Origin of the sequence: Streptomyces sp. NPDC091412 (assembly GCF_044756885.1) — a bacterium.
Lineage (GTDB): Bacteria > Actinomycetota > Actinomycetes > Streptomycetales > Streptomycetaceae > Streptomyces.
The window spans coordinates 590,986-646,896 of sequence record NZ_JBIVTV010000002.1 but is presented as its reverse complement, the minus strand read 5'-3'; the positions used below and the strand labels follow the sequence as shown (position 1 = coordinate 646,896).

General features: G+C 71.0%; 52 protein-coding genes. 21 read left to right on the top strand and 31 right to left on the bottom strand.

The window, feature by feature from the left end; translation table 11 throughout:
* The first annotated feature begins 162 nt into the window (after window positions 1–162).
* Entirely contained in the window at window positions 163–1,371 is a 1,209-nt protein-coding gene (locus tag ACIQMV_RS07080; RefSeq protein ID WP_141358247.1) for an acetate kinase, read from the top strand.
* 108 nt (window positions 1,372–1,479) lie between these two features.
* Complete coding sequence (gene pyk, locus ACIQMV_RS07075) at window positions 1,480–2,910, top strand: pyruvate kinase (protein ID WP_402591729.1); 1,431 nt, start codon at window positions 1,480–1,482, stop codon at window positions 2,908–2,910.
* A 103-nt stretch (window positions 2,911–3,013) separates the two neighbouring features.
* Here the strand turns inward: pyk and ACIQMV_RS07070 are convergent, their stop codons facing one another.
* From ACIQMV_RS07070 to ACIQMV_RS07055, 4 genes are all read right to left on the bottom strand, one after another.
* The gene (locus ACIQMV_RS07070) at window positions 3,014–4,423 is read right to left on the bottom strand and encodes a hypothetical protein (protein ID WP_402591727.1); all 1,410 of its coding nucleotides are present in this window, start codon (window positions 4,421–4,423) and stop codon (window positions 3,014–3,016) included.
* Entirely contained in the window at window positions 4,413–5,024 is a 612-nt protein-coding gene (locus ACIQMV_RS07065) for a DUF6114 domain-containing protein (RefSeq protein WP_402591725.1), read from the bottom strand. Before ACIQMV_RS07065 ends, ACIQMV_RS07070 begins: the two co-directional genes overlap by 11 nt.
* A 131-nt stretch (window positions 5,025–5,155) precedes the next feature.
* Window positions 5,156–5,797 carry a DUF6230 family protein gene (locus tag ACIQMV_RS07060; protein ID WP_141358255.1) on the bottom strand — a complete coding sequence of 214 codons (642 nt, stop codon included), beginning with the start codon at window positions 5,795–5,797 and terminating at the stop codon, window positions 5,156–5,158.
* 646 nt (window positions 5,798–6,443) lie between these two features.
* A complete protein-coding gene (locus ACIQMV_RS07055) occupies window positions 6,444–7,415 on the bottom strand; it encodes a tetratricopeptide repeat protein (RefSeq protein WP_402591723.1) in 972 nt (323 codons plus the stop codon).
* Between the two features lie 238 nt (window positions 7,416–7,653).
* Between ACIQMV_RS07055 and ACIQMV_RS07050 the strand changes: the two genes are divergently transcribed.
* Window positions 7,654–8,271 (top strand): TetR/AcrR family transcriptional regulator, encoded by a 618-nt coding sequence (locus tag ACIQMV_RS07050; RefSeq protein WP_141358259.1) that lies wholly within the window; start codon window positions 7,654–7,656, stop codon window positions 8,269–8,271.
* 49 nt (window positions 8,272–8,320) lie between these two features.
* On the opposite strand, the gene ACIQMV_RS07045 is transcribed toward ACIQMV_RS07050, so the two are convergent.
* The 4 genes from ACIQMV_RS07045 to ACIQMV_RS07030 all read right to left on the bottom strand — a co-directional run bounded on the left by ACIQMV_RS07045 (window position 8,321) and on the right by ACIQMV_RS07030 (window position 12,406).
* The gene (locus ACIQMV_RS07045; protein WP_402591720.1) at window positions 8,321–10,021 is read right to left on the bottom strand and encodes a methylmalonyl-CoA mutase; all 1,701 of its coding nucleotides are present in this window, start codon (window positions 10,019–10,021) and stop codon (window positions 8,321–8,323) included.
* Between the two features lie 79 nt (window positions 10,022–10,100).
* On the bottom strand, window positions 10,101–10,445 hold the full coding sequence (locus ACIQMV_RS07040) for a DUF3817 domain-containing protein (protein ID WP_401780265.1): 345 nt from the start codon (window positions 10,443–10,445) through the stop codon (window positions 10,101–10,103).
* A 102-nt stretch (window positions 10,446–10,547) separates the two neighbouring features.
* A complete protein-coding gene (locus ACIQMV_RS07035) occupies window positions 10,548–11,057 on the bottom strand; it encodes a MarR family winged helix-turn-helix transcriptional regulator (protein ID WP_141358265.1) in 510 nt (169 codons plus the stop codon).
* 65 nt (window positions 11,058–11,122) lie between these two features.
* Entirely contained in the window at window positions 11,123–12,406 is a 1,284-nt protein-coding gene (locus ACIQMV_RS07030; protein WP_402591718.1) for an MFS transporter, read from the bottom strand.
* A 149-nt stretch (window positions 12,407–12,555) separates the two neighbouring features.
* On the opposite strand from ACIQMV_RS07030, the gene ACIQMV_RS07025 reads away from it, so the two are divergent.
* Window positions 12,556–13,536, top strand: a complete 981-nt coding sequence (locus tag ACIQMV_RS07025) for a DUF5937 family protein (protein ID WP_402591716.1) — start codon at window positions 12,556–12,558, stop codon at window positions 13,534–13,536.
* A 61-nt stretch (window positions 13,537–13,597) separates the two neighbouring features.
* Here ACIQMV_RS07025 and ACIQMV_RS07020 read toward each other — a convergent pair whose 3' ends face one another.
* Together ACIQMV_RS07020 and ACIQMV_RS07015 are read right to left on the bottom strand one after the other, a co-directional pair.
* The gene (locus tag ACIQMV_RS07020) at window positions 13,598–13,900 is read right to left on the bottom strand and encodes an MTH1187 family thiamine-binding protein (protein WP_402591714.1); all 303 of its coding nucleotides are present in this window, start codon (window positions 13,898–13,900) and stop codon (window positions 13,598–13,600) included.
* On the bottom strand, window positions 13,897–14,241 hold the full coding sequence (locus ACIQMV_RS07015; protein WP_402591712.1) for a DUF3817 domain-containing protein: 345 nt from the start codon (window positions 14,239–14,241) through the stop codon (window positions 13,897–13,899). The genes ACIQMV_RS07020 and ACIQMV_RS07015 overlap by 4 nt, the downstream gene beginning before the upstream one ends.
* Window positions 14,242–14,458: 217 nt before the next feature.
* Here ACIQMV_RS07015 and ACIQMV_RS07010 point away from each other — a divergent pair, with 217 nt between their 5' ends.
* The 4 genes from ACIQMV_RS07010 to ACIQMV_RS06995 all read left to right on the top strand — a co-directional run bounded on the left by ACIQMV_RS07010 (window position 14,459) and on the right by ACIQMV_RS06995 (window position 17,112).
* The gene (locus ACIQMV_RS07010) at window positions 14,459–15,091 is read left to right on the top strand and encodes an AIM24 family protein (protein WP_402591710.1); all 633 of its coding nucleotides are present in this window, start codon (window positions 14,459–14,461) and stop codon (window positions 15,089–15,091) included.
* 1 nt (window position 15,092) lies between these two features.
* A complete protein-coding gene (locus ACIQMV_RS07005) occupies window positions 15,093–15,743 on the top strand; it encodes an AIM24 family protein (protein WP_402591708.1) in 651 nt (216 codons plus the stop codon).
* Window positions 15,740–16,543: an AIM24 family protein gene (locus ACIQMV_RS07000; RefSeq protein ID WP_402591706.1), complete on the top strand. Its 804-nt coding sequence runs from the start codon at window positions 15,740–15,742 to the stop codon at window positions 16,541–16,543. The genes ACIQMV_RS07005 and ACIQMV_RS07000 overlap by 4 nt, the downstream gene beginning before the upstream one ends.
* Window positions 16,544–16,635: 92 nt before the next feature.
* Window positions 16,636–17,112, top strand: coding sequence for a MarR family winged helix-turn-helix transcriptional regulator (locus ACIQMV_RS06995; RefSeq protein WP_141358281.1), 477 nt, complete (start codon window positions 16,636–16,638; stop codon window positions 17,110–17,112).
* A 66-nt stretch (window positions 17,113–17,178) separates the two neighbouring features.
* On the opposite strand, the gene ACIQMV_RS06990 is transcribed toward ACIQMV_RS06995, so the two are convergent.
* From ACIQMV_RS06990 to ACIQMV_RS06980, 3 genes are all read right to left on the bottom strand, one after another.
* The gene (locus ACIQMV_RS06990) at window positions 17,179–18,393 is read right to left on the bottom strand and encodes an MFS transporter (RefSeq protein WP_402591704.1); all 1,215 of its coding nucleotides are present in this window, start codon (window positions 18,391–18,393) and stop codon (window positions 17,179–17,181) included.
* A 177-nt stretch (window positions 18,394–18,570) separates the two neighbouring features.
* Window positions 18,571–19,527: a methylmalonyl Co-A mutase-associated GTPase MeaB gene (gene meaB, locus ACIQMV_RS06985; protein ID WP_141358286.1), complete on the bottom strand. Its 957-nt coding sequence runs from the start codon at window positions 19,525–19,527 to the stop codon at window positions 18,571–18,573.
* 81 nt (window positions 19,528–19,608) lie between these two features.
* Window positions 19,609–20,817, bottom strand: coding sequence for an acetyl-CoA C-acetyltransferase (locus ACIQMV_RS06980; RefSeq protein ID WP_141358288.1), 1,209 nt, complete (start codon window positions 20,815–20,817; stop codon window positions 19,609–19,611).
* 149 nt (window positions 20,818–20,966) lie between these two features.
* Between ACIQMV_RS06980 and mce the strand changes: the two genes are divergently transcribed.
* From mce to ACIQMV_RS06945, 7 genes are all read left to right on the top strand, one after another.
* Window positions 20,967–21,407 (top strand): methylmalonyl-CoA epimerase, encoded by a 441-nt coding sequence (gene mce / locus ACIQMV_RS06975; protein WP_141358290.1) that lies wholly within the window; start codon window positions 20,967–20,969, stop codon window positions 21,405–21,407.
* A gap of 234 nt (window positions 21,408–21,641) precedes the next feature.
* The gene (scy, locus tag ACIQMV_RS06970) at window positions 21,642–25,520 is read left to right on the top strand and encodes a polarized growth protein Scy (protein ID WP_402591701.1); all 3,879 of its coding nucleotides are present in this window, start codon (window positions 21,642–21,644) and stop codon (window positions 25,518–25,520) included.
* A 181-nt stretch (window positions 25,521–25,701) separates the two neighbouring features.
* Window positions 25,702–26,637: a cellulose-binding protein gene (locus tag ACIQMV_RS06965; RefSeq protein ID WP_141358294.1), complete on the top strand. Its 936-nt coding sequence runs from the start codon at window positions 25,702–25,704 to the stop codon at window positions 26,635–26,637.
* A 103-nt stretch (window positions 26,638–26,740) separates the two neighbouring features.
* Window positions 26,741–27,709, top strand: coding sequence for an ABC transporter ATP-binding protein (locus tag ACIQMV_RS06960; RefSeq protein WP_172632838.1), 969 nt, complete (start codon window positions 26,741–26,743; stop codon window positions 27,707–27,709).
* Window positions 27,710–27,712: 3 nt separating this feature from the next.
* On the top strand, window positions 27,713–28,483 hold the full coding sequence (locus tag ACIQMV_RS06955) for an ABC transporter permease (RefSeq protein ID WP_141358298.1): 771 nt from the start codon (window positions 27,713–27,715) through the stop codon (window positions 28,481–28,483).
* Window positions 28,484–28,596: 113 nt separating this feature from the next.
* Window positions 28,597–29,895 carry an ATP-binding cassette domain-containing protein gene (locus ACIQMV_RS06950; protein WP_402591698.1) on the top strand — a complete coding sequence of 433 codons (1,299 nt, stop codon included), beginning with the start codon at window positions 28,597–28,599 and terminating at the stop codon, window positions 29,893–29,895.
* On the top strand, window positions 29,892–30,767 hold the full coding sequence (locus tag ACIQMV_RS06945; protein ID WP_401780294.1) for an ABC transporter permease: 876 nt from the start codon (window positions 29,892–29,894) through the stop codon (window positions 30,765–30,767). Before ACIQMV_RS06950 ends, ACIQMV_RS06945 begins: the two co-directional genes overlap by 4 nt.
* A gap of 66 nt (window positions 30,768–30,833) precedes the next feature.
* On the opposite strand, the gene ACIQMV_RS06940 is transcribed toward ACIQMV_RS06945, so the two are convergent.
* A complete protein-coding gene (locus tag ACIQMV_RS06940) occupies window positions 30,834–31,175 on the bottom strand; it encodes an ATP/GTP-binding protein (RefSeq protein ID WP_141358304.1) in 342 nt (113 codons plus the stop codon).
* 223 nt (window positions 31,176–31,398) lie between these two features.
* Between ACIQMV_RS06940 and ACIQMV_RS06935 the strand changes: the two genes are divergently transcribed.
* Complete coding sequence (locus tag ACIQMV_RS06935; protein WP_401780297.1) at window positions 31,399–32,427, top strand: LLM class flavin-dependent oxidoreductase; 1,029 nt, start codon at window positions 31,399–31,401, stop codon at window positions 32,425–32,427.
* 84 nt (window positions 32,428–32,511) lie between these two features.
* Here ACIQMV_RS06935 and ACIQMV_RS06930 read toward each other — a convergent pair whose 3' ends face one another.
* Entirely contained in the window at window positions 32,512–32,904 is a 393-nt protein-coding gene (locus ACIQMV_RS06930) for an SCO5389 family protein (protein WP_225075600.1), read from the bottom strand.
* Between the two features lie 300 nt (window positions 32,905–33,204).
* On the opposite strand from ACIQMV_RS06930, the gene nucS reads away from it, so the two are divergent.
* The gene (nucS, locus tag ACIQMV_RS06925; protein WP_225075599.1) at window positions 33,205–33,876 is read left to right on the top strand and encodes an endonuclease NucS; all 672 of its coding nucleotides are present in this window, start codon (window positions 33,205–33,207) and stop codon (window positions 33,874–33,876) included.
* Between the two features lie 77 nt (window positions 33,877–33,953).
* Here nucS and ACIQMV_RS06920 read toward each other — a convergent pair whose 3' ends face one another.
* The 3 genes from ACIQMV_RS06920 to ACIQMV_RS06910 all read right to left on the bottom strand — a co-directional run bounded on the left by ACIQMV_RS06920 (window position 33,954) and on the right by ACIQMV_RS06910 (window position 38,223).
* Window positions 33,954–36,611 (bottom strand): ATP-binding protein, encoded by a 2,658-nt coding sequence (locus tag ACIQMV_RS06920; RefSeq protein WP_402591695.1) that lies wholly within the window; start codon window positions 36,609–36,611, stop codon window positions 33,954–33,956.
* A gap of 294 nt (window positions 36,612–36,905) precedes the next feature.
* Window positions 36,906–37,229: an STAS domain-containing protein gene (locus ACIQMV_RS06915; protein WP_141358314.1), complete on the bottom strand. Its 324-nt coding sequence runs from the start codon at window positions 37,227–37,229 to the stop codon at window positions 36,906–36,908.
* A 145-nt stretch (window positions 37,230–37,374) separates the two neighbouring features.
* Window positions 37,375–38,223 carry a 3-hydroxyacyl-CoA dehydrogenase family protein gene (locus ACIQMV_RS06910; protein WP_384171175.1) on the bottom strand — a complete coding sequence of 283 codons (849 nt, stop codon included), beginning with the start codon at window positions 38,221–38,223 and terminating at the stop codon, window positions 37,375–37,377.
* Between the two features lie 267 nt (window positions 38,224–38,490).
* On the opposite strand from ACIQMV_RS06910, the gene ACIQMV_RS06905 reads away from it, so the two are divergent.
* Window positions 38,491–39,063 (top strand): cob(I)yrinic acid a,c-diamide adenosyltransferase, encoded by a 573-nt coding sequence (locus ACIQMV_RS06905; RefSeq protein ID WP_401780306.1) that lies wholly within the window; start codon window positions 38,491–38,493, stop codon window positions 39,061–39,063.
* 63 nt (window positions 39,064–39,126) lie between these two features.
* Here the strand turns inward: ACIQMV_RS06905 and ACIQMV_RS06900 are convergent, their stop codons facing one another.
* Window positions 39,127–39,705: a hypothetical protein gene (locus ACIQMV_RS06900; protein ID WP_402591691.1), complete on the bottom strand. Its 579-nt coding sequence runs from the start codon at window positions 39,703–39,705 to the stop codon at window positions 39,127–39,129.
* Between the two features lie 151 nt (window positions 39,706–39,856).
* Here ACIQMV_RS06900 and ACIQMV_RS06895 point away from each other — a divergent pair, with 151 nt between their 5' ends.
* From ACIQMV_RS06895 to ACIQMV_RS06885, 3 genes are all read left to right on the top strand, one after another.
* A complete protein-coding gene (locus ACIQMV_RS06895; RefSeq protein WP_402591689.1) occupies window positions 39,857–41,032 on the top strand; it encodes a sensor histidine kinase in 1,176 nt (391 codons plus the stop codon).
* On the top strand, window positions 41,029–41,670 hold the full coding sequence (locus ACIQMV_RS06890) for a response regulator (protein ID WP_402591687.1): 642 nt from the start codon (window positions 41,029–41,031) through the stop codon (window positions 41,668–41,670). Before ACIQMV_RS06895 ends, ACIQMV_RS06890 begins: the two co-directional genes overlap by 4 nt.
* Window positions 41,671–41,838: 168 nt before the next feature.
* Window positions 41,839–43,665, top strand: a complete 1,827-nt coding sequence (locus ACIQMV_RS06885; RefSeq protein ID WP_402591685.1) for a glycosyl hydrolase family 18 protein — start codon at window positions 41,839–41,841, stop codon at window positions 43,663–43,665.
* Between the two features lie 66 nt (window positions 43,666–43,731).
* On the opposite strand, the gene ACIQMV_RS06880 is transcribed toward ACIQMV_RS06885, so the two are convergent.
* From ACIQMV_RS06880 to glyA, 12 genes are all read right to left on the bottom strand, one after another.
* The gene (locus tag ACIQMV_RS06880; protein WP_141358328.1) at window positions 43,732–44,178 is read right to left on the bottom strand and encodes a DUF2550 domain-containing protein; all 447 of its coding nucleotides are present in this window, start codon (window positions 44,176–44,178) and stop codon (window positions 43,732–43,734) included.
* 130 nt (window positions 44,179–44,308) lie between these two features.
* Window positions 44,309–44,683, bottom strand: a complete 375-nt coding sequence (locus ACIQMV_RS06875; protein ID WP_100568037.1) for a F0F1 ATP synthase subunit epsilon — start codon at window positions 44,681–44,683, stop codon at window positions 44,309–44,311.
* Between the two features lie 110 nt (window positions 44,684–44,793).
* Window positions 44,794–46,230, bottom strand: a complete 1,437-nt coding sequence (atpD, locus tag ACIQMV_RS06870) for a F0F1 ATP synthase subunit beta (protein WP_141358330.1) — start codon at window positions 46,228–46,230, stop codon at window positions 44,794–44,796.
* A complete protein-coding gene (locus tag ACIQMV_RS06865) occupies window positions 46,230–47,147 on the bottom strand; it encodes a F0F1 ATP synthase subunit gamma (RefSeq protein ID WP_402591683.1) in 918 nt (305 codons plus the stop codon). The genes atpD and ACIQMV_RS06865 overlap by 1 nt, the downstream gene beginning before the upstream one ends.
* A gap of 21 nt (window positions 47,148–47,168) precedes the next feature.
* Window positions 47,169–48,761 (bottom strand): F0F1 ATP synthase subunit alpha, encoded by a 1,593-nt coding sequence (gene atpA, locus ACIQMV_RS06860; protein WP_141358334.1) that lies wholly within the window; start codon window positions 48,759–48,761, stop codon window positions 47,169–47,171.
* Window positions 48,762–48,902: 141 nt separating this feature from the next.
* A complete protein-coding gene (locus ACIQMV_RS06855; protein ID WP_402591931.1) occupies window positions 48,903–49,718 on the bottom strand; it encodes a F0F1 ATP synthase subunit delta in 816 nt (271 codons plus the stop codon).
* Window positions 49,719–49,720: 2 nt separating this feature from the next.
* Window positions 49,721–50,272 carry a F0F1 ATP synthase subunit B gene (locus ACIQMV_RS06850; protein ID WP_141358336.1) on the bottom strand — a complete coding sequence of 184 codons (552 nt, stop codon included), beginning with the start codon at window positions 50,270–50,272 and terminating at the stop codon, window positions 49,721–49,723.
* A gap of 41 nt (window positions 50,273–50,313) precedes the next feature.
* A complete protein-coding gene (atpE, locus tag ACIQMV_RS06845; RefSeq protein WP_073889576.1) occupies window positions 50,314–50,544 on the bottom strand; it encodes an ATP synthase F0 subunit C in 231 nt (76 codons plus the stop codon).
* A gap of 74 nt (window positions 50,545–50,618) precedes the next feature.
* Complete coding sequence (gene atpB / locus ACIQMV_RS06840; RefSeq protein WP_141358338.1) at window positions 50,619–51,440, bottom strand: F0F1 ATP synthase subunit A; 822 nt, start codon at window positions 51,438–51,440, stop codon at window positions 50,619–50,621.
* Window positions 51,441–51,665: 225 nt separating this feature from the next.
* Window positions 51,666–52,112: a hypothetical protein gene (locus tag ACIQMV_RS06835; RefSeq protein WP_141358340.1), complete on the bottom strand. Its 447-nt coding sequence runs from the start codon at window positions 52,110–52,112 to the stop codon at window positions 51,666–51,668.
* 301 nt (window positions 52,113–52,413) lie between these two features.
* Complete coding sequence (locus ACIQMV_RS06830; RefSeq protein ID WP_402591679.1) at window positions 52,414–53,823, bottom strand: MraY family glycosyltransferase; 1,410 nt, start codon at window positions 53,821–53,823, stop codon at window positions 52,414–52,416.
* A 139-nt stretch (window positions 53,824–53,962) separates the two neighbouring features.
* Window positions 53,963–55,201 carry a serine hydroxymethyltransferase gene (gene glyA, locus ACIQMV_RS06825; protein WP_401780428.1) on the bottom strand — a complete coding sequence of 413 codons (1,239 nt, stop codon included), beginning with the start codon at window positions 55,199–55,201 and terminating at the stop codon, window positions 53,963–53,965.
* Window positions 55,202–55,911 lie beyond the last annotated feature (710 nt).

Below are 55,911 nucleotides of genomic sequence, written 5' to 3'. Positions count from 1 at the left end.
GGCCGCCGCGTGTCTATAGACACACCCCCGGGGCCCCCCCGCGCCCCCCGGGCCCGCCGCCCGCCCCACGCCGCGGGGGGGGGGGGGGGGGGGGGGGCCCCCCCCCCCCCCCCCCCACGGCCGCAGACCTCCACAGCTCCCGACCAGAAAGCGCCAGCGCTCGTGACCGCGACCCGCGTCCTCGTCCTCAACTCCGGCTCCTCGTCGGTGAAGTACCAGCTGCTCGACATGCGCGACGCGACCCGGCTCGCCGTCGGCCTGGTGGAGCGCATCGGCGAGCAGACCTCCCGGCTCCGGCACACCTGCCTGACCACGGGGGCCACCCGCGAGGAGAACGGCCCGATCGCCGACCACGACGCCGCGCTGAAGTCGGTCGCGGAGGAACTGGCCCGGGACGGGCTCGGCCTGGACTCCCCCGAACTGGCCGCGATCGGGCACCGGGTGGTGCACGGCGGCATGTTCTTCACCGAGCCCACCGTCATCGACAACGCCGTGCTCACCGAGATCGAGCGGCTGATCCCGGTGGCGCCGCTGCACAACCCGGCCAACCTCACCGGCATTCGCACGGCCATGGCGCTGCGCCCCGACCTGCCGCAGGTCGCCGTCTTCGACACGGCGTTCCACACGACCATGCCGGAGTCCGCGGCGCGCTACGCGATCGACACGAAGATCGCGGACCGGTACCGGGTGCGGCGCTACGGCTTCCACGGCACCTCGCACGGCTACGTCTCCCGGGCGACGGCGGAGCTGCTCGGCAAGGCCCCCGAGGACGTCAACGTCATCGTGCTCCACCTGGGCAACGGCGCGTCGGCCTCGGCGGTCCGGGGCGGCCGGTGCGTGGACACCTCCATGGGACTCACCCCGCTGGAGGGGCTGGTGATGGGAACACGTTCCGGTGACCTCGACCCGGCCGTCATCTTCCATTTGCAGCGTGTCGGCGGAATGTCCATGGACGAGGTCGACACTCTCCTCAACAAGAGGAGCGGTTTGTTCGGCCTGTGCGGCGACAACGACATGCGGGAGATTCGGCGCCGGATGGAGGAGGGCGACGATGAGGCACGGCTCGCGTTCGAGATCTACATCCATCGGCTGAAGAAGTACGTGGGCGCCTATTACGCGGTACTCGGCACGGTGGACGCGGTCGCCTTCACGGCCGGGGTCGGCGAGAACGCGGCCTTTGTGCGGGAGGCCGCCCTCGACGGCCTGGAGGGGCTGGGCCTGGCCGTGGACCGCGAGCGGAACGCCGTACGCGGCGACGGGGCGCGGCTGATCTCGCCCGAGGGCGCGCGGACCGCCGTGGCCGTGGTTCCCACGGACGAGGAAATGGAGATCGCCACCCAGACTTACGCACTGGTCGGAAAGGACGGCTGAGCGCGTCCGCGGAATTCCGGCCGGCACTCGACTGAGCGCGAAGGCGCCCATTTGTACCTTCCACCAGACGGAATATTCCGGAGCGAAACAAACCGATAGGATCGCCCCATGCGCCGTTCGAAAATCGTCTGTACCCTCGGCCCAGCGGTCGACTCCCACGAGATGCTCGTCGCCATGATCGAGGCGGGCATGAATGTGGCCCGTTTCAACTTCAGCCACGGAACGCACGCCGAGCACCAGGCACGGTACGACCGTGTCCGCGCCGCGGCCAAGGAGACCGGCCGGGCCATCGCCGTCCTCGCCGACCTCCAGGGCCCGAAGATCCGGCTGGAGACCTTCGCCGAGGGGCCGGTGGAGCTCGAGCGGGGTGACGAGTTCACCATCACCACCGAGGACGTCCCGGGCGACAAGCACATCTGCGGTACGACGTACAAGGGCCTGCCCGCCGACGTCTCGCGCGGCGACCAGGTCCTCATCAACGACGGCAACGTCGAGCTGAAGGTCCTCGACGTCGAGGGCCCGCGGGTGAAGACGATCGTCATCGAGGGCGGCGTCATCTCCGACCACAAGGGCATCAACCTGCCCGGCGCCGCGGTGAACGTGCCCGCGCTGTCCGAGAAGGACGTGGAGGACCTGCGGTTCGCGCTGCGCATGGGCTGCGACATGGTCGCCCTGTCCTTCGTCCGCGACGCCAAGGACGTCTCCGACGTCCACCGGGTCATGGACGAGGAGGGCCACCGCGTCCCCGTCATCGCCAAGGTGGAGAAGCCGCAGGCGGTGGAGAACATGCAGGACGTCGTGATGGCGTTCGACGGTGTGATGGTGGCCCGCGGCGACCTGGCCGTCGAGTACCCGCTCGAGAAGGTCCCCATGGTGCAGAAGCGCCTGATCGAGCTGTGCCGGCGCAACGCCAAGCCGGTGATCGTGGCGACCCAGATGATGGAGTCGATGATCACCAACTCCCGTCCGACCCGCGCCGAGGCCTCCGACGTGGCCAACGCGATCCTGGACGGGGCCGACGCGGTCATGCTGTCGGCCGAGTCGAGCGTGGGCGCCTACCCGGTCGAGACCGTCAAGACGATGTCGAAGATCGTCAGGGCCGCCGAGGAGGAGCTGCTCTCCAAGGGCCTGCAGCCTCTGGTGCCGGGCAAGAAGCCGCGTACGCAGGGCGGTTCGGTGGCCCGCGCCGCCTGCGAGATCGCCGACTTCCTGGGCGCCAAGGGCCTGGTGGCCTTCACCCAGTCCGGCGACACGGCCCGCCGACTGTCCCGCTACCGCGCGGTCCAGCCGATCCTGGCGTTCACCACCGACGAGTCCACCCGCAACCAGCTCGCGCTCAGCTGGGGCGTGGAGTCGCACGTGGTGCCGTTCGTCAACAGCACCGACGAGATGGTCGACCTGGTCGACCAGGAGCTGGTCAAGCTCAACCGCTTCGCCCCCGGCGACACGGTCGTCATCACCGCCGGCTCGCCCCCCGGCGTCCCCGGCACCACCAACATGGTCCGCGTCCACCACCTGGGCGGCGGCTCGCGCGACTGAGACCGGCCGAGCGCACGGTCGATCGGCACACCACTGAGGGCGCCTCCTGCGAACAGGGGGCGCCCTCAGTGGTGTCGCGGCTCCCGGGCGGGACTCCGGCGGGTCAGCCGGTGGTGTACACGTGCATTCCGGGGACGTGCAGGTTGCCGCCGAACTGGGCCGCCTGGACCACTTCGACCTTGGTGAAGTAGATCAGCGGGATGTTCAGCGGCGGAGGGCTGTCCGGGCTGAAGCAGACCGGGAGCAACCCGAACAGGTTGCCGCAGATGCTCTCGGTGTACATCACCGTGTCGCCGCCGCGGATCGTGGACGTCGAGCCCTTGGCGGCCTGCACGTGGTAGGTCTTGCCGGCCTGCTTGTCCTTCACCGTCTGGTGCAGGTCACCGATGTCGGTGCCATCCGAAATGACGTACTTCAGCACCTTCTTGACGTGTCCGCCGGCCGTGCGGACCTCCACGATGCCCTGGTAGTCGGCGCCCTTCAGCAGCAGCGAACTGGCGTTCAGGTACCAGGGGTCGTCGGCCAGCAGCACCTTGTTGTCCACGCCACCCACGGCGTCGGTGGCGGCCGGGCAGTTCTCCGGGTCCGTCGTGGAACTCTCCGACGGGCTCGGCGAGTCCGTCGTCGCGTCGGCCGCGTCACCGGCCGCCTCGCCGGCTGTGTCCTTGACGCCCTCGACGGCCTTCCCGGCCTCCCCGGCCGTCCCGGAGACCGCGCCGGTCGCGTCCTTCACGGTGTCCTTGACCGTGTCGGTGACCTTCTGGGCCGTGTCCTCGACCGTGTCGGCAGCGTCGTCGCCGGCGTCCCCGGCCCCGCCCGCCGAAGGCGTGGCGGAGGCGGACGGCGTGGCCCCGGAGTCCGCGGAGGCCTGCTTGCCGCCGGTGAGGACGCCTCCGAGCGCGTCACCGATGGTCCCCAGCAGACCGCCGCCGCCCGCGGACGCCGACGGGGCCGCCGTGGCGGCGCCTCCCGTGCCCGAACCGCCCGGCTTGCTCTGCGAGGCGGTGGAGTCGGGCTTGGGCGCTGCCTTGTCACCGGAAGCCGGATCCGGCGAGGGGGACGTGTGCGAGGAGTCCTCGTCCCCCTTGCCGTCCTGGTCCCCCTGCCCGTTCTGGTCCACCGGGTCCGTGGAGGACGTGGCCGAGGGGGCCGGCTGCGCGCCGGCGTCCTCGCCGTCCTCCGCGGTGTCACCGGCGCTCGCGGAGGCGGACGGCGCCGGCGAGGCCGAGGCCTTGTCCTGGGAGCCGTCCAGCGCCGCGACACAGTCCTTGTACTCGTCGGCCGTCAGGCTCTTGGCGGACGGCGTCGCCGCGTTGTTGTCGGCGACGGCGTGGGTCGATGTGAAGCCCATCCCCATGAGGACCGCCGTCGGCATCGCCGCCATGGCTATCGCCCTGCCGGCCGGCATGTGGAACCTGGTGAACAGCGGCTTCTTGGGTGCCGCGTGACGCGGCCCGGTTCTCACACGGGACTCCTCCACTCCCGTCCCGTGAGTCACCTCGTCAGCCGGCACTTTGCCTCCCGTTCGCCCCGTTGGCCGGGCTCGTTCCTGACAGGTCGTTCTCCCCCAGTGCCTCGAAGGCCTGGGAGGGGCCCCCACCGCTCGCCGGGTCCACAGCGGGACCGGCCGCCACCGGGCCGTCCGTCACCGGGCCGGGCGCGGCCTCGGGGGCACCGCCCCGTACCGGGCCGGCCCGGCCGGCGTCCTCCCGCGCGGGCGGTACGCCCTCCGCCCACGCCACGGCCATCGCGCCACCGATGAGCGCGAGCAGGAAGCCCAGGACGAAGCCGCCGAAGTTGGACACGGGGATGGACACCAGCGCCAGCAGGATCGCCGCGACACCCGCGAACACCCGGATGTGCTTCTGGAACCAGAGGCTGATGCCGAGGACGACGAGCAGCACGCCGATGATCAGAGACCCGGCCCCCGCGGTGGTGGCCATCGCCAGCGTCAGATGGCCGAGCTGGAGGTGGGCGTACGGGAAGTACATGATCGGAAAGCCGCCGAGCAGGACGAACAGACCGGCCCAGAACGGACGCGTGCCCCGCCAGGCGCGGAACTGCAGCCTCCGGCGGGTGAACTGGCCGGTTACGGCAGGAGTCTCGGCGCTCATGGAAAACAGCTCCCTGGTGCGGCGTTGCTGTGATGAGGGTGGTGCTTGGTCGGTGTGGGGGGTGTGTGAAGAGCTGGTGGAAGGTGGAACGGGCGGGGGCGCCGTCGGCTCCCCCGCCCGTCACCGAGCGCCTAGTAGCACTCCTTGGTACCTGTCGCCAGCGACATGCTGAGTCCGCTGAGCTTGAAGGTTCCGGCAGTCGTGGCCCACGCCGTCTGCTTCACGCCGGTCAGCGTGGCCGAGTCGGCCTGCTGAGCGAACCCGAAGGGGTTGGTCTGCTTGTTCGCGACCTCGCCCGGCTTGATGCCGGGACCCTTGACGGCGTCCTTGGCCGCAACACCGATGTCGATGTTGTTGAACGTGGCGTCGGCCTTGAGGTCGGCGACGTCGATGTAGAGGTTCTCGGCCTCGACCGGCGTCCTGCCGCCGCCCGCCTTGAGCAGCAGACTCACGTTGCCGAAGGGCGTCTCGGTGACGACCGACTGGCACAGGTTGTTGATCGTGGCCGTCCTGAACGCCGAGACCGCGACCGGGTGGTGCTCGTCCTTGCTGCCGTCGAGGCTCTTCCCCGAGTCGATCGCGCCGTACTGGGCGAACCCCTTGCCCTCCAGCCTGTCGGCCGTCACCTTGAACGACTGACCGGACACGCTGAACGACGCGGCGAGGGCACCCTGAGCCAGGGCCACGCCTATCGCCGCCGTCGCGGCCACGCTGGGCACCATGACCACAGCGAACCGCTTCCATCTGGTCCCGCCACGCACTTGGGACTCCATATTTCCTCCTTCTCGGACGTACATCTCCTGGCCCGGCTCACCACCGGCCGGCGGCTCGGCCGGGCAGGGATGGGAGAAGTGCTACGTCCTCGGGAAGGAGAGCGCCCGCGCTCGGTGGCGCCAACCGCGCCCGAATCACCGGCGATCACCCCCGAGCGACAACCACTGGTCGCGCCTGACACGCATCACGCACAACCCTGCTGGACAGGCTTCGCCAGCCGGCGAAGACCCCCCTGCCCCAAGGGACGACGCCACTGCCGCCGGCCCTGCTCGGTGGGGACCCAGACACCCCATGACCCGACCGGTTGCCGGGGTACGGGGACGGACCGAGCGTCGCCGATCGTGGTGCATTCTCGCCGCCCGCACAAGGGGGTTCGTTACTCGCTAGTAACGGCTGGATAACCGGGACACGACTCACCGGTTCCGAACGGCAACACTCGGTGGTAACAAAGGGCAGAACAAAACGGTTCACCTCTGGACGGAACCGGGCGGAACCACACCCTCGATTTACTGCCAGTAACAGCGGCCGCGATTACCAAGTTTTGGTAAAGCGCGGCCGCACTGACGGCTCCTCGGCCAATCTTTCACTCGGGCATCACATGCCGTGGCGTTTAACGACTGGTCAGCACAAGAGGGTTGGCCCGGATCAGAACAACGCCCTCGCCAACGCCCGGCGCGCCCCCGTCACTCGCGGGTCCTCGGCGCCGACGACCTCGAAGAGCTCCAGCAGCCTCAGCCGCACCGCGTCCCGGTCCTCACCGGCGGTGCGCCGCACGGTGTCGATGAGCCGGCTGAAGGCGTCCTCGACATGACCGCCCACCAGATCCAGGTCGGCGGCGGCGATCTGCGCCTGTACGTCGGCAGGCTTCTCGGCCGCCTCCTTGCGCACCCGCTGCGGGTCGAGGTCCTGCACCCGCTGAAGCAACTCGGCCTGCGACAGGCCGAGTTTGGCCTCCGGGTTGGCCGGGTCGTCGGCCAGCACGTTCTTGTACGCCTGCACCGCGCCGCCCAGGTCGCCGGCGTCCAGGGCCTGCGAGGCCGCGTTCAGCAGTGCTTCGTACGGGCCGACCGGGGCCTGCTGAGCCGTCTGTGCGCCCGCCTCGGCGTCCGGGTCGACGGTCAGTCCGGTCAGTCCGAACCGCTCCTCGGCGACCTGCACCAACTGGTCCAGCGTCTGCCGGATCTGCTCCTCGCCCGCCGCCCCCTGGAACAGGGGCAGGGCCTGGCCCGCGACCACCGCGAAGACCGCGGGGATCCCCTGGACGCCGAACTGCTGCATCAGCAGCTGGTTGGCGTCGACGTCGATCTTGGCGAGGAGGAAGCGCCCGTTGTACTCGACGGCCAGTCGCTCCAGGACCGGGCTCAGCTGCTTGCAGGGCTGACACCACTCGGCCCAGAAGTCGATGACGACGGGCACCTCGGCCGACCGCTGGAGGACATCGTGCTCGAAAGTGGCTTCGTCGACGTCGATGACGAGATCGGCCGGGGAGACCGCCCCCGCGCCGCCCTCCCTGGCCGCTTGGGCGCGCGCCTGTTCCGCCTTCGCCTTGGCCTCCTGGGCCGCCTTCACCGCGGCGAGGTCGACGACTCCGCTCATGGACATGTTCCGTGGCTGCATGCGTCCATCCTCCCCCGTTCTGCCCGCCTGAGTGAAAACCGCCGGGAAAGCCGTACCGCGCCGGGCGCCCGGTCCCCACCTGACACCCTGTGGTCATCGCTCGGACACGGGCTCGCGCCCGCGTTTCGCTACGACCCGTAGCGTAATGGCAGCGGACGCCCGCGCGGAAGCACACCGTGGTGATCTCTCTCACGACCGGACAGGAACCACTCGTTTTCGGTCCGGTTATGGTCATGGGATGCAGAGCCGCACCCCCGCCGCCCGCGCCGGCCGGCCGCGCAGCGCCGCCGCGGACGCGGCGATCCTGGCCGCCACCCGGGCGGCACTGGTGGAGCTGGGCTGGTCCCGGCTCACCCTGGGGGACGTGGCCACCCGGGCCGGGGTCGCGAAGACGACGCTGTACCGCCGCTGGGCGGGCAAGAACGAACTCGTCGTCGACGCCGTCGCCGAGCTCTTCGACGAACTCCGCCTCCCCGACCGCGGCAGCCTCGCCGCCGACATCGAGGGCGTGGTCCTGCAGTTCGCGGCGATCCTGGCCCGGCCCGAGGCCAGGAGCGGACTGATGGCCGTGGTCGCCGAGTCGACGCGCGACGAGGCCCTGCGCGAACGCATCCGCACCTCGATCGTGGACCGCCAGAAGCGCCTGGTCCTGGAGGGCCGCGCCCGCGCCCAGACCCGGGGCGAACTCCCCCCGGAACCGGACCCGGAGGAAGCCGCCCGCACGGTCGGCCTGATCTTCGACATCGTCGCGGGCGCGGTGGTGCACCGCACCCTGGTCAGCGCCGAACCGGCGGACGAGGAATGGGTGCGCGGCTTGACCCGGGTTCTTCTGACCGGGCTCGCGGCGGACGGCTGACAGAGGCGCCGGGGCAGGACGAGCCCGCCCCGGCTCCGGTTCCGGGCCCTCAGAACCCCGCGGGCTCCGTGTACACCCCCCACTCGTCCCGCAGGACCCCGCAGATCTCGCCCAGCGTCGCCTCGGCGCGCACGGCGTCGAGCATCGGCTCGATCATGTTGGCGCCGGACCGCGCGGCCGCCAGCATCGCGTCCAGCGCGGAGCGCACGGCACTGTCGTCCCGCCCGGTCTTCCGCTCCCCGAGCATCCGCACCTGCTCCCGCTCCACCTCGTGGCTGACCCGGAGGATCTCCAGGTCCCCGGTGACCGAGCCGGTGTGGACGTTGACGCCGACGACCCTCTTGTCACCCTTCTCCAGCGCCCGCTGGTACTGGAACGCCGACTCCGCGATCTCGCCGGTGAACCACCCGTCCTCGATGCCCCGCAGGATCCCGGACGTGATCGGCCCGATCGGGTGCTGTCCGTCGGGGTGCGCCCGCAGTCCCCGCTCCTTGATCTGCTCGAAGATCTTCTCGGCGTCCGCCTCGATCCGGTCCGTCAGCTGCTCGATGTACCACGAACCGCCCAGCGGATCGGCCACGTTGGCGACCCCGGTCTCCTCCATCAGCACCTGCTGCGTGCGCAGCGCGATCTCCGCTGCCTGCTCGCTCGGCAGCGCGAGCGTCTCGTCGAGCGCGTTGGTGTGCAGCGAGTTGGTGCCGCCGAGCACCGCCGCGAGCGCCTCCACGGCCGTGCGCACGACGTTGTTGTACGGCTGCTGGGCGGTCAGCGAGACCCCGGCGGTCTGCGTGTGGAAGCGCAGCCACTGCGCCTTGTCGGTCTTCGCGCCGTAGACGTCGCGCATCCACCGGGCCCAGATGCGGCGCGCCGCACGGAACTTGGCGATCTCCTCGAAGAAGTCGACGTGCGCGTCGAAGAAGAAGGACAGGCCGGGCGCGAAGACGTCGACGTCGAGACCGCGGCTGAGCCCGAGTTCGACGTACCCGAAGCCGTCCGCCAGCGTGTACGCCAGCTCCTGCGCGGCCGTCGCCCCCGCCTCGCGGATGTGGTAGCCGGAGACGGACAGCGGCTTGTACGCGGGGATCCCGGTGGCGCAGTGCTCCATCAGGTCGCCGATGAGGCGCAGATGGGGCTCGGGCTGGAAGAGCCACTCCTTCTGGGCGATGTACTCCTTGAAGATGTCGGTCTGGAGCGTGCCGTTGAGGACGGAGGCGTCCACGCCCTGCCGCTCCGCGGCGACCAGGTACATGCAGAAGACGGGGACGGCCGGCCCGCTGATCGTCATCGACGTGGTGACGTCACCGAGCGGGATGTCCTTGAACAGCACCTCCATGTCGGCCGCCGAGTCGATGGCCACACCGCAGTGGCCGACCTCGCCCAGCGAACGCGGGTCGTCGGAGTCGCGGCCCATGAGCGTCGGCATGTCGAAGGCGACCGAGAGCCCGCCTCCGCCGTTGCCGAGGATCATCTTGTAGCGCTCGTTGGTCTGCTCGGCGTTGCCGAACCCGGCGAACTGCCGGATCGTCCACGTACGCCCCCGGTAGCCGGTCGGGTACAGGCCGCGGGTGAAGGGGTACTCCCCCGGCCAGCCGATCCGCTCGAAGCCCTCGTACGTGTCTCCCGGCCGGGGACCGTACACCGGCTCCACGGGATCGCCGGAGAGCGTGGTGAAGTCCGCCTCGCGCTTGCGTGCGGCGTCGTACCGGGCCTGCCAGCGGTGGCGGCCCTCCTCGATGGCGTCAGCGTCCATACCCTCGAATTTACTAGGACGTCCAAGTAAATGTCGACGGCTGACCGCCGTACGGGTTCCGTACGGCGGTGGCGCGTGCTCAGGCCTTGGCGACCGCGGGGGCCTCGTCCTGCGCGGCGAGCCGGGACTCCAGCTCGCGGCTGACCCTGCGCTCGACGAAGAAGGCGGCGGTCGGGATGGTCCCCGCGAGGAGCACCCACAGCTGCTTGGCGACCGGCCACTTGGCCTTGGAGCCCAGGTCGAAGGCGAACACCAGGTACACGACGTACAGCCAGCCGTGCGCGATGCCGACGACGCTCGTGAAGCCCGCCGCGCCGTTGATGTCGAGCACGTACTTGGCGATCACGCCGAGAGTCAGAAGGACCAGCAGCACACCGGTGACGTAGGCCATGACCCGGTAGCGGGTCAGCACGCTTCGTTTCATGGGGACGAGCGTAACCACCCGTTCCGGGAGATCTTGCCCCGGGTGGCCCTGCCCGCGGCGGTCCGTGCCCCGGCCCCTCCGTCCTCGTGCGGGCCGTGCGCGTCAGTCCTCGTGGAAGTCGTGCGCGGCGATCCGCAGCGGCCGCAGCATCGCGAAGATCTCGCCGCACTCCTCGGCGTCGTAGGCCCCGAGGCCGAACTCCATCGCCATCAGGTCGCGGGTGGCGGCATCGACCGCCTCGCGGCCCTTGTCGGTGATGACGGCGAGCGTGCCGCGCCCGTCGTTGGGGTTGGGGCGCCTGGCGACGAGACCGGATCTGACCAGCCGGTCCACGGTGTTCGTCACGGACGTGGGGTGCACCATCAGACGCTCGCCGATCTTGGACATCGGCAGTTCGCCGGCCTTGGAGAAGGTGAGCAGCACCAGGGCCTCGTAGCGCGCGAAGGTCAGCCCGTACGGCTTGACCACCGCGTCGACCTCGGCCAGCAGGATCTGGTGGGCACGCATGATCGAGGTGATCGCGGCCATGGACGGCACGCTTCCCCAGCGCTGCTTCCAGAGCTCGTCGGCACGGGCGATGGGGTCGAAAGGAAGACTGAGGGGCTTCGGCACGTCACCAGACCCTACCGGTCGGTCATATGCGGCTCAGCCCCGTCTCAGCTTTCGGTCCGGCGGGCTCAGCTCTCGGTCCGGCGGGCGGCCACCGCCAGCCCCACGCAGCACACCGTCCCCAGGACTCCGGCCCCCGCGACCGTCGCCGCCACTCCGGCGAACTCCGCCGCGACCCCGGCCAGCGCCATGCCCACGCCCTGGATCGTCATGAGTCCGGCGGTCAGCAGGGTCATCGCCCGGCCGCGCAGTTCCTCGGGCACCGCCCGCACGAACCACTGGTCCAGGCCCAGCGTGTACGCCGACCCGGCGCCCGAGAGCACCAGCAGGAGCAGGGAGACGGCGAGGCCGGGGCGCAGGGCGTAGCCGAGGTAGGGCAGCAGGGTCAGGCAGACCAGTGGCAGGGCGATCCGCTCCCGGACGGCGGGCCGCAGCCGGGAGCCGGCGTACAACTCGCTCGCGATCGTGCCGACGGGCAGCCCGCACATCAGCAGTCCGAGCCCGACGGAGCCTGCGCCGAGCGCGTCGGCGTACGGGGCCGCCAGGGCCTCCGGCACGACCGCGAACATCGGCGGCACCCAGAACAGCAGGAGGAGTACGCGGATCCGGCGGTCGGCGAGCACCTGCCGGGCACCGCGCAGCGAGTCGCCCACCAGGGCGCCGGGCAGGCCGGTCCTGGCGGGACGGTTCCGGGTGCCGAGGCGGAGCAGGACGGCGGAGGCGAGGAAGGTGACGACGGTGATCAGCAGGGCGTGCCGGGGGCTGACCACGGTGAGCAGCAGGCCGCCGAGGCCGAAGCCGACGAGCAGCGCGCTCTGCGAGACGATCCGCAGCAGGGAGCGGCCGAGGACGAACAGCTCGCCGTCGCCGAGGATGTCGGTGAGGCTGGCCATCCGCGTTCCCTGGAACACGGGTGACACGACGGCGACGGCGCAGCGCAGCGCGAGCAGGACGCCGATGTGGGCGCCGGGCACCACCATCGGCGCCACGCAGGCCGCGCACACCAGGTCGCAGGTGACGAGCACCCGGCGGGCCGGGAAGCGGTCGGCGATCCCGCTGAGGAGGGTGCCGCCGACGACGTAGGGCATGAGGCCGAGCGCGAAGGTGAGGGCGCTCATCAGGGGCGAGCCGGTGAGGTCGTAGACGAGGACCGACAGGGCGATCTCGCTGACCATCACGCCGAGCAGGGAGAGGGCGTGGGCGGCGAAGACCGCCCGGAACTCGGGTACGGCGAAGACCCGGGCGTAGCCGGCCGCCGGTTCGGCCACGGGCACGGGGGCGAGGGCGGGCGGGGGTGCGGGCCGGTCCGGGGCCCGCGGGGTCGGGGTGGGCTCGGGGGCTTGCTGCTGCATGGGCGGCAGCGTGCCGGTGGGAGGAGCGGTCGGCGTAGAGTTTCGGCCACCGCCGAATCTTTGCTGTCTCTCCTGTCTCTCCTGCCTTCGCCTGTCTTTCCTGTCTTCGCCTGTCCTTCCTGTCTTCGCCTGTCCTTCCTGGGGGTGCCGTGCCGTTCCGTCTGCACTTCGGGGACGACGACCTCATGCGGTGCCGGTTCGCGGTGTCGCCGCTGTGGGAGACGCAGGAGGCGGTACGGACGCTGCGGCGGCCGGACCGGCACGGATACCACCCGCACTGGCTGCGCCGCATCCGGGAGGCCGCAGAGGGGCTGGACCTCGCCCCGCTGTGGCTGCTCATGCCCCGGCGGGGGCACAGCCCCGACTTCCTCGGGCCGCCGCCGATCGGGCCTGCGGCCGTGTTCGAGGAGGAGATCGCCCAGGTGCGGGCGGCGGATCCCGGGGCGGCGCGGGAGGACCTGGCGCGGGCGCTCGCCGATACGCCGGGTGCGCTGGAGTCGTCGCGGGGGCGGGTGATGCTCGCCGATCCGGAACATGCGGTGCGGGAGTTGGCCGATCTGCTGGAGGCCGCGTGGCACGCGCTGATCGAGCCGGAGTGGCCACGGCTGCGGGCGCTCCTTGAGGCCGACGTGGCCTTCCACTCGCGGCGGCTGGCCGAGGTGGGGCTGGGGGCGCTGCTGCCGGAGCTGGACCGGCGGCTGTCCTGGGACGGGCGGACGCTGACGGTCGACTGGCCGGGCGAGCACGGGCGCGACCTCGACGGGCGGGGGCTGGTGCTGATGCCGAGCGTGTTCTCCTGGCCGGACGTGATCAGCGGCTTCGATCCGCCCTGGCAGCCCACGCTGGTGTACCCGGCGCGCGGGCTGGGCGGTCTGTGGGTGCGGCGGGGCGCGGAGGCCGGCGAGGCCCTGGTGCGGCTGCTGGGGCGGGGGCGGGCCGCGGTGCTGGCCGCGCTGACCGATCCGGCGTCGACGACGGCGCTGGCCCACCGTCTGGACCTGGCCCCGTCGTCGGTGTCGGCGCATCTGACGGTGCTGCGGGACGCGGGCCTGCTCACGTCCCGCCGGTACGGGCACCAGGTGCTCTACGAACGCACTCCGCTGGGGATGGCACTGGTCTCGGGCGGGTGAGGCCCGCGCGAGGCATGCGGCGCGGTGGGGACGGTGGGTCCCGCGAAGCGCCGCCGGGTGTTCACTCCGCCTGCTGGGCGAGGTGCCGTTCGACGCGCTGCACCTTGGCGGTGAGGCCGTCCGTGACACCGGGACGGATGTCCGCCTTGAGGACCAGGGACACACGCGGAGCGCGTGCCTCCACCGCGGCGACGGCTCGCTTGACGACGTCCATGACCTCGTCCCACTCGCCCTCGACGGAGGTGAACATCGCGTCGGTGCGGTTGGGCAGGCCGGACTCGCGGACGACCCGGACGGCGTCGGCGACGTACTCCCCCACGTCCTCGCCGACGCCCAGCGGGGTCACGGAAAAGGCGACGATCACGCGTTCACGACCCCTTCGCGGCGGGCGCGGGAGGCGATCAGCGCGTCCTCGGCCTCGCGCTTGAGCCTGCGCTCGGCGAAGAAGCCGCCGGTGGGCAGGACCGAGAGGACGAAGTAGAGGGCGGCGGTCCCCAGCGACCACTTGGCACGGTTCCAGGCGTCGGCCCAGAAGATCACGTACAGGATGAACAGGACGCCGTGGATCGCGCCCATCACGGGCACCGCGTTGAAGTCCGTGGTCCGCTTCAGGACCGAGCAGACCAGGAGCAGGAGGAAGGAGACCGCCTCGGGGGCGGAGACCAGGCGGAGGCGGCGGAGGGCGGTGGCGGTCTTGATGTCCACGGGTCACCTTCGGTGGGAGACGGACCGGCGGGCCGCTGAAGTGACGCGGGCCGGCTTGTGAATGCGAGCACAAACGTTCGTCCATTGTGGCAAACCCGCGGGGCGGCTCCGGTCAGGGGGTGGGCGCGGCCGTCCCGTAAGGGTGTGAATCAGGGTCGTTGTCCCCCCGTGGGCCCTGTCGGCCCGCCCCGTCCGCCGCTACCTTCACTCCGTGGCGATGTTCCGACTTCAAGACAGCAGGGTGCTCGCCGTCGACATGACCGGGGACGCCGTGAAGGCGAAGAACGGCTCGATGGTCGCGTACGACGGGCAGATGGCCTTCAAGAGGCTGACCGGTGGCGGCGAGGGACTGCGCGGCATGGTGACCCGGCGGCTCACCGGCGAGCAGATGACCGTGATGGAGGTGCGGGGGCACGGAACGTGCTGGTTCGCCGACCGGGCGGCCGAGATCAATCTGGTGCAGCTCCAGGGGGAAAAGCTGTACGTCGAGTCGAGCAACCTGCTCGCGACGGACGCCGGGCTGCGCACGGGGACGACGTTCACCGGGCTGCGCGGCGCCTCCCAGGGCAACGGGCTGTTCACGACCACGGTCGAGGGGCACGGGCAGGCGGCGATCATGTCGGACGGGCCGGCGGTGGTGCTCAGGGTCAGCCAGCAGTACCCGCTGATCGTCGACCCCGGCGCCTACATCGCGCACCAGGGCAACGTCCGGCAGTCCTTCCAGTCCGGGGTGACCTTCCGCACGTTCCTCGGGGAGGGCGGCGGCGAGGCCTTCCAGATCCGGTTCGAGGGGGACGGGCTGGTGTACGTCCAGCCGAGCGAGCGGAACACGATCGCGGGGGACCTGTGAGATGACCTTCCGGGAGATCAACTCGAAAATGGTCGAGGCGACGGTCGTGCCCGGCCGGCGCCTGTTCAGTCAGCGCGGCGCGATGCTCGCCTACCGCGGTGACGTGACGTTCACGCCCAACATCCAGGGCGGCCAGGGCGGTCTGATGTCGATGATCGGGCGCCGGGTGGCGGGTGAGGCGACACCGCTGATGACCGTTGAGGGCAGCGGCACGGTCCTCTTCGGACACGGCGGCCACCATGTGCACGTGATCGAGATGACGGGTGACACGTTGTACGTGGAGGCGGACCGCCTGCTCGCCTTCGAGGGCACGCTCCAGCAGGGCACGATGTTCATGGGCTCGCAGGGCGGGGTCATGGGCCTGGTGCGGGGCCAGGCGACGGGCCAGGGACTGTTCACGACGACCCTCCAGGGACGCGGCTCGGTCGCGGTCATGGCGCACGGCGGCGTCTTCGAGGTGCCGATCACCCCGCAGCGCCCCGTCCACGTCGACCCGCAGGCCTACGTCGCCCACCACGGCGACGTCCGCAACAAGCTGTCCACCGCGCTGGGCTGGCGCGAGATGGTGGGACGCGGCTCCGGTGAGGGCTTCCAGCTGGAGCTGAGCGGCAACGGCACGGTGTACGTCCAGGCCTCGGAGGAGAAGCTGTGAGCGCGTACGGAACGCCCGGCTCGGGGCCGGTGGTCCACGACCCGTCGACCCTGCCGGCCGACGACAACGTGAACCCGTACACCTTCTGCGTGGAGCTCAAGGGGAGCCAGTGGTTCCTGCAGAAGGGGAAAATGATCGCCTACTACGGGTCGATCGGGTTCAACGGCATCGGGCACGGCGCGCTGGACCTGCTGACCCGTACGTCGTTCCATTCGCCTCTGCACGCGAGCGACTGGGTGGTGGCCGAGGGCTCGGGCCGGATGCTGCTCGCCGACCGGGCCTTCGATGTCAACTCCTTCGACCTGGACGACGGCAATCTGACCATTCGCTCCGGCAATCTGCTCGCTTTTCAGCCAAGTCTGTCGCTCAAGCAGTCGATCGTGCCCGGCTTCCTCACCCTCATCGGAACCGGGAAGTTCGTGGCCGCGTCCAACGGGCCGGTGGTGTTCATGGAGCCCCCGATCCGGGTGGACCCGCAGGCGCTGGTCGGCTGGGCCGACTGCCCGTCCCCGTGCCATCACTACGACCACGGGTACCTGACCGGCGTACTGGGCGGGCTGCGTTCCATGACGGGCCTCGGGCCGGTCTCCGGGGAGGAGCACCAGTTCGAGTTCGTGGGGGCCGGGACGGTCCTGCTGCAGTCCAGCGAGAGCCTCCTGGCCGAACTGGCGGCGGGGGTGCTTCCGGACGAGCCCGGGGTACCCGGAGGAGGAAGGGTGTCCGGAACCCGCGGACAGCAGGGCGGGCAACCGCGCCTTCCCGGACAGCTGGGAGATCTCCAGCGTCGCTTCGGGGTGTGAGCGGTAGTCTGCGGAGTGTGACATCGAACGCGTGCGCACCGTCACACCACCCTCACTAGTTCGTCTTTCAACTTCTTAGGTAGACTTCATTCATGGAGACCGAGACGGCCACGCCCTGGCTGACCGATGCGGAGCAGTGCGCTTGGCGCACCCACCTGGAGGTCAACAGGCTGTTGACGTACCAGCTCGAAAAGGACCTGCAGCCGTTCGGCCTGACGATGAACGACTACGAGATCCTGGTGAATCTCTCCGAGTCGGAGGACGTACGGATGCGCATGAGCGACCTCGCGTCCGCCACCCTCCAGTCCAAGAGCCGCCTCTCGCACCAGATCACCCGCATGGAGAACGCGGACCTGGTGCGCCGTGAGAACTGCGAGTCCGACCGCCGGGGCCTGTACGCGGTCCTCACCGAGCACGGCATGGAGACCATGCAGAAGGTCGCGCCGCACCACGTGGCGTCCGTGCGGAGGCACTTCATCGATCTGGTCGACCACGAGACGCTGATGGAGCTGGACAAGGCGCTGAAGCCGATCGCCCAGCATCTGCGGGGGCAGCGGGGCCGTAGCTGAGCCTGATCCCGGCGTCCGGGTTTCGGGCCACCCCGAGACCCCGGACGCCGGGCGGGCGGAACACGCCTACCGGCGCCGCCACGGTCCCGCGATCAGCGCCGCCGCCACGGACGCCCCGCCCGCCAGCAGGAAGCACACCCCGAGCGGCAGGGCGCCGATCAGCAGTCCCGTCACCAGCGCTCCACCCGAACCGCCGGCGTTCACCGCCGCGTTCACCCACGCTCCGGCCCGCGTCCGAGAGCCTTCCGCCGCCGTCTCGTCGGCCAGCAGATACGCCGTGGTCAGCGCCGGAGCGATGAACGCGCCCGCGCAGGCCATGGCCGCCGTCAGGGTCCACATGCCGGGCGCGAGGCCCGCCGCCGCGATCACGGGACCAAGACCCGCCGCGAACCAGGTCAGACGCACACGGGCGGGTGTACGCCAGTCGATCGCCCCGTTGACGAGGCCGCCCACCGCGCTGCCTGCCGAGAGGGCACCCAGGACCCACGGCACCAGGGCCGTGTCGTACGACCGCTCGGCGGCGAACGCCATCACCAGCAGTTCCACCCCACTGAGCGCCAGGCCGACACCCATGGCCACGGCGACCGGCGGCAGGAGGCCGCGGAGCCCGGCGAGGCGGCTGCCGGACTTCTCCCGCCGCGGTGCCGGACGGGGGCCGGTCATCGCCGGCGAGGTGACGAAGGCGCAGGTGCCGGCGACGATCAGCAGCGCGCTGAGCAGGAGGCCGGACGCCGGGGGCGCGAAGCCCACCAGCACGCCGACGAGGACCGGGCCGGAGACGAACAGCAACTCCTCGGCGACGCCGTCCAGGCTGTAGGCCCGCGGCAGGAGGGCCCGGTCCGCGACGAGTTCGGACCACAGGGCGCGCATGGCGGGACCCAGCGGGGGCGCACAGGCGCCCGCGAGGGCGGCGGCCGTGGCGACGGCCGCCGCCGGTGCGCCGGGACCCCAGGTCAGGACGGCCAGGGCGCACAGCAGAGCGCCGTAGAACGCCGCCATGGGGAACAGGGCGCGGCGCGGTCCGTACCGGTCGACCAGGGACGCCCGCAGGGGCATCAGGAAGACCGACGTGGCGCCGAACAGGGACATCACGGCACCGGACACGGCATACGACCCGGTGGCCCGGGTGACGGACAGCATCACCGAGAGCCCCACCATCCCGTAGGACAGGCGCGCCGTCAGGGCGGCGGTGAAGGTGCGGCGCGCGTGCGGGACGCGCAGGACGGCGGCGTACGAGGGCCGCGCGGGCAGGGGCGGGCGCGACGAAGTGGGCGCGGACATGAGTGGTTCCTCACAGGAAGGCATGAAGACGGGACACCGGAGCGCCGCGTCCGCCGACGGTCGGTCGTCGGTCCGGGACGCGGCGCGGGTGTGCGGTCTATGCCAAGAGGAGGAACATGCGGGTAAGTTAGCGACATCCGCCGTGATTGACCACAGGGTTTCCCGACCGGGCCGGGATCAGCCCTCGGTCAGGCCCGCCACCAGTTCGTCCGCCGCCTGGTACGGGTCCAGCTCACCGGCGGTGATCCGCTCCGCGAGGGCGCTCAGCCGGCGGTCGCCATGCAGGTCGCCGATGCGTTCGCGCAGGGCCGTGACCGCGATGGTCTCCACCTCGTGGGCGGCGCGGGCGCGGCGGCGCTCCGCGAGGACGCCCCCCTCCTCCATCCAGGCCCGGTGCTTCTCCAGCGCCTCGATCACCTCGTCGACGCCCTCGGAGCGCGCGGCGACCGTCTTGACGATGGGCGGGCGCCAGTCGCCGGGGCCGCGGGCCTCGCCGAGGCCCAGCATGTGGTTCAGCTCGCGGGCGGTGGCGTCCGCGCCGTCCCGGTCGGCCTTGTTGACGACGTAGACGTCGCCGATCTCCAGGATGCCGGCCTTGGCCGCCTGGATGCCGTCGCCCATCCCCGGGGCCAGCAGGACGACGGACGTGTCGGCCTGGGAGGCGATCTCCACCTCCGACTGGCCCACGCCGACCGTCTCGACCAGGATCACGTCGCAGCCCGCCGCGTCCAGCACGCGGATCGCCTGCGGGGCGGCCCAGGCGAGTCCGCCCAGGTGGCCGCGGGTGGCCATGGAGCGGATGTAGACGCCCGGGTCGGAGGCGTGCTCCGACATCCGCACCCGGTCACCGAGCAGCGCGCCGCCGGAGAAGGGCGAGGACGGGTCGACGGCCAGGACACCGACCCGCTTGCCCTGCTTGCGGTACGCCGTCACCAGCGCGGACGTGGACGTCGACTTGCCCACGCCCGGGGAGCCGGTCAGACCGACGACGTAGGCGTTGCCGGTCAGCGGCGCGAGCGTCCGCATCACCTCCCGCAACTGCGGGGACGCCCCCTCCACCAAGGAGATCAGCCGGGCCACGGCCCTCGGCCGGCCTTCCCTGGCCTGGGCCACCAGAGAGGAGACGTCCTGCATCACAGCTCCGTTCACATGATCCGCGTACGCGGTCCGCGTACGAGAGGTCCTACGAATGAGGTCGGTCGGGTGTTACCCGGCTCAGGCCTTCGGCACCCGGACGATCAGCGCGTCGCCCTGACCGCCGCCGCCGCACAGCGCGGCCGCGCCGACGCCGCCGCCGCGCCGCTTGAGCTCCAGCGCCAGGTGCAGCACGAGACGGGCGCCGGACATCCCGATCGGGTGACCCAGGGCGATGGCGCCGCCGTTCACGTTCACCTTTTCCGTGGACACGCCGAGGTCCTTCATTGACTGCACGGCCACGGCGGCGAACGCCTCGTTGATCTCGACGAGGTCCAGGTCGGAGACCTCGAGCCCCTCCTTCTTCAGGGCGTGCTGGATGGCGTTGGAGGGCTGGGACTGCAGGGAGTTGTCCGGGCCGGCGACGTTGCCGTGGGCGCCGATCTCGGCGATCCACTCAAGGCCCAGCTCCTCGGCCTTGGCCTTGCTCATCACGACCACGGCCGCGGCGCCGTCGGAGATCTGCGAGGAGGAGCCGGCGGTGATCGTGCCGTCCTTGGCGAAGGCCGGGCGCAGCTTGGCCAGGCCCTCGGCCGTGGTGTCGCCGCGGATGCCCTCGTCCTTGCTGAACAGGACCGGGTCGCCCTTGCGCTGCGGGATCTCCACCGGGGTGATCTCGGCCTCGAAGACACCGTTCTTCTGCGCGGCGGCGGCCCGCTGGTGGGACAGGGCGGCGATCTCGTCCTGCTCCTCGCGCCCGATGCCCAGGCGGGTGTTGTGCTTCTCCGTCGACGCGCCCATGGCGATGCCCTCGAAGGAGTCGGTCAGGCCGTCGTGGGCCATCGCGTCCAGCACCTCCACCGCGCCGTACTTGTAGCCCTCGCGGGACTTCGGCAGGAGGTGCGGGGCGTTGGTCATGGACTCCTGGCCGCCGGCCACGACCACGTCGAACTCACCCGCACGGATCAACTGGTCGGCGAGCGCGATGGCGTCCAGACCGGACAGGCACACCTTGTTGATGGTGAGCGCCGGGACGCTCATCGGGATGCCGGCCTTGACCGCGGCCTGGCGGGCCGGGATCTGTCCCGCCCCGGCCTGCAGCACCTGGCCCATGATCACGTACTGCACCTGGTCGCCCCCGATCCCCGCGCGGTCGAGGGCGGCCTTGATCGCGAAGCCGCCGAGGTCGGCTCCGGAGAAGGACTTCAGCGAGCCCAGCAGCCGCCCCATGGGCGTCCGAGCGCCCGCGACGATCACCGAGCCGGTCGTACCGGAAGTTCCAGAAGACATGAGCTGCGATCCCCTTACCGGCCTGCACAGCCGAGGAGTGAACGAGGGTTTACTTCGAATGTACTGAGGCGTACTCCGCCCCGTCATCGGGCCGTCGGTGTGATCGCGCGCACGTTGCGTAACCACCCCGGTGGCGATGCACTGATTCCATGCTGACGCGAATCGACCACATCGGGATCGCCTGCCACGACCTCGACGCCACCGTCGAGTTCTACCGGACCACGTACGGCTTCGAGGTGTTCCACACCGAGGTCAACGAGGAGCAGGGTGTGCGCGAGGCCATGCTCAAGATCAACGACACCTCCGACGGAGGAGCTTCCTACCTGCAGCTTCTCGAACCGACCCGCGAGGACTCCACCGTCGCGAAGTGGCTCGCCAAGAACGGCGAGGGCGTGCACCACATCGCCTTCGGCACGGCGGACGTCGACGCGGACGCGGCCGCCGTCCGCGACAAGGGCGTACGCGTTCTGTACGACGAGCCGCGACGCGGCTCGATGGGGTCCCGGATCACCTTCCTGCACCCCAAGGATTGCCACGGTGTCCTGACAGAACTGGTCACTTCGGCGGCTGTTGAGTCGGCTGAGCACTGACTCCCGTACATAAGGGCCGGTAGGGTTGGGGGCGGTCGTCCCCCGAGCGGGGACGGCCCGGTCCTGCCGTCGAGAACGACAGGACCGCCGGGGTCCGTGTTTCGGGGGACGAGCGGCGGGGCAGCAGCCCGTGCTCCGCTGTTGATCTGACACCATTTCCCGGGGGCCCCGTCCGGCGGATGGACGGAGCTCGTTTGGACAAGCTTGCGACCAGGGGACGGATGGGACCGCGCAGTGCGGGGCTACGAACGCCAGGAGCGAGAGCCGGCGGCTGACGTCGACCACCTCTCTCGGTTCGAGGCCGAGATGGATCGGCTGAAGACCGAGCGGGAGAAGGCGATCCAGCACGCCGAGGACCTCGGCTACCAGGTCGAGGTGCTGCGCGCCAAGCTGCACGAGGCGCGCCGCACCATCATGTCCCGGCCCGCCTACGACGGCGCCGACCTCGGCTACCAGGCCGAGCAGTTGCTGCGCAACGCGCAGGTGCAGGCCGATCAGATCCGCGCCGACGCCGAGCGCGAGTTGAGTCAGGCGAGGGCGCAGACCCAGCGCATCCTCCAGGAGCACGCGGAGCAGGCCGCTCGCCTTCAGGCCGAGCTGCACGCCGAGGCGGTCAACCGGCGCCAGCAGCTCGACCAGGAGCTCGCCGAGCGCCGGCAGACCGTCGAGTCGCACGTCAACGAGAACGTGGCGTGGGCGGAGCAGCTGCGCGCCCGCACCGAGCAGCAGGCCCGGCGTCTGCTGGACGAGTCCCGCGCCGAGGCCGAGCAGGCCATGTCGGCCGCCCGCGCGGAGGCCGAGCGGCTGGCCGCCGAGGCCCGGCAGCGCCTGCAGAGCGACGCCGAGGCGGCCCGCGCGGAGGCCGAGCAGACCCTGCGCCGGGCCCGCACCGACGCCGAGCGGCTGCTGAACGCCGCCTCCAGTCAGGCCCAGGAGGCCACCGACCACGCCGAGCGGCTGCGCTCGGCCACCGTCAGCGAGTCGGACGCCGCCCGCCGCCAGGCCGCCGAGCTGAGCCGGTCTGCCGAGCAGCGCATCGCCGAGGCCGAGGACGCGCTGCGCAAGGCGCAGACCGAGGCCGAGAAGCTGGTCACCGAGGCCAAGGATTCCGCGGCCAAGACGCTCGCCGGCGCCGAGTCGGCCAACGAGCAGCGCACGCGCACCGCCAAGGAGCAGGTCGCCCGGCTGGTCCAGGAGGCCACCAAGGAGGCCGAGGCCACCAAGTCCGAGGCCGAGCAGCTGGTCGCGGACGCCCGCGCCGAGGCGGAGAAGGTCGTCGCGGAGGCCTCCGAGAAGGCCCGTACGATCACCGCCGAGGAGAGCGCGACCCAGCTGTCCAAGGCGGCGAAGACCGCCGAGGACGTGCTGAACAAGGCGTCGGAGGACGCCAAGGGGACCACGAAGGCGGCGGCCGAGGAGGCCGAGCGGATCCGCAAGGAGGCCGAGGCCGAGGCGGACCGGCTGCGCTCCGAGGCGCACGACCTGGCCGAGCAGCTCAAGGGCGCCGCCAAGGACGACACCAAGGAGTACCGCGCCAAGACGGTCGAGCTCCAGGAGGAGGCCCGCCGGCTGCGCGGCGAGGCCGAGCAGCTGCGGGCCGACGCGGTCGCCGAGGGCGAGAAGATCCGCTCCGAGGCCCGGCGCGAGGCCGTGGTGCAGATCGAGGAGGGGGCCAAGTCCGCCGAGGAACTGCTGGCCAAGGCGAAGGCCGACGCCGACGAGCTGCGCGGCACCGCGCAGAGCGACAGCGAGAAGGTCCGCACCGAGGCCATCGAGCGGGCCACCACGCTGCGCCGGCAGGCCGAGGAGACCCTGGAGCGCACCCGCGAGGAGGCCGAGCGGCACCGCGCCGATGCCACCGAGCAGGCCGAGTCGGTCCAGGCGGACGCCGAGCGGGCCGCGCGCGAGCTGCGCGAGGAGACCGAGCAGGCCGTCGCCGCCCGGAAGGCGGAGGCCACCGAGGAGCTCACCCGGCTGCACACCGAGGCCGAGGAGCGGCTGGCCGACGCCGAGAAGGCGCTGACCGACGCCCGCCAGGAGGCCTCCCGCATCCGCCGTGAGGCGGCGGAGGAGGCCGAGCGGCTGCGCACCGAGGCCGCCGAACGCATCCGGACGCTGCAGCAGCAGGCGGAGACGGAGGCCGAGCGACTGCGCACCGAGGCCGCCGCCGACGCGTCCGCCTCCCGCGCCGAGGGCGAGGCCGTCGCCGTACGGCTGCGGGCGGAGGCCGCGGCGGAGGCCGAGCGGCTCAAGACGGAGGGGCAGGACACCGCGGACCGGGTGCGCGCGGAGGCGCAGGCCGCCGCGGAGCGGCTGGGCACGGAGGCGTCGGAGACGCTGGCCGCCGCCCAGGAGGAGGCTGCCCGGCGCCGCCGCGAGGCCGAGGAACTGCTCGGTGCCGCGCGCGGCGAGGCCGACCAGGAGCGCGAGCGGGCCCGCGAGCAGAGCGAGGAGCTGCTGGCCTCGGCCCGCAAGCGGGTGGAGGAGGCGCAGGCCGAGGCCACCCGTCTGGTGGAGGAGGCCGACCGGCGCGCCACCGAGATGGTGTCGGCCGCCGAGCAGCACGCGCAGCAGGTGCGGGACTCCGTCGCCGGGCTGCACGAGCAGGCGCAGGAGGAGATCGCCGGGCTGCGCTCGGCCGCCGAGCACGCGGCGGAGCGGACCCGTCGGGAGGCCGAGGAGGAGGCGGACCGGGTCCGCACCGACGCCTACGCCGAGCGGGAGCGGGCGAGCGAGGACGCGGGCCGGCTGCGCGGCGAGGCCCGGGAGGAGACCGAGGCCGCCAAGGCGCTCGCCGAGCGGACCGTGTCCGAGGCGATCGCGGAGGCGGAGCGGATCCGCGCGGACGTCTCCGAGCACGCCCAGCGGGTGCGCACCGAGGCCTCCGACACCATCGCGCAGGCCGAGCAGGACGCCTCCCGCACCCGCGCGGAGGCCCGCGAGGACGCCAACCGCATCCGGTCGGAGGCGGCCACCCAGGCGGACATGCTCATCTCCGAGGCACGTTCGGAGGCCGAGCGGCTCCAGACGGAGACGGTCGCGGAGGCGGACCGGCTCCAGACGGAGACGGTCGCGGAGGCGGACCGGGTCCGCGCCGAGTCCGTCGCCAAGGCGGAGCAGCTGATCTCGGACGCCACCGGGGACGCGGAGCGGCTGCGCGCCGACGCCGCGGAGACGGTGGGCTCCGCGCAGGCACACGCCGAGCGGGTCCGCGCCGAGTCCGAGCGGGTCGGGTCCGAGGCGCGGGCGGAGGCCGAGCGGCTGGTGGGCACGGCCCGCGAGGAGGCCGACCGGACCCTGGACGAGGCCCGCCGGGAGGCCAACAAGCGGCGCTCGGAGGCGGCCGAGCAGGTCGACACGCTCATCACCGAGACCACCGCCGAGGCCGACAAGCTGCTCACCGAGGCGCAGGCGAGCGCGGTCAAGACGAAGGCGGACGCCGAGTCCCAGGCCGACACGATGGTGGGCGCGGCCCGCAAGGAGGCCGACCGGATCCTGTCCGAGGCGAAGGTCGAGGGCAACACCACGGTGGAGAAGGCCCGTACGGACGCGGACGAGCTGCTCGTCGGCGCCCGTCGGGACGCCACCCAGATCCGGGAGCGCGCGGAGGAGCTGCGCGAGCGCCTGACGACCGAGATCGAGGAGCTGCACGAGCGGGCCCGCCGCGAGGCGGCCGAGACGATGAAGTCGGCCGGCGACCGCTGCGACGCGCTCATCAAGGCGGCCGAGGAGCAGCTGGCCAAGGCGCAGACCAAGGCGAAGGAGATCGTCTCGGAGGCCAACTCCGAGGCGGGCAAGGTGCGGATCGCCGCGGTGAAGAAGGCCGAGGGGCTGCTGAAGGAGGCCGAGCAGAAGAAGGCCACGCTCGTGAAGGAGGCCGAGGAGCTCAAGGCCGAGGCGGTCCGCGAGGCCCGGCGCACGGTCGAGGAGGGCAAGCGCGAGCTGGAGATCCTGGTGCGCCGGCGTGAGGACATCAACGCCGAGATCTCCCGGGTCCAGGACGTGCTGGAGGCGCTGGAATCGTTCGAGGCGCCGTCCGGGAAGGACGGCGCGGTGAAGGCCGGCGCGACGGTGGGGGCACCCCGGTCGGGTGGCAAGTCGTCAGACAGCTAGCCTGTAGGCGGATTCCGGCCTTCTGGGTGCTTTGACCGGTTCTTTGGCAAGCCTTGGAACGGTCAGCCACTCAAAAGAGGTGTCATTCTCCAGATCAAACACGTATCCGCTCGATGACACACCGCTTCGGCCCCTAGGATTCCACCTATCACCTCACCGGTCTCATTCGGACAGGAACCCCATGAGCGACACTTCCCCCTACGGCTTCGAGCTTGTGCGGCGTGGGTACGACCGCGCTCAGGTGGACGAACGTATCTCCAAGCTCGTCTCCGACCGTGACAGTGCTCTCGCCCGCATCACCGCCCTGGAGAAGCGCATCGAGGAGCTCCACCTCGAGACGCAGAACGCGCAGGCCCAGGTCGGCGACGCCGAGCCGTCCTACGCGGGCCTCGGCGCGCGGGTCGAGAAGATCCTCCGCCTCGCCGAGGAGGAGGCCAAGGACCTGCGTGAGGAGGCCCGGCGCGCGGCCGAACAGCACCGCGAACTCGCGGAGTCGGCGGCCCAGCAGGTCCGCAACGACGCCGAGTCCTTCGCCTCGGACCGCAAGGCCAAGGCCGAGGACGAGGGCGTCCGGATCGTCGAGAAGGCCAAGGGCGAGGCCTCCCAGCTGCGCGCCGACGCGCAGAAGGACGCGCAGTCCAAGCGGGAGGAGGCGGACGCCCTCTTCGAGGAGACCCGCGCCAAGGCCGCGCAGGCCGCCGCCGACTTCGAGACGAACCTCGCCAAGCGGCGCGAGCAGTCCGAGCGCGACCTGGCCTCCCGTCAGGCCAAGGCCGAGAAGCGGCTGGCGGAGATCGAGCACCGCGCCGAGCAGCTGCGCCTGGAGGCGGAGAAGCTGCGCACCGACGCCGAGCGCCGCGCCCGCCAGACGGTGGAGACGGCCCAGCGCCAGGCCGAGGACATCGTGGCCGACGCCAACGCCAAGGCGGACCGTATCCGTTCGGAATCCGAGCGCGAGCTCGCTGCGCTCACCAACCGCCGCGACTCCATCAACGCCCAGCTGACGAACGTGCGCGAGATGCTGGCGACCCTCACCGGTGCCGCGGTGGCCGCCGCGGGCGCGCCGACCGAGGACGAGCCGATCTCCCGCGGCGTTCCGGCCCAGCAGTCCCGCTGATTCACGTTCACCGGGCCTGACCGCGGCTGACATCCGCCGCTGACCGCGAAGCTCTCTGCCCCAGGGGTGGCGGAGAGCTTCGCGGCGTTCTAGCGTGTCCCGCATGATCGAACTGGAGGGGTTGACCAAGCGGTACGGAGAGAAGCTGGCGGTCGACGGCCTCAGCTTCACCGTCCGGCCGGGCACCGTCACCGGGTTCCTCGGGCCCAACGGGGCCGGGAAGTCCACGACGATGCGGATGATCCTCGGCCTCGACCGGCCCACCTCCGGGTACGTCCGCATCGACGGCCGGCACTACCACGAGCTCAGGGACCCGCTGACGTACATCGGCGCGCTGCTGGACGCCAAGGCCATGCACGGCGGGCGCAGCGCCTACCACCACCTGCTGTGCCTCGCCCAGAGCAACGGGATCCCCACCCACCGGGTGAACGAGGTCCTGGACACCGTCGGTCTGACCCCGGTGGCGCGGAAGAAGGCGAAGGGCTTCTCGCTCGGCATGAGCCAGCGGCTCGGCATCGCCGGCGCGCTGCTCGGCGACCCGCGGATCCTGATGTTCGACGAGCCGGTCAACGGTCTCGACCCCGAGGGCATCCACTGGATCCGCGGCCTGATGAAGTCCCTCGCCGCCCAGGGCCGTACGGTGTTCGTCTCCTCGCACCTGATGAGCGAGATGGCGCTGACCGCCGACCATCTCGTCGTCATCGGGCAGGGCCGGCTGCTCGCCGACACCTCCATGGCCGACTTCATCGAGCGGAACTCCCGTTCCCACGTCCGGGTCCGCACCCCGCAGCACGAACGTCTGCTCGACGTGCTGCACGGGGCCGGGATCACGGCCGTGCCGGGCGAGGGCGGGGTGCTTCAGGTCGAGGGCGGCAAGGCCGAGCGCATCGGTGAGCTGGCCGCACAGCACCAGATCGTGCTGCACGAACTGAGCAGTCAGCAGTCGTCGCTGGAGGAGGCGTTCATGCGGCTGACGGCCGGGACGGTGGAGTACCACGCGCACACGGGCCAGGCCGTGCCGGAAGGGGCGCCCGCCCAGCCGTGGGGCGCCGACAGCGAGAAGGAGGGCTGAGCGATGGCGGCGACTCAGGTCATCAGGTCCGAGTGGACCAAGATCCGGTCGGTGGCGTCCACGGTGTGGACGCTGTCCCTGACGGCGGTCGTCACGATCGCCCTCGGCATGCTGATCTCGGCCCTGTCGAAGCACTCGTTCGACAGCATGGACGAACGGGACCGGTTCTCCTTCGACCCGACCTACGTCAGCTTCGCCGGCATGGGGCTCGGGCAGCTGGCGATGATCGTGTTCGCGGTGCTGGTGGTGTCCAACGAGTACAGCACCGGCATGATCCGCACCTCGCTGGCCGCCGTCCCGCAGCGCGGCGCCTTCCTGGCGAGCAAGGTGGCGGTGGCGACCGGGCTGGCCCTCGTGGTGGGCATGGTCACCAGCTTCGCCTCGTTCTTCCTCGGGCAGGCGATGCTCGGATCGCTCGGCACCTCCCTCGGCGAGCCGGGCGTGCTGCGCGCGGTCGTCGGCGGCGGCCTCTACATGGCCCTCATCGCGATGTTCTCGATGGGCGTCACCGTGATGCTGCGCTCGCCGATGCTGTCGCTGGGCATCCTGATGCCGTTCTTCTTCCTGATCTCCAACATCCTCGCCAACGTCTCGGCGACGAAGAAGATCGGCCGCTTCCTGCCCGACCAGGCCGGCGGCCGCATCATGCAGGTGGTTCCGCGAGTCGGCGACGACACCCCCTACGGCCCCTGGGGCGGCCTCGGGATCATGCTGCTGTGGGTGATCGCGGCGCTCGCCGGAGGGTACGTACTGCTGCGGAAGCGGGACGCCTGAGCACGGCAGGCTTTTACTTTCTTTTGGGCGGAACCGTCAGCGCCCGGATATCCTCCTAACCCTTACGGGGGGCGTGCGCCCCGCTTACCTGAACCGTTCGATGGGTGCGGAGCATGATCGAGGCAGTCGGCCTGACCAAGCGCTATGGCGACAAGACCGCCGTGCACAACCTCTCCTTCCAGGTACGTCCAGGTGCCGTCACCGGCTTCCTCGGTCCGAACGGCTCGGGCAAGTCGACGACGATGCGGATGATCCTGGGGCTGGACAACCCCACCGCGGGATCGGTGACGATCGGCGGCCATCCGTACCGCACGCTGCCGAACGCGCCCCGCCAGGTCGGCGCCCTGCTGGACGCGAAGGCGGTGCACGGCGGCCGGTCCGCGCGCAACCACCTGCTGTCCCTGGCGCAGCTGTCCGGCATCCCGGCCCGCCGCGTCGACGAGGTGCTCGGGGTCGTCGGCCTCCAGGACGTGGCGAGGAGGCGCTCCAAGGGCTTCTCCCTCGGCATGGGCCAGCGGCTGGGCATCGCCGCCGCGCTGCTGGGCGACCCGCAGGTGCTGCTGTTCGACGAGCCGGTGAACGGTCTCGACCCCGAGGGCATCCTCTGGGTGCGCAATCTGATGAAGTCGCTCGCGGCGGAGGGACGGACCGTGTTCGTCTCCAGTCATCTGATGAGCGAGATGGCACTGACCGCCGACCATCTGATCGTCATCGGGCGCGGGCAGCTGCTCGCCGACATGAGTGTGACGGACTTCATCTCCGCGAACTCCGCGGACTTCGCGCGGGTCCGCACGCCCGACACCGAGCCGCAGCAGCGGGAGAAGCTGACGTCCGCGCTGACCGAGGCGGGCGGGCACGTGCTGCCCGAGCAGGACGGCGCGCTGCGCGTGACCGGGCTGCCGCTGCCGCGCATCAGCGACCTCGCGCACGAGGCGGACGTACGCCTGTGGGAGCTGTCGCCGCACCAGGCCTCGCTGGAGGAGGCGTACATGCGGATGACCCAGGGGGCCGTCGACTACCGCTCCACCATCGACCAGAAGGCCGGGCTGATGCAGCCTCTGCCGCCCGGCGCCCAGCCGTCCGTACCGGTTCCCGGCCAGGGCCAGCCCGGCTGGTACGCGCCGCCACCGCCCCAGCCGGGCGGACAGCCGTTCGCGGGCCCGCAGGGCGTCCCCGGCGCGCAGCCGAACCCGTACGCCGCTCCGGGCGCGGGCCACCCCGGCCCCTACGGCGCCCCGAACGCGGGCGTCCCCAACCCGTACGCGCAGAGCGCGCCGCAGGCCCCTCAGGTGCCCGCCCAGTCCGCCGGAGCGCCGCACGGAGGGGCCGCGCCCGCCGCCGCGCCCGCGCAGCCCTCCGCGCCGGGCGCCGCGCCCGCCGCCGACTCCACCAAGCCCGAGGACGCCCGATGAGCACGCCGCAGACTCCTGTGCCGCAGGCCGCGCCGCCCGCCTGGGAGGCGGCGGCCGGTTCCCCCCAGCCCGGCTACACCTCGCCGATCCCCGTCGTCCGTACGCACCTCGGGCACGCCCTCGCCTCGGAGTGGACGAAGATCAAGTCGGTGCGCTCCACGATGTGGACGCTCGGGGTGTTCGTCCTGCTCGTGGTCGGGATCGGGCTGCTGATCGGCCTGATCATCGCCGACTCCGCAGGGGAGATGCACGGCGACGAGAACATGCTGTCGCTGGGCTTCTTCGGGCTGCTGCTCGGCAGCATCTGCATCATCACGCTCGGCGTGCTGACCACGGCCTCGGAGTACGGCACCGGCATGATCCGGACCACGATGACGGCGTGCCCGAGCCGTGGACGGGTGCTCACGGCCAAGGCGGTGGTGTTCTTCCTGGTCGCGTTCGCGGTGACCCTGGTCTCCACCGGCGTGGTCGGCCTCGCGCAGACGGCCATGCTCGACGGCACCGGCGCCCGGCAGCCCACCGGACCGGAGTGGTTCAAGGCCACCGTGGGCGTCAGCCTCTACATGGCCCTGCTCGGGCTGTTCTCGCTCGTCATCGGCTCGGTGCTGCGGCACTCGGCGGGCGCCATCACGATCATGATCGGTGTCGTGCTCGCCCCGCTGGTGATCGCCCTGTTCATGTTCACGCGCTCGCTGGAGAGGGTGCGCCAGTTCCTGTTCGAGTACTCGATCCCGAACCAGCTGAGCGTCTTCTACTCCAACTCCCTCACCGATTCCGGCCCGACCGGCTGGGACCCGCTGTGGATCCTGCTGGGCGCGACGGCCGCCGCGTTCGCCGGCGCCTGGGCCCTGCTGCGGAGCCGGGACGTCTGAGCGACTGGAACCGCGGCTGGTGCTGAGACCGGAAAGGTTCACCGGCTCGCGACGCCCGGCACGACACTAGAACCGTGGCGCGTTACGGGACCGCTGCACCCGCGTGGTGCGGCGGTCCTTGGCGTTCCAGCACGCCTTGTGCCAGTGCCGGCGGTCGTCCACGCCCGCGTGCTGCGGCCAGGCCACCACGTGCGGGACGCCGGAGGGGATCACCTGGTCGCAGCCGGGGCAGCGGTACGTCTTGCCATCGGTGCTGGAGCCCGCGACATGGCGCACGCTGAAATCCTCGCCGTGCCAGCTCTCGGTGGACTGCCAGCCGCCGTAGCGGCCCGCGGTGTCGTCCTCGGCGCTCCGGCCGGACGAGGCGGCGCCTCTCCCATCCTTGGGTCGGTTGCGGCGGGGGGACACGGGACACCTCACGAAGCCGTAGGGAAGACAGGGACCTTCTCCAGCCTACGCGGCGCCACTACGGCCGGGTAAGGAGAACCAACCACCACAAGTCCCCTTCCCGGACGACCCATTCCGCAGACAATCCGCAAATCTCTCCGCCAAGCCGTGTCCTCGGCACGTGTCGCCCGGTTATGCCGGGTGGGGGAGCTCCGTGTCGGAGCCGAGGAAGCAGGAAAGAGCAATGCGCGTAGGAAGTTTCGTGCTGGCGGCCCAGTTCCCCGGGCAGGGCCAAGGCGAGGCGCTGCACCGGGCGGTCCGGTCCGCGGAGGTCGCCGAGGAGGCCGGGCTGGACGCGGTCTGGCTGGGCGAGCACCACTTCGTCCCGTACGGGACGTGTCCGTCGGCGATCACCCTGGCCGCGCTGCTGCTGGGCCGCACCCGCCGTCTGCGGGTGGGTACGGCGGTCAGCGTGCTGCCCACGGTCCACCCGGTCGCGCTCGGCGAGCAGGCGGCGCTGCTGCACATGACGAGCGGCGGGCGGTTCTCGCTCGGCGTCGGGCGCGGCGGCCCGTGGGTGGACCTGGAAGTGTTCGGCATGGGACTGGAGGCGTACGAGAGCGGGTTCCCGGAGTCGCTGGACCTGCTGGTGCGCTGGCTGCGTGAGCCCTCGGTGTCGGCCTCGGGAGAACGGTTCGCCTTCCGCGAGGTCCCCGTCGTGCCGCGCCCGTCGGAGGCGCTGGTCCAGGTCCCGGGTCCCGAGGTCGTCGTCGCCTGCACCTCTCCGGCGAGCGTGCGGCTGGCCGCCGAGCGCGGGCTGCCGATGCTGCTGGGGATGCACATCGGGGACGAGGAGAAGGCCGAGATGGTCGCCCTGTGGCAGCGGTGCGCGCGGGCGGCGGGCCGGCCGGGCGAGGAGGTCCGGGGTGCCGCCCATGTCTCGGCGGGCGTCTGCCAGATCGCGGACCGGCGCACGGACGCGGTGGAGACGCTGCTGAAGGCGATGCCGGGCTGGCTGAAACAGGGGCTGGACGCCCATGTCACCGTGGACGGCCGGACCCGCGGGATGCGTGATCCCCTGGAGTACACCGAACTGCTCTGCGGGCTGCACCCGGTGGGCACCCCGCGGCTGTGCGCCGACCGGCTCGCGGCGACCTCCGAGCGGACCGGCATCTCCCGCTTCGCCCTCCTCACGGAGGGCTCGGGTGATCTGGCGGCCACGGAGGAGAACCTGCGACGGCTCGGCGCCGAGGTACTGCCCCACCTCGGCTGACCGTGAACGCGCCATGGGAGGCTTGCCGCCCCTGTACTCCAAGCACCTCCCGCGCACGGAGCGGCAAGCAGGCGACTCACGGCGTCAGCAGTCCCGCAGTTCCGGGGACTGGTTGAGGAGCTGGTTGCGCACCGAGGTGAAACGGGCCAGCGTCTCGTCGACCGAGGCGTCCAGCGGGAACACCGCCACCCGGTGGCAGTTCTGGAAGGCGAGCCGCACACCGAAGTGCCGCTGAAGCGCGCCGCGTATGGCGTCACTCGCCAGCGCACGCAGCAGCTGACCGCGTGCCTGCTCGTCCGGCGGGGGCGTCTGGTTGTCGGCGAACTGGCCGCCGTCCACCTTCAGCTGGGCCACCAGGGAGCTGATCATCTCCCACGCGTAAGGCAGGGAGGTCCGGACGCAGTCGACGAAGTCAGCTTCGTCGACCTCGCCTCGCTCGGCCGCTTCGAGTAGGGCCGGTGAGACGTCGAGCGACATGGGTTCTCCTCTCGCACCCCCGAACGACAGGGGTTGCCGGACAGATAAGGGGGCACGCGACTCCCAACACGGTGAGTACACGGGTCGCGACCTCCCGTTCACTACGGTAGGCACAAGAACGGACGCCCACTAGGCGAATGCATATACAGACCGGGCTAGTTGGGCACACAATCGGCCACAAGTGAACACGGGTGATCCAGGGAAAAATGGGGCGCCCCCCGAGGAGTCCCGGCGGCCGCGCGGCGGAAGGTCCCCGGTCGAATCGCGCGCACCGCCGTCCGTCCAGTAGCGTTGCCGACCATGCGTCTCGTCATTGCCCGGTGCGCCGTCGACTACGCCGGCCGGCTCACCGCCCATCTGCCGTCAGCGCCCCGTCTGATCCTGGTCAAGGCGGACGGCAGCGTCTCGATCCACGCGGACGACCGCGCCTACAAGCCGCTGAACTGGATGTCCCCGCCGTGCACGCTCAAGGAGGGCACCGGTGACGAGGAGGGCGTCTGGACCGTCGTCAACAAGGCGGGCGAGAAGCTCATCATCACGATGGAGGAGGTCCTGCACGACTCCTCGCACGAACTCGGCGTGGATCCGGGGCTGATCAAGGACGGCGTGGAAGCGCACCTCCAGGAACTGCTCGCCGACCGCATCGAGACGCTCGGCGAGGGCTACACGCTGATCCGCCGCGAGTACATGACGGCCATCGGCCCGGTCGACATCCTGTGCCGGGACGCCGAGGGCCGGACGGTCGCGGTCGAGATCAAGCGGCGCGGCGAGATCGACGGCGTGGAACAGCTCACCCGCTACCTCGAACTGCTGAACCGCGACCCCCACCTCGCCCCGGTCCGCGGCGTCTTCGCGGCCCAGGAGATCAAGCCGCAGGCCCGCGTCCTCGCCACCGACCGCGGCATCGGCTGCCAGGTACTGGACTACGACGCCCTGCGCGGCATCGAGGACGACAAGCTGCGCCTGTTCTGAGGGCGGCCGCAGGGTGCTCGTACGACGCCGGGGGCCGGGTCCGTGTCATACGGACCCGGCCCCCGGTTCTTCGTGGGTCAGGCGAGCGTCGCCGTGTCGGACGGCTCCGTAGCCGCGCCGCTCTCGGAGGCGTCGGCCGGCGGGCCGGCCGAAAGGCCGGACGTCGGCGCCGAGGTGCCTCCGGACGGCTCCCCGGACGAACCGGAGTCGGCGCCGCCGGTGGGGCCCGTGGTGCTCCCTCCCGAGGGGTCGCCGCTGGGTTCTCCGCTGCTCCCGCCCGTGGGATCGCCGGTGCCGCCGCCGGAGGAGCCGCCGCTCGTGGGGCCTCCGGCGCCGCCGCCGGAAGAGCCTCCGCTGCCTCCGCCCGGTGTGCCGCCGCCCGTGGAGCCCCCGGGGTTCCCACCGGTCGTCCCACCGGTCTTCCCGCCGGTGCCGCCGCCCGACGAGTCGGCGGGCCCCGACGGCTTCGGGGGCTTGGACGAGGAGCCCGAGGACGTGCCGTCCCCGGACGGCGCGAGGCTCTCCGACGGCTCGGCGCCGCCCGGCGCCGGGTCCTCGGACGTGCCGGACACGGAGCCGTGGCCCGGGTCCGTCGGACGGTTGGTCGCCGTGCCCGTGTCGCTTCCCCCGCTGCGGTCCTGCTTCGGCGTGTCGGCGCCCAGGCCGCCGTCGTCCACGTCCTGGCCGGCGGACGGATTGACGTTGTCGGAGGGGGCGTCGGGGGTGTTCTGGGCCGTGGCGCCGAGCGTCACCACCGTGCCGAGGACGGCCGCGAGCAGCGCGCCCGCGCCGGCCGCCACGAGGTTGCGCCGGGCCAGGCCCTTGATACCGACGCGGTGCTTGGCCGGGGCGTGCGGCGAACCCGGCACCGACGCCTGGTGGGTGACCAGCGTGGAGGCGTCACCGCCGGACTGCTGGAGCGCCGGGAAGGGCGCGGGCACCCCGCCCGGCGGGGACGCCGACTCCTCGGTGCGGGCGTCCGGCACCTCCTCGCCCGCCGTCGCGCCGAGGCCCACCGCCGTACCGGAGCGGTCGGTGACCAGGGCGAGGGCGCGGCGCCCGGCGACCGTGCCGCGCTTGTCGGCGAGCGCGCCGCGCAGCCCGATGGAGGCCTCCAGTTCGGCGCGGGCCCGGTCCAGCTGACCGCCGCAGAGCGCCATGATGCCCAGCTCGTGGTGGAAGTAGGCCTGTTCGGCGACCTCACCGGCGAGCCGGGAGGCCTCGGTGCCGTAACGCAGCGCCCGCTCCCAGGCGTTCCAGTCGAGGCCCGCGGCGAACGCGGGGGCGGCGGTGCGGGCGAGCCGTACGGCCGTGCTCTCCTCTCCCCCGTCGGACGGCGTGGTGACCGGCACCAGCACGGCCAGCGCGGCGAGCACGGCGTCCGCTTCGGCGCACACCCGCTCCGGGGTGACCGAGGGGTGGCCGGCCCACCAGGTGTAGTGGCGGGCCGCGGTGAGGGCCTGCTCCTCGGCGTCGTCGCCGTATCCGGCGGCCTCCAGCTGGGTCAGCACACCGGCGGCGAGCCGGTGGCGGGAGCCGGCCGGGGAGACCAGGCCGCAGCTCGCCAGCTCGCCGAGCGCGGCGTCGGCGTGGGTGTCGCCGACCAGCGCGGGCAGGTGCGACTGGTGGGGCACCTCGCCGCCGAGCGCGACGGCGAACCGCAGTGTGGCCCGCGCGGAGGCGCTCAGCCGGGAGGCGAGCAGCGGCGCGGGCGCGGCGGCCTCGCCGAGCGAGGGCAGGGGTACGGCATCGCCGTCGCCCCCGTCCAGGACGGCGTCCACGGGCGGCGCGTCCTCGAAGACGCCGAACTCCTCGACGGCGCTGGTGCCGGCCCGCAGGTGGTCGTGCTGGCTCAGCAGGGCACCGGCCTGCACGAAGCGCAGCGGCAGGCCCTCGGACTCGAACCAGAGGTCCCCGGCCCAGTTGGCCTCCTCCTCGGTGAGCACACGGGCGACGGCGCGCTCGATGAGTTCGACTCCGCCGGCCCGGTCCAGACCGCTGAGGGAGACCTCCTCGACCTCCGACTCGGCGGACGGCGCGGGCACGTCCGGGGTCGCGCTGATCAGGAAGGCGCATTCGGGGGTGGCGTCGATCAGCTCGTCGAGCGCGCCACCGCCGACCTCGATGTCGTCCACCACGACGACCGCGCCGATCTCCCGGACGTACGCGAGCAGTTCGTCCCGGTCGGGCCGGTACCGCGGCGCGCTGTACACCGCGTGGAAGAGGTCGTGGAGCAGGTCGCTCGCGGTGCGGCGGTGGCCGCCGAGGCGGACCACGCCGTCGGGGGCGAGGTCCGAGCAGTCGTCGGCGACGAGGTCGAGCAGGCTGGTGCGGCCGGAGCCGCCCGGCCCGGTCAGGCGTACGGAGCGGCCGCGGGCGAGCAGCCGCACGAGCTGCTCGCGCCCGGCCTGGCGCTCCAGGAGCGGCAGGGCGGACGGCGCCGGGCCGGCCGGTACGGGCGGCCCCGCCACGCGGTCGTGCTCGGCGCGCTCGGCCGGTGTGTGCTTGCGCGGCCGGTCGGGGTGCTCCCCGGGCGGGCAGGCCTCGATCTCGCTGCCGTCCACGGGGTTGACGGTGAACAGGAAGTCGCCCGAGACGAGCCGCGCCGTGCGGGCCGGCGCGGGCGCGTGCTGGACGAAGTCGGATGCGAGGGAATCCCTGGGTGGGCGCCGGCTCGGCACGTGGCCGTCGCCGCCATGGCCCATGTCCTCGGGTTCCCGGGTGTTCGGGTCCATAGGTTCCAAGCCCCCCAAAAGCGTCGTGTGCCGGACATCGCCGGCCCCTCCCGGCCTTGCCGCACACCGCGCTGTCGCTTCTGGTCCGGGCCCGCTCGAGGGTTGCTGAGCTGCGGGCGACCGAACCCTAAACCTTCGGCCAGTATCCACGACAGCCCGGGGTACCGACCGGCCCGAGACGTCACGGTCTCATGAGGATTGCGCGTCACGTACGGTTCGCCGACGTGCGCCCGGGTCTCCCCCGTCGCCCGGTTCACACCTGTTCGGACCAGGGCGCCGGTGACGCGGCCCGGTCTAGACGCGGGGCAGGGACTCGACGCCGATGCCGCCCTCGATGGCGAGGATGCGGTGCAGCCGGGTGGCCACCAGCAGGCGCTGCATCTGCGGCGGCACGTCACGCAGCACCAGGCGCCGGCCGCAGCGGCCGGCCCGCCGGTGGACACCCATGATCACGCCAAGTCCGGTGGCGTCCCAGGAATCGAGCTCGGACAGGTTGAGCACCAGATCACCGACGCCGTCGTCGACGGCCGAGTGCAGGACCGTACGGGCGTCCGCCGCGCTGCGGACGTCGAGGCGGCCCCCGACGACCAGCTCGGCGTGGTCGCCCCTGATGTGCATATGCGCTCCCCGTGAATGCTGTGGCGTACTCCGTGACGGTGGCTGTGCAACCTCTGACTGCTTCCGCGGCGGTCTGGTTGCTGCTTGTAAGCGAACCGATACCGAATTCACCCCGGAGGGTGACCCCCGTGGCCCTTGTACGGTCTCAGTGCTTGTAGAAGCCCTGCCCGCTCTTGCGCCCGATGTCACCGGCGTCAACCATCCGGCGCATCAGCTCCGGCGGGGCGAACTTCTCGTCCTGGGTCTCGGTGTAGATGTTGCCGGTGGCGTGCAGCAGGATGTCGACGCCGGTCAGGTCCGCGGTGGCGAGCGGTCCCATGGCGTGGCCGAAGCCGAGCTTGCAGGCGAGGTCGATGTCCTCGGCGGTGGCGACGCCCGACTCGTAGAGCTTGGTCGCCTCGACGACGAGCGCCGAGATGAGCCGGGTGGTCACGAAGCCGGCCACATCGCGGTTGACCACGATGCAGGTCTTGCCCACGGACTCGGCGAACTCCCGTGCACGGGCGAGGGTTTCGTCGCTGGTCTTGTAGCCGCGGACCAGCTCGACGAGCTGCATCATCGGCACCGGCGAGAAGAAGTGCACGCCGACGACCCGTTCCGGGCGCTCCGTCACGGCCGCGATCTTGGTGATCGGGATGGCGGAGGTGTTGGAGGCGAGCACGGTGTCCTCGCGGACGAGCTTGTCGAGGGTGCGGAAGATCTCGTGCTTGACCTCGAGCTTCTCGAAGACGGCCTCCACCACGAGGTCGGCGTCGGCGGCCGCGTCCAGATCGGTGGTCGTGGTGATGCGGGCGAGGGCAGCGTCGGCGTCGTGCGCCTCCAGCCTGCCCTTGGTGACGAACTTGTCGTACGAGGCCTTGATGCCGTCCGTGCCGCGCCTCAGTGCCTCGTCGGTGACGTCCCGCAGGACGACGTCCCAGCCCGCCTGCGCGGCGACCTGAGCGATGCCGGACCCCATGAGACCGGCCCCGATGACGGCGAGCTTCCGTGACACTGACGACTCCCCTTCGAAACGACTGCACGACGACTGCGCGGGTGCTTGGCGCTTACCCGCTGCTTACGCATGGCTCCTGTGCGGACATTAGCGCTCACGCGGGGCCTTGAGACCCGTAAGTAATGCGCGTCACTGTCTCAGGGCGTGAGACGCCCGTCACGTCCGGTACGACGGGCTCGGCCACGAAATCCTCCCGCCCCGGGCCGGGTTGGCGCCACCGTGAAATCGCCGCATCGCGCCCGTCGCGGGAACGTCTAGATTGGCCTCATGGTCAACCTCACGCGCATCTACACCCGGACCGGGGACAAGGGCACCACCGCCCTCGGCGACATGAGCAGGGTCGCCAAGACCGACCTGCGGATCTCTGCGTACGCCGACGCCAACGAGGCGAACGCGGTGCTCGGCTCGGCGATCGCGCTGGGCGGACTCGGCGAGGACGTCGTCGAGGTCCTCACTCGGGTACAGAACGACCTGTTCGACGTGGGCGCGGACCTGTGCACGCCGGTGGTGGAGAACCCGGAGTTCCCGCCGCTGCGGGTCGAGCAGTTCTACGTCGACCGGCTGGAGGCGGACTGCGACCGCTTCAACGCCGAGCTCGACAAGCTCCGCTCCTTCATCCTCCCCGGCGGGACGCCGGGCGCGGCCCTGCTCCACCAGGCGTGCACGGTGGTCCGCCGGGCCGAACGCTCGACCTGGGCCGCCCTGGAGGCGCACGGCGAGACGATGAACCCGCTCACCGCGACCTATCTCAACCGGCTGTCGGACCTGCTGTTCATCCTGGCGCGCACGGCCAACAAGGCCACCGGGGACGTGCTGTGGGTACCGGGCGGCGAACGCTGAGCGCTCCTCCCCGCCAGGGACGCCCCGCGTCCGCACGGCGCACGTTCACCGTCCGGCGCACGCTCACCGTCCGGCCGGTGTGCGCTCCTCGTCCGGACGGGCCGACTCGACCGGAGCCTTCTTGGGGAAGAGCAGGTACGACAGCGCGATCAGCCCGTGGATCCCGGCGATGCGCAGCGTCGTCCCCTGCCAGGACCTGAGCGGCTCGGCGGCGGACGGGTCGCCGACGTACAGGACCGCCGCCTGGAGCAGGGCGAGGGAGACGCACGACGCGACGAGGGTGCGCAGCCAGAGGCCGCCCTCGTAGCGTGCCCGGGCCAGTCCGTGACGGGGCGGCTTCCCGGGGCGCGGGCCGCCGGCCAGACGGTGGGCCGCGTGGGCGTCGAGCCGGCCGACGGTGTAGTGGCCGTAGCCGACGGTGAAACCGATGTACAGGGCGGCCAGTCCGTGCTCCCAGCCGGGCTCCGCGCCGTTCCTCAAATCGACGGCGGTGACCGCGAACAGGACCAGTTCCAGCATCGGCTCGCACAGCAGCAGGGCCATGCCGGTGCGGCGCCACCGCAGGAGGTAGCGGGCGGTCAGGCCCAGCGCCAGCAGTACCCAGAAGCCCACCTCGCAGGCGATGATCAGCGTGACGATCACGATTGCTCCTCTCGGTTCCTCCTCCAGGCTGACGGCGGACCGCGTCCGCTGCGTCGTCGGCGGTGACGAACCGCGCGTGCATCCTTCGATGTACGCGCGGACCCTTCCGGGGCATCAGGCGGTGGACCGCTCCCCCGTGTTGGATGGACGCATGGCCCGAGGACTCCGCCCGCACCGCCACGACGTGTACATCGCCGTGGGCGGGCTGCTCGGCGGACTGGTGCTGCTCGGTATCGGGCTGCACACCCGCGCCCGCCACGCCCCGGCCTCCGTCCTGGACCAGGACTGGGCGGTCGCCGTCCCGCTGCTGGTGATGGCGGGGTGCGAGCTGCTGCGCCGGACCCGGCCGGGCCCCGCCCTGCTCGTCGGTACCGCGGCGGTCGTCGCGGACCTCCCGACGCGGGGCAGCCTGGCCACCGTGGTGATGTTCACCGACCTCGTCTACGCGGCGGTGCTCTACGGCCCGCCCGCCTTCGCCCGCCGCCTTCCCTGGATCACCGGTCTGCTCACGGTGATCGGCACGGTCGTACCGCTCGTGGTCTGGCGCACGCCGCAGGCACTCCTGCTTGGCGTGGGCGTCGCCCTGGTCAGCCTGGTGCCGGCGGCCACCGGCTGGGTGGTGCGCAACCACCGTGACACGGCCGTCGCCGAGCGGCTGCGGGCCGAACAGACCGCGCTGCTCGCGGACATGGACCGCGCACAGGCAGTCGTCGCCGAACGGGCCCGGGTGGCACGGGAGTTGCACGACATGATCGCCAACCACATGTCCGCCATCGCCATCCACTCCACGGCCGCGCTGTCCCTGGACGACCCGGAGACCTCGCGGCAGGCGCTCACCGTGATCCGGGAGAACAGCGTCGAGGGACTGGCGGAGATGCGGCGGCTGATCGGTATCCTGCGCGACAGCGGGGACGAGCGCGCCCCGGCCGCCGCGCCGACCCTGGACGGTCTCGAGGCGCTGGCCGAGACGGCCCGCGGCAACGGTCTCGAGGTCATGCTCGACGCCCGGCACGGCGAGGTGCCGACGCCGGTGGAGCTGGCGGCGTACCGGATCGTGCAGGAGTCGCTGACCAACGCCCTCAAACACGCGGCTCCGGGCCGTGTCACCGTCGCCCTGGCACGGCGCGACGGCGCGCTCGAGGTGGCGGTGACCAGCCCCTACGGGCACCACGGCGGACCGCGCGCCCCGGGCTCCGGTGCCGGTCTGGTCGGGATGCGGGAGCGGGCCGCGCTGCTCGGTGGCGCGTTCGAGGCCGGTCCCGAGGGCGCCGTCTGGACCGTCCGTGCCACCCTGCCCCTGGGTGATGGCGAAGGAGATCCCGCATGATCCGTGTCCTCGTCGCCGAGGATCAGTCCGCCGTCCGCGCCGGACTGGTCCTGATCCTGCGCAGCGCGCCCGGCATCGAAGTGGCCGGCGAGGCGGCGGACGGCGAGCAGGCGGTGGCGCTGGCCCGCGAGCTGCGTCCCGACGTGGTGCTGATGGACCTTCAGATGCCGAGGCTGGACGGGGTGTCGGCGACCCGGCAGGTGGTCGCGGAGCGGCTGGCGGACGTCCTCGTGCTCACCACCTTCGACCTCGACGCGTACGTCTTCGGGGCGCTGCGCGCGGGAGCGTCCGGATTCCTGCTCAAGGACGCCGAGGCGCGGGAACTGGTGGAGGCGGTGCGCACGGTGGCGCGCGGGGAGGGGATCGTCGCGCCCGCCGTCACACGGCGTCTGATCGCCGAGTTCGCCGCAGGACCGGCACGGGAGGCGAAGGCGGCGCCGGCCGCGCTGGGCACCCTCACCCCCCGGGAGCGCGAGGTGCTGTCGTGCCTGGGTGAGGGGCTGTCCAACGCGGAGATCGCCCTCCGCCTGGACCTCGCGGAGGGCACCGTGAAGACCCACGTCAGCCGCCTGCTGGGCAAGCTGGAGCTGCGCAGCCGGGTCCAAGCGGCGGTGTTGGCCCAGGAGTTGGGGATCTGAGGAGCAACGGGACAACTGGTCCAGACCTATTGACCCGTGGTCCAGACCTTTCTATTCTCGCGGCATCGGGGGGCGTGATGGCTCAGTCACGCCGCCCGACCACAACCCCCACCGCCGAAGGGGCGGCCGTAGCTCCCCCGCAGGCGACATCACAAGAGGAGGCGCGGTATGCGCTTCAGACACAGAGCCGCGGCCGGGTTCGCGACCCTGCTGCTCCCGCTGGCCGGGATGGTCGGCCTCGCGGGCTCCGCTCAGGCCGCGGCATCGGCCACCGCCACCTACGCCAAGACCCAGGACTGGGGCACCGGCTTCGAGGGCAAGTGGACGGTGACCAACTCCAGTACCACGAGCATCAGTTCGTGGACGATCGAGTGGGACTTCCCCTCCGGTACGTCCGTCACCTCCGCCTGGGACGCGGACGTGACCAGCTCCGGCACCCACTGGACCGCCAAGAACAAGTCCTACAACGGCACCCTCGCCCCGGGCGCCTCCGTCTCCTTCGGCTTCAACGGCGCCGGCGCCGGATCCCCCAGCAACTGCAAGCTCAACGGCGGCAGTTGTGACGGCGGCAGCACGGTACCCGGTGACAACCCGCCCTCCGCTCCGGGCACCCCGACCGCCTCGAACATCACCGACACCTCGGTGAAGCTCACCTGGGGCGCGGCCACCGACGACAAGGGCGTCAAGAACTACGACGTGCTGCGCGACGGCCGGACGGTCGCGACCGTGACGACGACCTCGTACACGGACACCGGGCTGACCGCGGGCACCGACTACTCCTACAGCGTCCAGGCCCGTGACACCGCCAACCAGACCGGCCCGGTCAGCGGCTCGGTCGCCGTGCGCACCACCGGCGGCGGTGGCGGCACTCCCCCGCCCGGCAACAAGGTCCGGCTCGGCTACTTCACCGAGTGGGGCATCTACGGCCGCAACTACAACGTCAAGAACATCGTCACGTCCGGCTCCGCCTCGAAGATCACGCACATCAACTACGCCTTCGGCAACGTCACCGGCGGCAAGTGCACGATCGGCGACTCCTACGCCGACTACGACAAGGCGTTCACCGCCGACCAGTCGGTCAGCGGCGTCGCCGACACCTGGGACCAGCCGCTGCGCGGCAACTTCAACCAGCTGCGCCAGCTGAAGGCCAAGTACCCGAACATCAAGGTGCTGTGGTCCTTCGGCGGCTGGACCTGGTCCGGCGGCTTCGCGGACGCGGCCAAGAACCCGACCGCCTTCGCCCAGTCCTGCTACGACCTGGTGAAGGACTCCCGCTGGGCCGATGTGTTCGACGGCATCGACATCGACTGGGAGTACCCCAACGCCTGCGGCCTGACCTGTGACAGCAGCGGGCCGGCGGCCATCAAGAACGTGGCGGCCGCGCTGCGGGCCAAGTTCGGCAACAGCGCCCTGGTCACGGCGGCCGTCTCCGCCGACGGCACCTCCGGCGGCAAGGTCGACGCCGCCGACTACGGCGGGGCGGCGCAGTACCTCGACTGGTACAACGTGATGACGTACGACTTCTTCGGCGCCTGGGACGCGAAGGGCCCCACCGCCCCACACTCCCCGCTCACCTCCTACAACGGCATCCCGCAGGCCGGCTTCACCACGGCCGACGCGATCGCCAAGTACAAGGCCAAGGGCGTACCGGCGAGCAAGCTGCTCGTGGGCATCGGCCTGTACGGCCGCGGCTGGACCGGCGTCACCCAGGACGCCCCGGGCGGCACGGCCACGGGCCCGGCGACCGGTACGTACGAGCAGGGCATCGAGGACTACAAGGTGCTCAAGACGTCCTGCCCGGCCACCGGCACCATCGCGGGCACGGCCTACGCGAAGTGCGGCAGCAACTGGTGGTCCTACGACACCCCGGCCACCATCGGCACCAAGATGTCCTGGGCGAAGACCCAGGGCCTGGGCGGCGCCTTCTTCTGGGAGTTCAGCGGTGACACCAGCAACGGCGAACTGGTGAACGCCATCAACAGCGGTCTGTCGTAAGGGCCCACCGGCCCCGAGACCGGAAGAGCTCCCCCGGACGTGGTCCGGGGGAGCTCTTCCGTCGTACTACGCCACATTCACCCTTTGTCCGGGTGGCGCCGCCTCCAGCCAGGCGAGGAAGCCGGTCAACGCGTCCTCGCTCATCGCGAGTTCCAGGCGCGTACCGCGGTGCAGGCAGGTGAGGACGACCGCGTCGGAGAGCAGCGCGAGTTCCTCCTCGCCCTCGGGCAGACGGCGGCCGGCCACCTCGATGGACGCCCGCTCCAGGGTGCGGCGGGGACGGGGGGCGTAGGAGAAGACACGGAACCACTCGACGCGGTCGCCGTTGTAGCGGGCGACGCCGTAGCTCCAGCCCTTGCCGCTGGTGTCGGTCTTCTCCGGTACGTCCCAGCGCAGACTGCAGTCGAAGGTGCCGCCGGAGCGCTGGATGAGCCTGCGTCGCAGGCCGAAGACGAACAGTCCCACCACCACGAGCAAGACCACCAGCCCGCACACAGTCAGAGCGAGGACCATCGACACCGACCTCCTCGTCTCCTAGGTAATGGAACGGAAAAAACACCCACATTCACCTCAGCCGCGGCCGGTACCGGATTGCTCCGGTACCGACCGCGGCTGAGTGACGTCATCACACGGCTGGCTGGGTTCAGCTGGCCGTCGCCGCGCGCAGTCGGACCTCCGCGCGGCGCTCGGCATGAGCGTCGCCCTCCGCCTTCGCGCGTTCGAGCTCCCGCTCGGTGCGCTGGACGTCGATCTCGTCCGAGAGTTCGGCGATCTCCGCCAGCAGTGACAGCTTGTTGTCCGCGAACGAGATGAAACCGCCGTGCACGGCGGCGATGACCGTGGCACCTTCACTCGTACGGATGGTCACCGGGCCCGACTCCAGCACACCGAGCAGCGGCTGGTGACCGGGCATGACGCCGATGTCGCCGGACGTGGTGCGCGCGACGACCAGGGTGGCCTCGCCGGACCAGACCTGGCGGTCGGCGGCGACGAGCTCGACGTGCAGCTCAGCAGCCAAGGGTGGCTCCTCGGGTCACCACCCGGCGGTAGTGCCGGGTGTTGGGGTCAATTCTAAGGGGCGTGGACGAGGGGGCGGGACGCACCCGCCCCCTCAAGCGAGCGCGATGCTCAGGAGACGCCCAGTTCCTTCGCGTTCTTCTTCAGGTCCTCGATACCACCGCACATGAAGAACGCCTGCTCGGGGAAGTGGTCGTACTCGCCGTCGCAGATCGCGTTGAACGCCGCGATCGACTCGTCCAGCGGCACGTCCGAGCCGTCCACACCGGTGAACTGCTTGGCGACGTGGGTGTTCTGGGACAGGAAGCGCTCCACGCGACGGGCACGGTGGACGACGAGCTTGTCCTCCTCGCCGAGCTCGTCGATACCGAGGATCGCGATGATGTCCTGCAGGTCCTTGTACTTCTGCAGGATGTTCTTCACGCGCATGGCCGCGTTGTAGTGGTCCGCCGCGATGTAGCGGGGGTCCAGGATCCGGGACGTGGAGTCCAGCGGGTCCACGGCCGGGTAGATGCCCTTCTCCGAGATCGGACGGGACAGCACCGTCGTCGCGTCGAGGTGGGCGAAGGTGGTGGCCGGGGCCGGGTCGGTCAGGTCGTCCGCGGGGACGTAGATCGCCTGCATCGAGGTGATCGAGTGACCGCGGGTCGAGGTGATGCGCTCCTGGAGCAGACCCATCTCGTCGGCCAGGTTCGGCTGGTAACCCACGGCGGACGGCATACGGCCGAGCAGCGTGGAGACCTCGGAACCGGCCTGCGTGAAGCGGAAGATGTTGTCGATGAAGAACAGCACGTCCTGCTTCTGGACGTCACGGAAGTACTCGGCCATGGTCAGGCCGGCCAGCGCGACGCGCAGACGGGTGCCCGGGGGCTCGTCCATCTGACCGAAGACCAGCGCGGTCTTGTCGATGACGCCCGACTCGCTCATCTCGTCGATGAGGTCGTTGCCCTCACGGGTGCGCTCGCCGACACCGGCGAACACGGAGACACCGTCGTGGTTGTTGGCGACGCGGTAGATCATCTCCTGGATGAGCACCGTCTTGCCGACGCCGGCGCCGCCGAACAGACCGATCTTGCCGCCCTTGACGTACGGGGTCAGCAGGTCGATGACCTTGACGCCGGTCTCGAACATCTCGGTCTTCGACTCGAGCTCGTCGAAGTTCGGCGCCTTGCGGTGGATCGACCAGCGCTCGCCCTCGTACTCGGCGTCGACGTTCAGCACCTCACCGAGGGTGTTGAACACCTTGCCCTTGGTGAAGTCGCCGACCGGGACGGTGATCGCCGAGCCGGTGTCCGTCACCGGAGCCTGGCGGACCAGGCCGTCGGTGGGCTGCATGGAGATCGTGCGGACGATGCCGTCACCGAGGTGCTGCGCGACCTCGAGCGTCAGCGTCTTCTTCTCGCCCGCGTTCGCCGGGTCGGCGACCTCGACGTGAAGGGCGTTGTTAATGTCCGGCATCGCGTCGACGGGGAACTCCACGTCGACGACCGGGCCGATGACCCGCGCGACGCGGCCCGCCGCCGTGGCCGTCTCAACAGTGGTGGTCATTACTTGTCACTCCCCGCGGTCGCGTCGGCCAGGGCGCTCGCGCCACCGACGATCTCGCTGATTTCCTGGGTGATTTCGGCCTGGCGGGCCGCGTTGGCAAGACGTGCGAGCGTGTCGATCAGCTCGCCCGCGTTGTCGGTGGCCGACTTCATCGCGCGCCGCGTGGCGGCGTGCTTGGAAGCGGCCGACTGGAGCAGCGCGTTGTAGATACGGCTCTCCACGTAGCGCGGCAGCAGCGCGTCGAGGACGTCCTCCGCCGAGGGCTCGAAGTCGTACAGCGGAAGGATCTCGCCCTTCGGAGCGGCCTCCGCGGCGACCTCGTCCAGACGCAGCGGAAGCAGCCGGGCGTCGGTGGCCGTCTGCGTCATCATCGAGACGAACTCCGTGTAGACGATGTGGAGCTCGTCCACGCCGCCGCCCTCGGTGCCCTTCTGGATGGCCTCGATCAGCGGGGCCGCCACCGTCTTGGCGTCCGCGTACGCGGGCTCGTCGGTGAAGCCGGTCCACGACTCCGCGATCGTGCGCTCACGGAAGTTGTAGTGGGCGACACCGCGCCGGCCGACGATGTACGTGTCGACCTGCTTGCCCTCGCTCTCGAGGCGCGCGGTCAGCTGCTCCGCCGCCTTGATGGCGTTGGAGTTGAAGGCGCCGGCCAGACCGCGGTCGCTCGTCAGGAGCAATACCGCGGCGCGGGTCGGGTTCTCCGCCTCCGTGGTCAGCGGGTGCTTGGTGTTGGACCCGGTGCCGACCGCCGTGACCGCGCGGGTCAGTTCCTGCGCGTACGGCGTGGAGGCCGACACCTTGCGCATCGCCTTGACGACGCGCGAGGCGGCGATCATCTCCATCGCCTTGGTGATCTTCTTGGTCGCGGTGACGGATCGGATGCGACGCTTGTAGACCCGGAGCTGGGCTCCCATGAGTCAGGTCCCTTCCTTACGTCACTTGGCGGCAGCGGCCGGGGTGTCCTCGCCGAGCAGCTTTCCGTCGCCCGTCTCGAACTGCTTCTTGAAGTCGGCGATTGCCTCGGCGACGGCCTGCAGCGTGTCGTCGGACATCTTGCCGCCCTCCTTGATGGAGGTCATGAGGCCCTGCTCCTTGCGGTGCAGGTACTCCAGGAGCTCCTTCTCGAAGCGGCGGATGTCGGCGACCGGCACCTCGTCCATCTTGCCGGTGGTACCGGCCCACACGGAGACGACCTGGTCCTCGGTGGCCATCGGCTGGTACTGGTCCTGCTTCAGCAGCTCGACCATGCGCTGACCGCGCTCCAGCTGGGACTTCGAGGCGGCGTCCAGGTCGGAACCGAAGGCGGCGAACGCCTCCAGCTCACGGAACTGGGCCAGGTCCACGCGCAGACGGCCGGAGACCTGCTTCATCGCCTTGTGCTGCGCGGAACCACCGACTCGGGAGACGGAGATACCGACGTTCAGCGCGGGGCGCTGACCGGCGTTGAACAGGTCCGACTCCAGGAAGCACTGGCCGTCGGTGATGGAGATGACGTTGGTCGGGATGAACGCCGAGACGTCGTTGGCCTTGGTCTCGACGATCGGCAGACCGGTCATCGAGCCCTTGCCCATGTCGTCGGACAGCTTCGCGCAGCGCTCCAGCAGCCGGGAGTGCAGGTAGAAGACGTCGCCCGGGTAGGCCTCACGGCCCGGCGGACGGCGCAGCAGCAGCGACACGGCGCGGTAGGCGTCGGCCTGCTTCGACAGGTCGTCGAAGATGATCAGGACGTGCTTGCCCTGGTACATCCAGTGCTGACCGATGGCGGAACCGGTGTAGGGCGCCAGGTACTTGAAGCCGGCCGGGTCGGACGCCGGGGCGGCCACGATGGTCGTGTACTCCAGCGCGCCGTTCTCCTCCAGCGAGCGCCGGACCGACGCGATGGTGGAGCCCTTCTGGCCGATGGCGACGTAGATGCAGCGGACCTGCTTGTTCGGGTCGCCGGTGCGCCAGTTGTCACGCTGGTTGATGATCGTGTCGACGGCCAGGGCGGTCTTGCCGGTCTGGCGGTCGCCGATGATCAGCTGACGCTGACCGCGGCCGATCGGGGTCATGGCGTCGACGGCCTTGTAGCCGGTCTCCATCGGCTCGTGCACCGACTTGCGCTGCATGACCGTGGGGGCCTGCAGTTCGAGGGCGCGGCGGCCCTCGGTCTCGATCTCGCCGAGGCCGTCGATCGGGTTGCCGAGCGGGTCCACCACGCGGCCGAGGTAGCCCTCGCCCACGGCCACGGACAGGACCTCACCGGTGCGCTGCACCGGCTGGCCCTCCTCGATGCCGCTGAACTCACCGAGGACGATGGCACCGATCTCGCGCTCCTCGAGGTTGAGGGCGAGGCCGAGGGTGCCGTCCTCGAACTTCAGCAGTTCGTTGGCCATGGCCGAGGGAAGACCCTCGACCTTCGCGATGCCGTCGCCGGCAAGGGTGACCGTACCGACCTCCTCGCGCGAGGCCGCGTCCGGCTTGTACGACTGGACGAAGTTCTCCAGCGCGTCCCGGATCTCCTCCGGCCGGATCGTGAGCTCCGCCATCTGGGTTCCCTGCTCTCCTTGTTGGGCCCGAAGTTTCACTTGGGGGGTATTCCACGAGTTCGGGACTCCCCCCAATAAGAGGTGAATCCTCTGCACGGCCCAACCAGGGCCGTCGTGTACGTCTTGCGTGTTGAGTTGCTGCTAGCTCGCCATGCGGCGGGCGGCGTCCTCGAGCCGGTCCGCGAGGGAGCCGTTGATGACCTCGTCACCCACCTGCACCCGGACTCCGCCGACGACCTCGGGGTCGACGTCGAGGTTGAGGTGCATCTGGTGGCCGTAGAGCTTGGCGAGGGCCGCGCCGAGGCGCTGCTTCTGCGTGTCGCTCAGCGGGACCGCCGAGGTGACGACGGCGACCATGCGGTTGCGACGGTCGGCGGCGAGCTTGGTCAGGGACTCCAGTCCCGCTTCCAGGCTACGTCCCCGCGGCGCGGTCACAAGGCGCGTCACCAGACCCACGGTGGTAGCGGCCGTCCGGCCACCGAGCAGCCGGTGCAGCAGCTCCTTCTTGGCCGATGCGGTCGCGGCGCGGTCGGTCAGGGCCGCGCGCAGCCCGGTGTTGGAGGAGACGATCCGGCCGAAGCGGAACAGCTCGTCCTCGACGTTGTCGAGCGTGCCGGTCTGCTGCGCCGCGGTGAGGTCGGCGACGTCCGCCAGCTCCTCCAGCGTGTCGACCAGGTCACGGGGCTGCGACCAGCGGGAACGCACCATGCCGGACACCAGGTCCGCGGCCGTGCCGCCGATCTGGCCGCCGAGCAGGCGCTGCACCAGCGTGGCCTTGGCCTCGCCGGACTGCGCCGGGTCGGTCAGGACCCGACGCAGACCGACCTCGCGGTGGAGCAGCGCGGTGACGGCCGCCAGCTCGTCGGCGAGCTGCGCGGCGTCCACCGAGGTGGAGTCCGTCAGCGCGTCCAGACGCTCACGTGCGGCGGTCAGCGCCTCACGGCTGGCTCCGTGCATGGTCATCGAGTCGCCTCGGCCTTCGAAGCGGCTTCATCGAGGCCGTCGAGGAAGCGGTCGATCACACGGCTCTGCCGGGCGTGGTCCTCGAGGGACTCGCCGACGAGCTTGCCGGCCAGCTCGGTGGCCAGCGTGCCGACGTCCTGCCGGAGCGCGGACGCGGCGGCCTTGCGGTCGGCCTCGATCTGGGCGTGGCCGGCGGCGACGATCTCCTCGCGCTGACGCTGGCCCTCGGCCCGCATCTCGGCGATGAGCGTGGCGCCCTGCTCCTGCGCCTCCTGGCGCAGGCGCGCGGCCTCGTGCCGGGCCTCGGCGAGCTGAGCCTTGTACTGCTCAAGAACGCTCTGGGCCTCGGTCTGCGCGGCCTCGGCCTTTTCGATACCGCCCTCGATGGCCTCGCGGCGCTCCTCCAGAACCTTGTTGATGTTCGGGAGGAGCTTCTTCGCGAGGAAACCGAAGACGATGACGAAGGCGAGCAGGCCGATGACGAGCTCGGGGATCGGCGGGACGAGAGGGTTCTCCGTCTCGGCCGCCAGAATGAGCAGCTGGCTCATGTCAGTGCCTTTCGTCTAGGAAGCTTTCGCTGTTCGGCGAATCAGGTGCCGTAGACGAACGGCATGACCAGACCGATCAGGGCCAGCGCCTCACAGAAGGCGAAGCCGAGGATCTGGTTGGCGCGGATCAGGCCGGCGGCCTCGGGCTGGCGGGCCAGGGCCTGGGTGCCGTTACCGAAGATGATGCCGACGCCGACGCCGGGACCGATGGCAGCGAGGCCGTAACCGACGGAGCCGAGCGAGCCGGAAACAGCGGCAAGGGTCTGGGACATGCCAGTTCTTCCTTTTCTTTACGGACCGGTGGGGGTTGGCCACCGGACGATCAGGGGGTTGCTCTGCGGGGTGCTCAGTGGTGCTCTGCGAGCGCGCCCTGGATGTACGTGCAGGTCAGGAGGACGAAGACGTACGCCTGCAGTGCCTGGATGAAGAGCTCGAAGGCCGTCATCACGATCGTCATGATGAAGCTGACGCCCGCGTAGGCGATGCCGATGCCGTTGAGCAGGTACCAGCTGGCGATCGTGAAGAGGAGCAGCAGCGTGTGGCCCGCGAACATGTTCGCGAAGAGCCGGACCGCGTGAGTGAAGGGCCGGACCAGCAGGTTCGAGAAGAACTCGATGAGCATGGCCAGCGGGAGCACCGCGCCCAGCGACTTGTCGTAGCCCGTCACGTTCTTGAAGAAGCCCACGAAGCCGTGGCGCTTGAAGGTCAGCGAGACCCACAGCACGTAGACGATCAGGGCCAGCACGATCGGGTACGCGATGATCGCGGTGACCGGGAACTGGGCGACCGGGACGATCGACCAGAGGTTCATCATCCAGATGAAGAAGAACAGGGAGACGACGAGCGGGACGTACTTCTCGCCTTCCTTCTTGCCGATCGTCTCGTAGACGACTCCGCGCCGGATGAAGTCGTAACCGGCCTCGGCGACCATCTGAAGCTTGCCGGGCACGACCTGCGGCTTGCGGAACGCGGCCCAGAAGAAGCCGACGACGATGATCGAGCCGAGCAGCGCCAGCAGCATCGTCTTGTTGAAGTACAGGTTGCTGTCCGCGTTGCCCCAGAGGGGCTCGAACAGGAACGAGTGCAGGCCCGGAGCGGGGAAGCCACAGCCGGCGAAGATGTGGCAGTCGGTCTCGAAGGCGAGCACCTGCGTCGGGTCAGCACTCACCGCGGGCTCCTTCAGCATGGCGCATAGGTACGGCAACCTCGTTGTGTCGGCGCGGCGTGCGGCCGCAGTTCGGCACGGGACTGGTGTTACGGATGTGGGGGCGGCAGAGGGGCATCTCGCCTCGCGATCGAACAGGCGTCAGCTGTGATGCCCGCGCCCGCGATGCCGCAGTTGGCACCGGACGATAGCAGGATCTCTCAAGCGTCTTTATCCCGGCCCTACCGCTCACGACGAGCGCTCCGTCTTTTCGGACTTCTCGCCCGCCGTGGACGGGGCCGAGTCGGGCTCGACGTAGAGGATCTTGGACTTCATATGGGCCCGCGTCTGCGCCGCGGTCCACGCCAGCGTGGCGGCGAGCAGGGTGAAGGCGAAGGCCTTCGGGTTGAACAGCGTGGTGTGCTTGAACGCGGCCAGGAAGACGAACAGCAGCAGGATCTGGGCCGCGTAGAGCATCAGGCCCATCGCCTGGAAGAGATGCGGAAGCGACTTGGCCGTGCGCTGCAGGACGTAGAGGCCGAGCCCCATGAACAGGATCACGACCAGGGTCGCGACGACCGCGCCGATCGCCCCTTTTCCACCGGCGACCACACCGCTGACGACGGCGGCGACCACACCGACGGCGGCTGTGGGCACAGCGGCCTCGGCCAGGATCCGGGCGTCATTGGACGGCATCGCGGCAACTCCGCATTCACAGGGGGCAGGGCGTCGTCATGGGACGAGCGTAGTCCCGGTGCCGAGGGGGGAAACCTCGGCCCCACCAGGACCTTCTCACTGTGGCCCTTCGGCTCTCCGGGATACTCGTGAACGGTATCACAAACTATTTGATGAGGTCTTTACCTCCTGGGTGTGCTGACCCTCACACGTGAGAGTACAGCTGCACTTCTGTGCAAAATCCAGACCTATTCGCCCGATATTGAGGGGATTCAGCACCCCACGGGTTGGCAACGCTTTAGTCAGATTCTTACCTTGACCGTCAGCGCGATGTTCCGGCCTTCCGCCCGTCCAGAACGCGCGAACGGGCTCCGACGGCGGTCGCTCCGTTGACCCCGGCCGCACCGGCACGGACCCGCACGCCCGCGGCCACGGGCGTCTCCCCCGGCACAGCGCTCTCCGAGGCCGCGGAAGCCCCCACGGACGCCTCCTGCGGCGCGGAGTCCGTGGACGAGGCGGACGACGCCACCGCGGGCTCGGAGGCTCCCCGGCCCATGACCCCGCCCCGGCGCCGGTAGCGCGGCGGCACGAACCGCTCGGCCCAGCGCGGGGCGCGGGGGGTGAAGCGCGGCAGCAGGAGCAGCACCAGGCCGAGGAAGCTGAGGCCCACGATGCCCAGCACGATCCACATGGACGCCGACTTGACCGAGTAGGCGAGCGCGCCGAAGCCGATCAGGGCCGCCCAGAAGTACATGATCAGCACGGCCCGGCTGTGCGAGTGGCCGATCTCCAGCAGGCGGTGGTGCAGATGGCCGCGGTCGGCGGCGAACGGCGACTTGCCGTGCCAGGTGCGCCGCACGATGGCCAGGACCAGGTCGGCGGCCGGGATGGCGATGATCGTCAACGGCATCAGCAGCGGGATGTAGACCGGCACCATCTGGTGCACCGCGTTGCGCTCGGACCCGGAGAACAGCTTCATCACGTCGGGGTCGACCTGCCCGGTCACCGAGATCGCGCCGGCCGCCAGCACCAGGCCGATGAGCATGGACCCCGAGTCGCCCATGAAGATCCGCGCGGGATGCATGTTGTGCGGCAGGAAGCCCAGGCACATGCCCATGAGGACGGCCGCGAAGAGGGTGGCGGGGGCGGCGGCCTCGATGCCGTACGAGTACCAGATCCGGTAGGCGTACATGAAGAACGCGGCGGCCGCGATGCACACCATGCCGGAGGCCAGACCGTCGAGGCCGTCGACGAAGTTGACCGCGTTGATGGTGATGACGACCAGGGCGACCGTGAGCAGGGTGCCCTGCCACTGGGTGAGCGCGACCGTGCCGACGCCGGGCACGGGCAGCCACAGGATCGTCAGACCCTGCATCACCATCACACCGGCCGCGATCATCTGACCGCCCAGCTTGATCAGGGCGTCGATCTCGAATTTGTCGTCCAGGACACCGATCAGCCAGATCAGGGCGGCGCCGGAGAGCAGCGCGCGCGGCTCGTTCGACTTCTCGAAGACCTCGTTGAGGTTGGTGAGGTGGTCGGCGACGAGCAGGCCCGCGCACAGGCCGAAGAACATGGCGATACCGCCGAGCCGGGGAGTGGGCTCCCGGTGCACGTCACGTGCCCGGATCTCCGGCATCGCTCCCGCGACGATCGCGAACTTGCGTACCGGCCCTGTCAGCAGATACGTCACCGCGGCCGTGATGCAGAGCGTCAGCAGGTATTCACGCACGGGCTTCCCCACAGGTCTCGCTGGCCTTCTCAGCCCCACACCCTAGCGACGCAGGCATATGTATGTGGACTTCCGGGTAGCGACGATGGTTGCACGTGTGGCTGTGTACGGTTTTGTACGACCCCTCTGCTACCCCGCCTCAGCCGGGATACGGCGGAAACCGGACCGTGAGTTCGCGCACGTCCTCGCGCGCGCTCGCCCCGTCGACCTCGCCGCGCAGCACCTTGCCGAACAGGACGGCTATCCACTCCATCTCCTGCTGGCCCATGCCCTGGCTGGTCACCGCGGCGGTGCCCAGGCGCAGCCCGCGGCTGTCGGCGTGCGGCAGCGCGCAGCAGTCGAGGACGATACCGGCGGCGGCCAGCCGTCCGCGCGCGGTGCGCCCCTCGATACCGAGCGGCGCCGGGTCGGCGGTGATCAGGTGGGTGTCCGTGCCGCCCGTGGTGACGGTCAGGCCCTCGGCGGCCAGCCGGGCCGCGAGCACCCGCGCGTTGGCGACGACCTGGTGGGCGTAGGCGGAGAAGGCCGGGGTCGCGGCCTCGCCGAACGCGACGGCCTTGGCGGCGATGGTGTGCATCTGGGCGCCGCCCTGGGTGAAGGGGAAGACGGCGCGGTCGACGCGCTCGGCCAGCTCGCCGCCGCACAGGAGCATCCCGCCGCGCGGCCCGCGCAGCACCTTGTGGGTGGTGGCGCACACCACGTCGGCGTACGGGACGGGGTTGGGCGCCGCCTTGCCGGCGACGAGTCCGATGGGGTGGGCCGCGTCGGCGATCAGATAGGCGCCGACCTCGTCGGCGACCGAGCGGAAGAAGGCGTAGTCGATGTGGCGGGGGTAGGCGATGGAGCCGCACACGATCGCCTTGGGCCGGTGCGCGTGGGCGAGCGTGCGCACCTGCTGGTGATCGATGAGTCCGGTCTCGGCGTCGACGCCGTAGCCGACGAAGTCGAACCAGCGGCCGGAGAAGTTCGCGGGCGAGCCGTGCGTGAGGTGTCCGCCGTAGGGCAGGCCGAGGGCGAGGACGGTGTCGCCGGGCCGCAGCAGCGCCGCGTACGCGGCGAGCACCGCGGACGAGCCCGAGTGAGCCTGCACGTTGGCGTGTTCGGCACCGAACAGGGCCTTGGCCCGCGCCACGGCGAGGCGTTCGGCGACGTCGACGATCTCGCAGCCGCCGTGGTGCCGGGCGCCGGGATAGCCCTCGGCGTACTTGTTCGCCAGCACCGAGCCGAGCGTGGCGAGCACCGCCGGCGAGGTGAAGTTCTCGGCCGCGATCAACTGGAGCGTCGTCGACTGCCGGTCGAGCTCCCCGAGCAGGACGTCGGCCAGTTCGGGGTCCTGCCGGCGCAGGAGATCGGCCTCGAGAACGGGGATGACCGACATGTCGGGCTCCGGGCGGTCGACGTTGACGTACGTCCAATGTAGGCCCACCAGCCCCACCCCGCGCGGCCCCTTACGCCGACACGGCTACCCCTCGCGTGCCTCTCGGCGCACACCCGCGCGACGCCGGCAGCCGGGCCTGGAGACCGAGCGGCGAACCCCACGTGCACACGTGCCTGCATGCCCCGGCCGCTCCTCTCCCCCGTCCACGCGCCCCCCGTCGACGGGCCTCGGAGAGCGCGACGAGCGCCGGGTCCCCCACGGGCCGAAAGGCCCTCCAGCCGGGCCGTACGGCCCACGGAGCCTCCGCCGGGGTCCCCGAGCCACGTACGAGCGCGCGGCCCGCCAGACGCCCGACAGGGCACACGCCGAGGCCGACCACCGACGCAACCCACGCACGCCCCCGACCGGAGCAGGCCGACCGGACCCGCGCGCGACCCAAACGGGCCGCCCTCGGCCCCCGCCGGACACTCCGCAGACACGCGTCAAGGCCATCCCCGACGCAGCCCGGAGGCCACACCGACACAGCCCACGACACACCGCACCACGCCCGCCCGGCCGGAGCAGGCCGCCGGTCCGGGCACCCCCCGTGCGAGGCCCCACAGGGCGCCTTCAGCCAGGACTCGGGCTCTCCAACGCCAGGCGCCTCACAGGCACACGCCAAAGGCCGCCGCCGACGCAGTCACGGCACACCCGCACCACGCCCACCGGCC

Excerpts from the sequence above, each read along its gene's own strand:
- nucS (WP_225075599.1), top strand. The coding sequence starts at position 33,205 with ATGCGTCTCGTCATTGCCCGGTGCGCCGTCGACTACGCCGGCCGGCTC.
- ACIQMV_RS07040 (WP_401780265.1), bottom strand. The coding sequence starts at position 10,445 with ATGAAACGAAGCGTGCTGACCCGCTACCGGGTCATGGCCTACGTCACC.
- ACIQMV_RS06865 (WP_402591683.1), bottom strand. The coding sequence starts at position 47,147 with ATGGGAGCCCAGCTCCGGGTCTACAAGCGTCGCATCCGATCCGTCACC.
- pyk (WP_402591729.1), top strand. The coding sequence starts at position 1,480 with ATGCGCCGTTCGAAAATCGTCTGTACCCTCGGCCCAGCGGTCGACTCC.
- mce (WP_141358290.1), top strand. The coding sequence starts at position 20,967 with ATGCTGACGCGAATCGACCACATCGGGATCGCCTGCCACGACCTCGAC.
- ACIQMV_RS06960 (WP_172632838.1), top strand. The coding sequence starts at position 26,741 with ATGATCGAACTGGAGGGGTTGACCAAGCGGTACGGAGAGAAGCTGGCG.
- ACIQMV_RS06920 (WP_402591695.1), bottom strand. The coding sequence starts at position 36,611 with ATGGACCCGAACACCCGGGAACCCGAGGACATGGGCCATGGCGGCGAC.
- atpE (WP_073889576.1), bottom strand. The coding sequence starts at position 50,544 with ATGTCCCAGACCCTTGCCGCTGTTTCCGGCTCGCTCGGCTCCGTCGGT.
- ACIQMV_RS06880 (WP_141358328.1), bottom strand. The coding sequence starts at position 44,178 with ATGGTCCTCGCTCTGACTGTGTGCGGGCTGGTGGTCTTGCTCGTGGTG.
- ACIQMV_RS06965 (WP_141358294.1), top strand. The coding sequence starts at position 25,702 with ATGAGCGACACTTCCCCCTACGGCTTCGAGCTTGTGCGGCGTGGGTAC.
- ACIQMV_RS07030 (WP_402591718.1), bottom strand. The coding sequence starts at position 12,406 with ATGCAGCAGCAAGCCCCCGAGCCCACCCCGACCCCGCGGGCCCCGGAC.
- ACIQMV_RS06935 (WP_401780297.1), top strand. The coding sequence starts at position 31,399 with ATGCGCGTAGGAAGTTTCGTGCTGGCGGCCCAGTTCCCCGGGCAGGGC.
- ACIQMV_RS07065 (WP_402591725.1), bottom strand. The coding sequence starts at position 5,024 with ATGAGCGCCGAGACTCCTGCCGTAACCGGCCAGTTCACCCGCCGGAGG.
- atpD (WP_141358330.1), bottom strand. The coding sequence starts at position 46,230 with ATGACCACCACTGTTGAGACGGCCACGGCGGCGGGCCGCGTCGCGCGG.
- ACIQMV_RS07045 (WP_402591720.1), bottom strand. The coding sequence starts at position 10,021 with ATGGACGCTGACGCCATCGAGGAGGGCCGCCACCGCTGGCAGGCCCGG.
- ACIQMV_RS06885 (WP_402591685.1), top strand. The coding sequence starts at position 41,839 with ATGCGCTTCAGACACAGAGCCGCGGCCGGGTTCGCGACCCTGCTGCTC.
- ACIQMV_RS06835 (WP_141358340.1), bottom strand. The coding sequence starts at position 52,112 with ATGCCGTCCAATGACGCCCGGATCCTGGCCGAGGCCGCTGTGCCCACA.
- ACIQMV_RS06955 (WP_141358298.1), top strand. The coding sequence starts at position 27,713 with ATGGCGGCGACTCAGGTCATCAGGTCCGAGTGGACCAAGATCCGGTCG.
- ACIQMV_RS06855 (WP_402591931.1), bottom strand. The coding sequence starts at position 49,718 with ATGCACGGAGCCAGCCGTGAGGCGCTGACCGCCGCACGTGAGCGTCTG.
- ACIQMV_RS06980 (WP_141358288.1), bottom strand. The coding sequence starts at position 20,817 with ATGTCTTCTGGAACTTCCGGTACGACCGGCTCGGTGATCGTCGCGGGC.
- ACIQMV_RS06950 (WP_402591698.1), top strand. The coding sequence starts at position 28,597 with ATGATCGAGGCAGTCGGCCTGACCAAGCGCTATGGCGACAAGACCGCC.
- meaB (WP_141358286.1), bottom strand. The coding sequence starts at position 19,527 with ATGCAGGACGTCTCCTCTCTGGTGGCCCAGGCCAGGGAAGGCCGGCCG.
- glyA (WP_401780428.1), bottom strand. The coding sequence starts at position 55,201 with ATGTCGGTCATCCCCGTTCTCGAGGCCGATCTCCTGCGCCGGCAGGAC.
- ACIQMV_RS06945 (WP_401780294.1), top strand. The coding sequence starts at position 29,892 with ATGAGCACGCCGCAGACTCCTGTGCCGCAGGCCGCGCCGCCCGCCTGG.
- ACIQMV_RS06895 (WP_402591689.1), top strand. The coding sequence starts at position 39,857 with ATGGCCCGAGGACTCCGCCCGCACCGCCACGACGTGTACATCGCCGTG.
- ACIQMV_RS06850 (WP_141358336.1), bottom strand. The coding sequence starts at position 50,272 with ATGAGCCAGCTGCTCATTCTGGCGGCCGAGACGGAGAACCCTCTCGTC.
- ACIQMV_RS06890 (WP_402591687.1), top strand. The coding sequence starts at position 41,029 with ATGATCCGTGTCCTCGTCGCCGAGGATCAGTCCGCCGTCCGCGCCGGA.
- ACIQMV_RS06995 (WP_141358281.1), top strand. The coding sequence starts at position 16,636 with ATGGAGACCGAGACGGCCACGCCCTGGCTGACCGATGCGGAGCAGTGC.
- ACIQMV_RS07050 (WP_141358259.1), top strand. The coding sequence starts at position 7,654 with ATGCAGAGCCGCACCCCCGCCGCCCGCGCCGGCCGGCCGCGCAGCGCC.
- ACIQMV_RS07060 (WP_141358255.1), bottom strand. The coding sequence starts at position 5,797 with ATGGAGTCCCAAGTGCGTGGCGGGACCAGATGGAAGCGGTTCGCTGTG.
- ACIQMV_RS07005 (WP_402591708.1), top strand. The coding sequence starts at position 15,093 with ATGACCTTCCGGGAGATCAACTCGAAAATGGTCGAGGCGACGGTCGTG.
- ACIQMV_RS06905 (WP_401780306.1), top strand. The coding sequence starts at position 38,491 with ATGGTCAACCTCACGCGCATCTACACCCGGACCGGGGACAAGGGCACC.
- ACIQMV_RS06930 (WP_225075600.1), bottom strand. The coding sequence starts at position 32,904 with ATGTCGCTCGACGTCTCACCGGCCCTACTCGAAGCGGCCGAGCGAGGC.
- ACIQMV_RS06990 (WP_402591704.1), bottom strand. The coding sequence starts at position 18,393 with ATGTCCGCGCCCACTTCGTCGCGCCCGCCCCTGCCCGCGCGGCCCTCG.
- ACIQMV_RS07010 (WP_402591710.1), top strand. The coding sequence starts at position 14,459 with ATGTTCCGACTTCAAGACAGCAGGGTGCTCGCCGTCGACATGACCGGG.
- ACIQMV_RS06915 (WP_141358314.1), bottom strand. The coding sequence starts at position 37,229 with ATGCACATCAGGGGCGACCACGCCGAGCTGGTCGTCGGGGGCCGCCTC.
- atpA (WP_141358334.1), bottom strand. The coding sequence starts at position 48,761 with ATGGCGGAGCTCACGATCCGGCCGGAGGAGATCCGGGACGCGCTGGAG.
- ACIQMV_RS07055 (WP_402591723.1), bottom strand. The coding sequence starts at position 7,415 with ATGCAGCCACGGAACATGTCCATGAGCGGAGTCGTCGACCTCGCCGCG.